The following is a 57671-nucleotide window of genomic DNA, read 5'->3' as shown; positions in this document are numbered from 1 at the left end:
TTTCGAGGCCGCGGTGATCGACGGCTGGATGCCGCTCGCTGTCCGGCGCCGGCTCGTCGATGCGATCAGGCAGGCGATCGGTACGATCGATGGCGAAGGGCTGAAGCTTCCGGTGGTGCGCGAAGGCACCGTCGGCATCCATGCCCGCGCGCTGGGCGGCGCCAGCCTGCCGCTGTCCGAACGCTTCCTCATCGGTTCGACCACGATTTCCAGGAGCATCTGAATGCTGATCGGTATTCCGTCGCTGCTCGGTCCGGAGCTTCTGGCGACATTGCGCGCCATGGGCCATGGCGACGAGATCGCGCTCGTCGACGGCAACTATCCGGCGGAAGAACAGGCAAACCGGCTGATCCGCGCCGACGGTCTTCACCTCATACCGGTGCTTGACGCCATTTTGAGCGTGCTGCCGGTGGACGACTTCGTGCCGGAAGCGCTGTTTCGTGCCTCGGTAAAAGGCGATCCCTCGGTCGCCGATCCGGTCCACCATGAAATCGAAACGATCTGCACCAGGCGCGCGCCGGGCCGCAAGGTGGTTGCGCTGGCGGGCGCCGACTTCTATGCACGCGTCCGGTCGGCATATGCGATCGTCGGGACCAGCGAACCCCGGCTCTACGCCAACATCATCATCCGCAAGGGCGTGATCTATCCGCCGGAGAACAAGAAATCATGATCCTCTGCTGCGGCGAAGCCCTGATCGACATGCTGCCGCGCACCACGACACAGGGCGAGCCGGCCTTTGCGCCCTATGTCGGCGGCGCGGTGTTCAACACGGCGATCGCGCTTGGCCGCCTCGGCGCGCCCGCCGGCTTCTTTTCCGGCCTGTCGTCGGATCTGTTCGGCGGCCAGTTCCGCGAGGCGCTCGGCGCAAGCAAGGTCAGCTCCACCTATGCGCACACCTCCCCTCGCCCGACCACGCTCGCCTTCGTGCGGCTCACCAACGGCCAGGCGACCTACACTTTCTACGACGAAAACACCGCCGGGCGCATGCTGACGACAGAGGATCTGCCGAAACTGGGCGCCGAGATCGAAGCCATGCTGTTTGGCGCCATCAGCCTGATTTCGGACCCGGCGGGTGCTGCCTACGAAGAATTCATGAAACGCGAGCACGAACGCCGCGTCATGATGCTCGACCCCAACATCCGGCCGAACTTCATCCCCGACAAAGCCAAGCACCTCCGGCGCATCCGCTCGATGATGGCGATGGCCGACATCGTGAAGCTATCGGATGAGGATCTGCACTGGTTCGGCGAGGCCGGCTCGCATGAGGACGTCATCCGCAACTGGCTGGATCGCGGCCCGAAGCTGATCGTCGTTACCCACGGCAGCGAAGGTGCCGTCGGCTACAGCAGGGAACACAAGGTCACGGTGATGCCGCATAAGGTGGAGGTGGTCGACACGGTCGGCGCCGGCGACACTTTCAATGCCGGCATTCTGGCCTCGCTGCACGAGCAAGGCCTGCTCACCAAGGCCGGGATCGGCGGCCTTTCGGAGGACGCCATCCGTCAGGCGCTGGCGCTCGGCGCCAAAGCGGCGGCGGTGACCGTGTCGCGGGCCGGCGCCAACCCGCCCTGGCGGCACGAAATCGCCTGATCCACGCTTAGTCCGCCGCCAGCCGCTGCAAGCAGCCGATCACTTTATGTTTCCGCGAGCCGGAAAGACGGACTGATCAGCCGGATTAATAGGCGGCGAAGCCCGGATTTCCGGCATCTTGCGGCAATGCAGGGAAAGCCTGAAGTAACAGGCTGCGACACCTAGACAACCCGTCCCGCGGCCGGTCCGGCTTTCTAGACCGGCCCAACTCTGGTACCAGCGGCCCGGTTAAGTTGTTGTTTCTGTGCGTGTCATTGTCCCCGGGGCAGCCCGCACCACACCGTTTTGAGGCCGACATGCAGTTCATCGATCTTGGCGCGCAGCGCGAACGTATCCGCGACCGGCTGAAGGCCGCGATCGACAATGTCGTCGAGGAAGGCCGCTATATCCTCGGACCGCAAGTCACCGAATTCGAAAACAAGCTCGCAGCCTATATCGGCACCAAGCATGTCGTGGCCTGCGCCAACGGCACCGACGCGCTGCTGTTGCCGCTGTTTGCCGCCGGTATCGGCCCCGGCGACGCGGTGTTCGTGCCGAGCTTCACCTTTGCCGCGACGGCGGAAGTGGTGGCGCTTGCCAAGGCCGAACCAGTGTTCGTCGATGTCGAGGCCGAGACCTACAACATCGACATCGCCAGCCTCGAGGCGGCGATCGCCATGATCAAGAAGGAAGGCCGGCTGAAGCCGAAGGCGATCATTCCCGTCGACTTGTTTGGGCTTGCCGCCAACTACGAGGCGATCATGGCGATTGCCAGGCGCGAAGGGCTGCTGGTGATCGAGGATGCGGCGCAGTCGATCGGCGGTTCGGCCGACGGCACAATGTGCGGCGCCTTCGGCCATGTCGGCTCGACCAGCTTTTATCCGGCCAAGCCGCTGGGCTGCTACGGCGATGGCGGCGCGATGTTCACCAATGACGACGCGCTGGCCGACCAGCTGCGCTCGTTTGCGTTCCACGGTAAGGGCGGGACGCAGTATGACAATGTCCGCGTCGGCATCAATTCACGCCTCGACACCATCCAGGCGGCGATCCTGATCGAGAAACTCGCCATCCTCGAAGACGAGATGGTCGCCCGCCAGGTCGTGGCCAAGCGCTACGCCGAAGGTCTCGGCGACATCGTCAAGGCGTCACGCAATCTGGGCGGTGGCCGCTCGGCCTGGGCGCAATACGCCATCGAGACGCCGAAGCGCGACGGGTTGAGGGCGCATCTCGGCGAAAAGGGCATCCCTTCGGTGATCTATTATGTGAAGCCGCTGCACGAGCAGGTCGCCTATCGCGACTATCCGCGCACGCCGACCGGGCTTGCGGTTTCGGAGGAACTGCCGAAGCGCATCCTGTGCCTGCCGATGCATCCCTATCTCAGCGAAGCCGACCAGGACCGCATCATCGAGACGATCCGCAACTACATTGGCTCGAACTCGGCGCATGTAGCGGCGGCGTAAGTTACGCCGCGTCCGCCGCCTTCCCGCTCGCAATAAAATGCGGGTTGGCGAAATCCTCGTCGTCGCTCTGTTTGCGCTTGCCATAGGTGAGCGGCTCGCCGTCCAGCGTGCGCGTCATGCCGCCGGCGGCGCGCAGTACGGCGTCGCCGGCCGCCGTGTCCCATTCCATGGTGCGGCCGAAGCGCGGATAGATGTCGGCTTCGGCTGCGGCGAGCAGGCAGAATTTCAGCGATGAGCCGACCGAGACGATCTCGGCGGCGCCGAGATCCTTGATGAAGGCTTCGGTCTCCGGGGTGTTGTGCGAGCGGCTGGCAACGACCGCCAGCGGCGTGACCGCCCTCCTAACCGAAATCCGCCGGCGGCCGACGATACGGAAGTCGCCATCGACCTCGATTGCTTCGGCCCAGCCCGGCCGTCCAGAGAAGAACCGCCCGCTGCACGGTGCGAAGACGACGCCGATCTCCGGCACGCCGTGCCGGACAAGCGCGATGTTGACGGTGAAATCGGTCCGGCGGTTGACGAATTCCTTCGTTCCATCGAGCGGATCGATCAGGAAGAAGGCGCCATCCAGATCGGGCGGCACAATGCCTTCGGCGACCTCTTCCTCGGCCACGCAGGGAATATCGGGATAGGCCGCACGCAGGCCGGCGAGGATGATCGTCTCGCTCTCGCGGTCGGCTTCCGTGACCGGCGAGGAGTCCGACTTGCTGTCGACCGCGCAGCCGGCCTTGAAGACCCGCATCACCTCGCGTCCGGCTTCGAGCGCCAGGCGCTCGAACACGTCGAGCATCACTTCGTCGTCAGATGCCGCCGCCGCTGTCATATTGGTCTTCGGCAATGTCGCGCTCATTCAGCCAGTGTTCCAGAGCCTCTACCATCTCCTCGGCCGTCTTGCCGAGTGTCTTGAGATGGATTTCGGGATTTTCGGGAGCTTCATACGGGGAATCGACGCCGGTGAAGTTCTTGATCTCGCCATTCAGCGCCCGTGCGTAAAGGCCTTTCGGGTCGCGTCGGGCGCATTCCTCGAACGGCGTATCGACGAACACTTCGACGAACTCGCCGTCGGCCATCAACTCCCTGGCCATGCGCCGCTCGGCGCTGAAGGGGGAAATGAAGGAGACGATGACGATCAGCCCGGCATCGGCCATCAGCTTTGCCACTTCGGCGACACGGCGGATGTTTTCGACCCGATCGGCGTCGGTGAAGCCGAGATCGCGGTTGAGGCCGTGGCGGACATTGTCGCCGTCGAGAATGTAGGTGTGGCGCCCCGAAGCGAACAGCTTCTTCTCAAGCAGATTGGCGATGGTCGACTTGCCCGAGCCGGAAAGACCGGTGAACCAGAATACGGCGGGGCGCTGGCTCTTGAGGTCGGAGCGGCCGCGCTTGCCGACATCGAGCGACTGCCAATGGATGTTTTCGGCGCGGCGCAAGGAATGCAGGATCATGCCGGCGCCGACCGTGGCATTGGTGATGCGGTCGATCAGGATGAAGGCGCCGGTATCGCGGTTGTCGGCGAAGGTGTCGAAGGCGATCGGCGCCCGGGTCGAGATATTGCAGATGCCGACTTCGTTCATCTCGAGCGACTTCGCCGCCTCGCGAGCGAAGTCGTTGACGTTGACGCGGTATTTCAGGTCGGTGACGGTGGCGCTGGTCTGGTCGGTCTCGGTGCGCAGTATATAGGAGCGTCCCGGCAGCAGCGCTGCCTCGTCGAACCAGACGATGTTGGCGGCGAACTGGTCGGCGACCTGCGGCCGTGCCGCCGGCGACACCAGCATGTTGCCTCTGGAGACCTCGACCTCGTCATCGAGCACAAGGGTGATGGCCTGGCCGGCCACCGCCTGGGCAAGATCGCCGCCTTGCGCGACGATGCGCTTGACCCGCGAGGCCTTGCCGGATTTGGCGACCACCACCTCGTCGCCCTGCGCGACGGAGCCGGACGCGATGGTGCCGGCAAAGCCGCGGAAGTCGAGATTGGGCCGGTTGACATACTGCACCGGAAACCGGAACGGCAGTTCGACCGCGGCCTCGTCGACCGATATGGTTTCGAGATGCTCGATCAGCGACGGGCCGGAATACCACGCCGTCTTGCCGGAGCGGCTGGTGACATTGTCCCCATAGCGGGCCGACATCGGGATCGGCACGATCGTCTGGAAGCCGAGCTCGTGCGAGAACTGCCGGTAATCCTCGACGATACGGTCGAACACCGCCTGGTCGAAATCGACGAGGTCGATCTTGTTGACGGCAAGCACGATATGGCGGATGCCGAGCAGCGAAGCGATGATCGAGTGGCGCCGGGTCTGGCGCAGCACACCCTGGCGCGCATCGATCAGCACGATGGCGAGATCGGCAGTCGATGCGCCGGTCGCCATGTTGCGGGTGTACTGTTCATGGCCGGGGGTGTCGGCGACGATGAACTTGCGCTTGGGCGTGGCGAAGAAGCGGTAAGCGACGTCGATGGTGATGCCTTGCTCGCGCTCGGCCTCGAGGCCGTCGACCAGAAGCGCGAAGTCGATGTCGTCGCCAGTGGTGCCGTGCTTGCGGGAATCGCGCTCGAGTGCGGCGAGCTGGTCCTCGAAGATCTGCTTTGTGTCGGACAGAAGACGGCCGATCAGCGTCGACTTGCCGTCGTCGACCGAGCCGCAGGTGAGGAAGCGCAGCAGCGACTTCTTCTCCTGCGCCGCCATGTATTCGCGCACGCCGTCGGTGGGAGCGAGGCTCTTGGCCAGGATATGGCGCATGCTCAGAAATATCCCTCGCGCTTCTTCTTTTCCATCGAGCCGGCTTCATCGCGGTCGATGAGGCGGCCCTGGCGCTCGGAGGTGCGCGCCGTCAGCATCTCGCCGACGATGGCTTCGAGCGTGTCGGCGTCGGATTCGATGGCGCCGGTCAGCGGATAACAGCCGAGCGTGCGGAAACGCACCAGACGGTTCTCCATCGTCTCACCGGGGCGCAATTGCATGCGACCGTCATCCTTCATGATCAGCATGCCGTCGCGTTCGACCACCGGCCGCTCCTTGGCGAAATAGAGCGGCACGATCGGGATGTTTTCCTGCAGAATGTACTGCCAGATATCGAGCTCGGTCCAGTTCGACAGCGGAAACACGCGGATCGATTCGCCCGGCGCGATGCGGGTGTTGAAGATCTTCCACATCTCCGGCCGCTGGTTCTTCGGGTCCCAGACATGCTGGGCGTTGCGGAAGGAAAAGATGCGCTCCTTGGCGCGCGACTTCTCCTCGTCGCGCCGAGCCCCGCCGAAGGCAGCGTCAAAGCCGTATTTGTCGAGCGCCTGGCGCAACGCCACCGTCTTCATGACATGGGTGTGGGTGTTCGAGCCATGGTCAAAGGGGTTGATACCGTCGCGCACGCCGTCTTCATTGACGTGGACCAGCAGGTCGAAGCCGAGCTTCTGCGCCATCTGGTCGCGAAAGGCGATCATCTCGCGGAACTTCCAGGTGGTGTCGACATGCAGGAAGGGGAAAGGCGGCTTGGCCGGATAGAAGGCCTTCATTGCCAGATGCATCAGCACGGAGGAATCCTTGCCGACGGAATAGAGCATCACCGGCTTGGAGAAGGAGGCGGCAACCTCACGGAAGATGTGGATGGACTCGGCCTCGAGCCGCTGCAGGTGCGTAAGCGCGATGTTCATGGACTGTGAGCGTTCTCTCGTGCAATCCAGACCTTGCATCAGATGGATCGGGCGTCCTTTTCAGCCGCCCGGTTCAAGCTTCACTGCTGGACACTATCGGTTCGTGCCGGCGTTCTAGCAGATCGCCACCTGATATAACAACGCTGGAAAGGCCGGCCGCCACACCGATCGGCAACGAATTTTCCATGAAAAGCCTAGAATCCGAAAATTCCTGCCCGACGGAGCGATAGCATTCAAAGGCCGGGAAAAATCTTGCCTGGACCGAAAGAAACGCCGGCCCGACCTCGTCGCACTTTCGAAAACCGCACCCAGCCGCTATACCGGCTCCTGAACCTGCGCCGGGCGGCATGCCGCAAATGCCGCCGCCAAACATTGTCCGTCGCCACGCGACCCAGCGCATTGTGAACCAGAGCATTGACCCCGATCTCCGCCATCAAGCAGCACGTTTCGCCGTCACGGATCAACGTCACCTTCTCCATTTTGTGCTTCTTTTTCCCGCCGGTACTGGGATCGGCGGTCAGCTTTTTGTTCAATGGCGGCGGCCTGTGGTCGGTGCTTCTGCTTGCGCTGAAAAGACGGCGTTTCAACATCGACCGGCCGATGACCGCGATGACGGTGGCCATCTATGCCTATTGCGCAGCCAGCGTGCTCGCCTCCATCGTCAACAATTCGATCGCCAGGGATGCGCCGCATCTGGCAGGGCTGATCACCTTCCTGTTTTTCCCGGTCTCATACGCGACCTGGAGCATCACCGAGAAAACCACGCTGACGCGCATCGTCGTGCTGGCGAGCGCCGCCGCCTGTTTTGGCGCCCTGCTGCTGGCCGTCGTGCAATATCACGGGCTGGGCATACGGGCCGAAGGCGGCGCCGGCAATCCGATCGTGTTCGCGACCGTCGCCTGCCTCAGCATGATGATGTGCCTGGCAGGCGCCTTATCGGGTGTCGAAAAGAACAGGGCGTTGCTGGCCTGCGCGACACTGGCCGGCGCGGTCGACATTGTCTATTCGGGGTCGCGGATCATCTGGCTGGCGATGCTGGTGGCCGGCATCGCGGTCCTGCTGATCAACCGTCGCAAGCTCAACAACAGAAACGCCATTCGGCTTTTGCTGATTGCGGGCGCGATCGGCATCGTCATCGCGGTCATTGGTCTCCCCATCATTTCCGAGCGCGCGGCCTTCCTGTTCAGCGACTGGGATGCGCTCGCCACGAAGGGCGACCACACGACCGCGCTCGGCTTGCGCGCAGCACTTTGGCAGATTGGGCTGAGCGCCTTCCACGACATGCCGATTTTCGGTCACGGCATTGCTGCAAGCCGTGAGCTGATAAAGGATGGATTCCACAATCAGTTCCACATGCCGTCCACGGGCTTCAGCCATTTTCACAATGGCTTCCTGACTGCATTGGTGGAGGCCGGGCTGCTTGGAGCCGTAACGCTCGCGGCTGTGTTCTTCGTTGCCGCGAGAAACGCGGCCATCGTGCTGCGCACCAGCACGGACGCGATCGAGCGGTTCGGCGCCACGATGATTGTCGTCACTGCGATCACCTACCTCATCGGCGGCCTGACCGGCATTCTGGTCGGCCACGACATCCTCGATGCCACACTGATGGTGTTCCTGGTGTCCGGGACATATCTTGCATCGGGCCGGCAACAAATGCTGCCGGAACAACAGGCACCGGCCCCGGCGCCCCAGGCAAGCCGGCCGTGAAAGTGCTGGTCACAGGCGCGACGGGTTTCATCGGCAGGCAGGTCGTCAACCAGCTGCGCGAAGCCGGGTTCGGGGTGCGCATGGCATCGCGCCACCCGGAACGGCTCGATCCCGTGAGCGATGCGGTTTTGTTGCCGGACTTCGACGCACCGGCTCAGGCATACCAGGCGCTGATGCGAGATATCACCCATGTCGTCCACTGTGCGGCGCTCAACAATGACCGCAAGGCGAGCGAAGCCGACTTCATGGCAGCCAACGCGACACTGACCGCGCAGCTGGCGCGCGCGGCCGCCTCGCGGACAAGCGGGCGCTTCATCTATCTGTCGTCGATCCGGGCAGTAGCCGGTCCCGGTTTCAGCGGAACGATCAGCGAGGCGACGCTCCCTGCCCCGCAATGCGCCTACGGGCGCTCGAAACGCGAAGGCGAGATCAAGACACTGGAAGCCTATGCGTCCAGGCCCTCCGATGCCACGGCGCTGCGCCTGCCGCCGGTCTATGGCGAAGGCATGAAGGGAAACCTGCGTGGAATGATGCGGGCTGCCGCCATTGCCTTACCATTGCCCTTAGGCGCTTTCACCGCAGTTCGTTCGCTGATATCGCGCGACGCGGTGGCTGGCGCCGTGGCGCATCTTTTGACTCGTCCCACGCCACCGCGCCCGACCTATGTCCTGGGCGATGCTTCCCCCGTTGCGATGTTCGAAATCTTGACTGCATTCAGGCACGGATACGACGTTCCGACCCGGCTCGTTCCTGTGCCGGCCTGGCCATTCAGGCTGTTCGCCACACTGCTTGGCAGAAAAGCAGCGTACGACGCTTCCATGGCGACACAGATTTGCGACCCGTCACTGCTGATCTCGGAAGGCTGGATGCCGGAAACCGACACGCTCGGCCGGATTGAGGAACTTGCACGACAGGCCCGTCAGGTCCGGTAGATTGTGCCAAGCAGGATTTTGACGTCGAGTCCGATCGAGGCTCCCCTGAGATATTCGGCATCGGTTTCGGCGCAGAGTTTCGGATCCGACATGTCGATGCCTCTCATCTGTGCCAGCCCGGTAATGCCCGGAAGTGCGGCAAGCACACCCAATTGCCTGCGGCGTTCGATCAATTCGGTTTGCGTGGGCAGGCATGGACGCGGCCCAACCAGGCTCATCTCGCCCTTGAGCACGTTCCAGAGCTGCGGCAGCTCGTCGATCTTGAATTTCCGCAGCACCTTGCCGACGGCAGTGACGGACATTGCCGGCGCCTGATGCGAGGGCAGAGACGGCGTTCCCACAACCATCGTGCGCAGCTTGTGGCAGGCAAACGGCACCCCGTGCTGGCCGACACGGGTTTGAGAGAAGAGTGCCGGTCCAGGCGACGTCGTCCTGATTGCCAGCATGGCAAGCAGGACGAAAGGCGAGGCCAGTGGCAGCAGCAGCGCCGCCACCGCCAGGTCGAAAGCTCGCTTGGGTTCCCTCATGGCCGTGTCTGCATGCTCTAGATCCGCCGCCAGATGAAGGCCAGATAGAGCCCAAGCGTCCCAGCCAGCGTCTGCCGGTAGACGCCGCTTTTCCTGAGAAGGCGCAGGCGTCGCAGAATACCGCCCTTTCGTGCCCTGATGAACAGGCCGAGACAGGCGGCGGCATCCCTCGAGAGGATGTCGCGATTGACCGCCAGGCCGCTCAGATTGTGATCGGTCCAGACGGCGAACTCGCCCCTGAACAGGCGCCCCAGCCGCGACAGCCTCGCCTTCCACGACACGTTGGCGCCGACCAAGTTTGCCTCATGCTGGCGGTAGCGCACCAGCGGTCGCGGGTCATAGCGGACAATGCCGCCGGCAGCCGTGACGATCAGATAGGTCCACCAGTCATGGCTGACGAACTCGGTCCTTCCCGATGCCTTTGCCAGCAACTTTCGCGCGGCGCGGTTGATCATCATCGTGTTGCCGCCGGCAATGCTTTGCACAAGCGCATTGCGAAATGCGGGTGGATGCTGGAACAGCGGCGAATACCCTTGCGCTGCTCCGGTTTCGGACATGGTCGCGGTTCTGGAGCAAAACAGCAGCGGCGTTCCGGCGTCGTGCCCTTGCATCCAGGCAATGGCGCTCTCCAGCCTGTCCGGCTCCCAGATGTCGTCCTGGTCGCAGAAGGCGTAGTAGTCGGCCTCGATGCGCGGATCGATGATCATCGCGCGGAAATTGGCGGCAAAGCCTTGGCGAGGACCATTCGACAGGGTCAACCGGCCCTTGGACCAGCGGCTCTGCCAGGCGCCGATAATGGCCGAAGTGCCGTCTGTCGAACCGTCGTCGGAAACCCAGAGGTCGACAACAGGATGCGATTGCGCAGCCAGCGACGCGAGCTGCTCGTCAAGGAAAGCCGCGCCATCTTTCGTGCCCAGCAGCACGGCCACGCGCTGATCTTGTCTGCTCACTGGTTCAAAATCATCTGCAAACGCCTGGGAACGGCCATCGGATCGGTTTCAATAGCCAATCCCGGTCGATCAGGACAGGCTCTTTGTTCTGACGCAATCCCGGACGGGAAAACCGCTCCACACTTTTTCTGGAATTGCTCTAACCAGCTTGCCCGACTGTTTTCGCAACGGTTTCCCGGCGTGCGTCACTTGGAGGCTCTTCCGCCTGATAGAGGCCGGCCATGACGGCGAGCGCCGAGGCCTTGTCCTGATCGCGCATGGCCGCCTGCAGCAATGTCAGCGCAACCTGGACCTTGGGCCATCCCACGACATCGGTCCTGAGGCCGAAGATCTTGGGGATATCCAGCGCGACGATCTCCTCATTGCCGCCATGCAGCACCTCGTGAAGCTTCTCGCCCGGCCTGATCCCGGTGAAACGGATCGGAATGTCGGTGTAGGGGCTTTTGCCGGCCATGCGGATCATGGTTTCAGCGACTTCGAGGATCGGCACCGGCTTGCCCATGTCGAGCATGTAGATGGCGTAGTCGTCCTTGCCCTGGCGCCGCTCGGCGTCGGCCGCCGACATGATGACGAGGTCGACGGCTTCGGCCACCGTCATGAAGTAGCGGGTCATGCGGCGATCGGTGATGGTGACCGGACCGCCGGCCTCGATCTGCGCCTGGAAGATGGTGGCGACCGAGCCATTGGAGCCGAAGACATTGCCGAACCGCACGGCGATGAACTTGGTGCCGGAGCGACGGCCGCTGGGCCCGGTGGCGTGCGTTTCGTGCAGCGAAGAGACGATCTGCTCGGCGGCGCGTTTCGTCATGCCGAGCACCGAGGTCGGATCGACCGCCTTATCGCTGGAAATCAGCAGGAACTGCGGCACCCCGCATTTGGCGGCAACCTCGGCGCAGACGAGGGTGCCCAAAATATTGGTCTGGATCGCCGATTCCCAATTTTCCTCGAGCAGCGGCACATGTTTGAGCGCGGCGGCATGGAAGATGATGTCGGGCTTGAAATCGCCGACGACGCGGGTGATCTGGCGCCGGTCTGTGACATCGACGATGCGGCTCTTGAGCCGGACATGGTCCTTTTCGTCAACCTGCTGGTCGAGCTGGAAAATACCGAATTCCGAGATATCGGCGACCAGAACCGCCTCGGCGCCAAGTTCCAGCGACCGCTTGACCAGGATGCGACCGATTGAGCCGGCGCCGCCGGTGACCAGGACGCGCTTGCCACCGATAAAGCCGCCGATCCGCTCAATATCCGAAGCAACTGTGGAGCGGCGCAGGATGGTTTCCATCTCGACAGCGTCGAGTACCAGCTTTCCGCCTTGGCCGAGCTCCGAAACGCCGGAGAATTGGACGACGGCGATACCGCTGTGACGGGCGACACGGACCAGTTCCGAATATTCCTCGATCTCGCGTTCGGTGCCATTGCCGAAAATCAGCATGTCGAGGCTTTTGGTGCCTCTTGCATATTCTTCGAGGACCTCGACCAGGCGGGGCCGCACGGCTACCACCGGAACGCCCTGGATCTGCGTGCCCAACGGCGCGCCGTTCTCGATGGCCATGATGCCGGCGATGGAATATTCGGCCGGCTCGGCCGTGCGTGTGAAGCGGATGATGACGTCTGCTTCGCCAAGCCTGCCGACGAACAGCGCTTGTTTGATCGCCGCATTGTTTGCGTTGCGGCTCAGGATTCGCCAGCTCGCCCCGTCGCGCAGGAACCGATAATAGAGCCGAGGCGCCGATATGATGGTGAAGGAGACGAGGAAAAAGACGATGAACTGGCGCTCGTTGAGGCCGGTCACCGGCTGAAACGATCGAACCGCCAGCGAGACGACATAGAGCGTGACGGTCAGGATGGCGCAGCTCTTCAGGATGTTGAAGAAGTCCGGCGTGGAGGCGAAACGCCACACCGTGTTGTAGAGGCCGCAATAGCGAAACAGCATATGGCTGAGAAAAACAATACTTGCCCAGCACGCCAGGCCGGCCGTGGAGAGCGCGTCGAATGAAAGTCTCGACTGAGAAAGCCCCAGACTCAGCGCCACCGCGACCAGGACCATGACCAGATCCTGGATCATTATAATGGCGCGCCGCATCTTCGGCCGAAGTCCGGACACGACCTCTACATAGGATGTCATTGGGTAGTACTGAACTCCAGGCGCAAGGACATGGACACTAACGTGGTGCAAGAGCGACGGAAACCCGTCACCGATCACCTGTTTAGAGTGCCAATCCCCAGCCCCGCCGCTTTGTATCGCATAGCGTGGAGTTGTAGTGATCGCCAGATATTTTTTGTTCGGCCTCTTGGTTAAGGGACTGAGAGCAATCGAACGACGTTTTCGCCAGGTATCGCAAATGTCGAAAGGCTGGGATGAAGGGCACCCCCCACCCTGATTCGGCGCGAAAGCGGACAACCGACTGGAACGGTCGGGTGTCACAGCGACCGCATCATCAATCGAATAGACCGCGGCACAGGAAAGCTGACGGTGCTCCAGCCATCCGAAGCCGGCATCGCTGAAAACATTGAGCTCGCCGACTGGCTCGCGTCGATCAGAAGCATCCTTGAGCGGGCCACCGCTTCGAGGACAAATTCACGCTCGATCGAGAACAGCTCCTCGGGAATGTAGCCTGAAAGAATCAAGAGATCGTAATTCTCGATCAATTCATGAGACGCACACCTGACGTGACCGGAAAGAGAATGCTCCAAAATGCGGGACTGCAAACGCTCCAGCATCAAGGCCTCGGTCTCATAACACACGGCCTGCCCAAATCCATTGTCCTGCAACGCGCGGCCCGCGGCTACAGCAACGCTGCCCGGCCCGGCTCGCACGACTCCAACGTTGTGAGGCTTGATCAGCCTGCAGAGTGCGTAGACGAAATCCAGCGTCTCCAGATCGAGTGACCCGTCGCCAAAAGTCGACCAACACCTTGCTTTGCTCTCTTCGGCTCCCCCGTAGCTCTCAGGCTGCCCCACCCATCCAAATATCCGACTCTGGCGATTTGGCTTCGGTGTACGCTTATGCTCATCGATGCGCTTTTTGAGGCCTTCAAGTTTCAGCCAGTATTTCTGTTCGTAATTGGCGTGATAATATTCCCAATCTCTCTCAAATTCCTGTAAGGTATGTCCAACGTTGATGGAATAATATCTACTGCTCCAAGCTGAAAAATATCCACTGGACTTAATTTGCTCAGAAAGCTTACTGTCGTTCGGAAGTTTAACTGTGGAATTTCCTGGGATATTTTCAAAATATATATTTTCCCTCTTTAAAATATCCCTCCTTATTATACTCGACATTCCGGTGTTGCCATGCGCTAGATAAAGGCCTTCGCCATTCTGATAGGCATAGGTAGCCGGTTTTGTAACCCATACCTCGTCATCCAGCGGCGCCGGCGCGTGCAGGGCAAGCTGGCCCAACTCGGGAAAGGCGGAGAAGACCGCGTCGACATACTCCCGCCAGCCCGGCATCAGTTCCTTGTCGTTGGCTAGTATGAAAACCAAATCCGACTCTACCATTCGAAGCGCGTCGTTTATCCAGTCCGCCCCTCTGTTTTCGGGCGCAAGAAAGGGCTCTATCCTGTCATCGACAGATGCCCACTTCCTGATGATATCGACAGAGCCATCGCTACTGTTGTTGTCGATCACTATGCACTTTTCGAACTCGCCAGTCGTGCTCAACAGCGATTGCAGGCATCGATCCAACAGGTCCTGCCGGTTCCAATTGAGAACCACCACGCTTATCGAATGGCGCATCATTTACTCCGCAGCTTCAAAATTGATAGAAATCTGCGGGGAGACGTCGATGATTCCCGTGGCCAGCAGATCAGGCTCCGCGGCCACGCGAAAAGCCGTCACATCTACCAACCTATGCATGACGATTTGCTCATCGCCAGGCGATCCGAAAAGCCCACAGCTGATGAAATAGACGCCAGGCAGGAATATGTTCGTGAACTCGTATGAAATCCTGGCCGTGGTATTTGTCTTTATAGACCTGGTAAGTAGACTTCTGGAAAAAATTGTCTGCGCGCCCCCTAGACCAATACCGCTTACAGTCCTAAACCATATGCCGAACCCGACATTCCTGGCATTTGTGGAAAAGTCGACGGTGTACTCATATTTGTACCGTCTACCCATCTGCAACACATTTATTTCGTCGCCACCTATAGTCGTTATTTTAAAATCTCGGATGCGCGCACCACGTTCTTCCAACGCGACGGTCGACTGTGAACGAAGTCCCGGATCGAAGTAGTCACCGTGCAGGGCAGCCATTGCCGATTGATCGATTTGAGGATTGGCCTCGGAAGCGGCGCCTAGCGCGCCGGCCGTTGCCGCAGCCGTTGTCGACGCAGTCGCATTGGAAGGCCGGTGTTCAAATAAATCAGAGTGGGTCATGGCGGGAGGCGCCGGCACAGACGGGGCGCGAACCTCCGCACTATTCTGCTGCACAATATCCGCGCGGATTCGGGACACAGCCTCCGGGCTTGCATTCACCAGCCGCTGATACTGCCCGACCACCGCCTTAGGCCGACCCTCCAGGATTTTTTCGCCGCCGTCGATCAACATTGCTCGCGTACACAGCTGAACGATTGTCGGCGCTCCGTGGCTGACAAACAGAATGGTGCCACCCTTGTCCTTGATGTCCTCGATGCGGGCGAAGCATTTGCGCTGAAACGCCTCGTCGCCTACTGACAACGCTTCGTCCACCACCAGGATATCGGGGTCGACATTGATCGCGGTGGCAAAGGCCAGCCGCACATACATGCCTGACGAGTAGGTTTTTACTGGCTGATCTATGAAAGGCCCAATATCGGCGAAACGCGCAATGTCGTCGAAACGCCACTCCATCTCCTTGCGTGGCACACCGAGAATCGACGCGTTGAGAAAGACGTTTTCGCGGCCGGTGAACTCTGGATTGAAGCCGGCGCCAAGCTCAAGCAACGCGGCGATCCGGCCATTGACCTCGACCGAACCCGCAGTCGGCTGCAACGTGCCGCAGATGATCTGCAACAGCGTCGACTTGCCGGAGCCGTTGCGGCCGATGATCCCAACAGTTTCGCCCCGGCCAACGTCAAAGGAAATGCCGGACAGAGCAGCAAAGTCGCGAAAGTACCGGCGCGGCGGCCGACCGACCAGACGCTCTAGCCGAGGCACGATCATCTGCTTGAAGCGATCTTCCGGCCGCTCGAACATGACATAGTGTTTCGACACATCACGCACTCGGATAACAACATCAGAGATACGGCCAGCCTTCTTGGCGCCGAGCTTGTCAAAGGACATCGGCAAAGCCCCTGCGGGTCTTCTGGAAAAACTGATAGCCAAAAAACGCGACCACAATCGCGATGATCGAGTAGGAGCCCAGCGCGGTCCAATTTGGCTGCACACCGAAGAGAACTACGTTGCGGAAATCCTCGACGGGGATCGCGAGCGGGTTGAGTGAGAGCCAAGGCTGCAGCCAGGTCGGCAGCGACGACCTCTGGAAGAATACCGGCGACAGGAACATGGTCGCGGTTACGAGCGGGGCCACAATCTGGCTCATATCGCGAAAATAAACGCCGATCGATGCCAGCATCCAGGCAATGCCGAGCACCATGACAATCAGCGGCACCAAAACCACAGGCGCCAGAATCACCGTGAGCGGGATATAGCCAAAAACGACATAGGCGAAGACCAGCAGCACCAGAAGGCTGACGGCCGTATGAAACAATGCGGCGCCGGCTGAAACCACCGGCAGGATCTGGATCGGGAAAACGATCTTCTTGACGTAGTTGGCGTTGCCCACGATCAGCCCAGGCGCCAGCGAAACCACCTCCGAGAAGAACTGAAAGACGATCAATCCACAAAACAGGATGACGGCAAACTCGCCAGTGGAATGGGTAGCGCTCGGCTGGTCAGGAACCGTCCAGCGCGATTTCAGAACCACACCGAACACGAACGTGTAAACGGCAAGCATGAGCAAAGGATTGAGCAGCGACCACAACAAGCCGAAAGCGGAACCCCGATAGCGGCCCGACACTTCACGACGGATCAGAGAAACGATAAGTTGGGTAATGTTCATGATGCCGTTTGAACCGTCTTCCCAGCCACAACGGCCAGATAGATCTGCCTGTTACAACAGGGCAGGTGCGCCCCTCCTGCCAAGCGCCGATCAGCCATCACGATTTGCCTGCCAGTTCTAGGATGATTGCATCTTGACCGGCGCCGGGGTTAGAGCGCCGGCCGCTCCAAGCCCCCCAAATCGGGGACCCGGCCATTCGCAGATTTGCGTCCGCGACCATGGCCGCCACAGTCGCTTCCTCGTAAGCAACGGCATGCGTTGGCTTCTCCAGTTCGTGGACGTGGCAGCCATCGCCGACCGAGTGATAGAATGTGATGTAAGACTTCGGCCCCTGGTTCTTGAGGATGTCACCGTTGATGATGAAGAATGTGGCTAAAACCCTTCCGCTTGGCTTCAATATCCTAGCAAATTCATCGAGGTAGTGGGCAATATCCCGTCGCATCATGTGGGTAAAAACAGAGTGCAGTATGATTACATCAACCGACGAGTCCGGGACTGGAATTTGGCACTGCTGAAGCAGCTCGGTGCCATTCGGATTGTACCATTTCTCGGCCACATCAAAGTGGACAAATTTGAAATTCGGGTGCTTGGAAGTGATCGCCTGCTGGCACCAGTCGATCATCGGCTTGACCACATCGATACCTAAATATCGACCGTTTGCCGCAAGTCGCTCGGTGAGCGGTATCGCGTCGCGGCCGATGCCGCATCCGATCTCGACTATGGAATTATCTGGCGCAATGCCGACATACTCGTCAGCCTGTCGCATGTGTTCCTTAGAGATATGGTCGAAAGTGTCTTCGGCACCTCCGGTCATATGAGCCAGTTCTATTGGTATAGAGAACCCCTTGTAATTGAATATCTCAGCCATTCTCGCTCCTCAATTCATCATTCCGCTTTTGTAATGCCGCCTTCCCTCATAATACAGGGACACGATTCTCAGCTGTCGAATATTTGTGAATATCCTCTCCACGAAGAAGGACGCTGGATGCCGTGAACCCTTGACCGCGTGCGACCCAGCAAAACACCCTTTCGATCGCGTGCGCGAGTGTGCCATCCTGCTGCCCGTTTTCAGCTTCGAACGCGATACTCGCCTCGGTTATGTTCTTCAGAGGCGCAAGCGCCCGCGGCGCGAACCAGAACATCGAACCGGCAAAAAAGCCGAGTTCCAGATTCGCTTCCGGCTGGAGCGCCGTCATCTCTTCAAGCAGTCGGCGGACCGTAGCGCGATTTGCGCCCCAGAACTGGTCATCGGTCAGGTAATAGCGGTGCGGGCCGACGATGCCAACTTCGCCCGACTTAATCAACTCGATGGACCTCAACACAGTCAATGAATCGCCAGCGACCGAGCCGTAGAGCCTATCCCTCCAAAGAGTTCCGTTGGCGCTATAGGCACTTTTCTTTGAATGAATCTTCAGAACAGCCTCATACCGGTCGAGAGCGCCACTGCGATAGACCGAGACAAACGGCCCTATATCCCGACCTCTGTTCTCCGAGTAATATACGGAAATGCTCTGCGCCAAATCAGAGAATTTCGAAAAAATCTCATTGTAAAATCCCTCAAAAGAGGTCGTTACATAAACATCAAAGGGGAGAACGATATTTTTTAGTATCTTATGAATATCGGAAATCATATCGACATAGTGCAAATGGACGACAACCGCTACATTGACTTCCCCGGCCTTCGTTCGGCGCCATCGTGCGAGCTTGGTCACTGGGATGGGGCTAGCTTGGGATTTAAGTGTAGAAAGGTTGTCGCTCCCGCGCGCATAGCTGGCACGACTGCGGCTAAGCATTTCTTCTATTTCGTCCAGGCGCTCCCTTTCATAAATGTCATCGACAAAGGCCAGATCGATCTGATGAGGGTTCTCCCTTAAAACCTCAAGCTTCACATACCCAAGTTCGCGGGCGACCAAGTCGGCAAGATGGTGAACGGGGTTGAATTGGAGCGCCATCGAGGTTGCGTCAGAAAGAGACCTGGGAGGACCGGCAGATTCCTTTCCCTCGCTGGTATTCCAACGCCGGTTGGCATGCTGAAGCTGCTCAGGCGACGGTTGCAGAAGTGTTGTAACTTTTGCACCATTGTTTCGAAGCGCAGCGGACAGGCCGAGCTCGAACTTGAATATTGTCTCTAATTTTGAGCTTGTGGGCGCGACGCTCGCAAGAAATCCTTCGAACCAGGGTGCCCGCAGCACCTTGGCTCCCAACAAAAGTAAATACGATTGTACATGCCACGAGAATTGGTACGACTCAGTCGAACCAACCACATCGTACTCCGGTGTTAATTCAAGCATCCTCGACAGGGTCCTGTCAAAGATCGCAGACGAAAGAACGCCAAAGCTTGAGTTTATCAGAAGCGCGTTTTCGATCTGCCAATTCCTCAGCGCATAATCCAAACCAACCTTGTAGCTGGAGAAATCGTACCCAAAATTTGGTCGTCTTATCAAGACGGCGTCTTTTGGGATTATGGTTACGACATCTTCCTCGATTTTACTTGTCGTCACCAAAACGATCCGGTCGAATCTCTTCGCAAGACAGGATAGTAGTTCGATGAAATTAGCTTCGACGCCGTCATTGACGTCGAAATGAGCCACAATTGCTACATCATCCATTGTCTATCTGCCTGGCGAGCAGTACGTGCTTATAAAGGAAGCTGGCGACAGAATGCAGTGGCGGCCATCTTCGCAGGAGCTTTGATGCATTCACGGCCATCCGGCTCGGGGGGGCAATCGCTGCCAGGGTTTCTTTGGAGATTGGCGCGCCCAAAATTGGCTGGTGCTTCGCCGAAACGAGCTGATCGAACAATCGCGACCGGGCGGCCTGCATTCCTTCGGGTTCCCTTGCTACGTCGAAGAATTTCCCGCGAAGTGTTTCCTCCAGGTAGGAGAGTCCCCACCGCCGGTCCGGCTCGAGGTAACAGCCCTCGCCCCACTCGTTCCATGCATTGATAAATACGATTCGGCTTTCCGGATCAGGATGATTTTGTCGGGCCTGAAAGCGCAGGAAACGGAGCCATTCGCCATAGAGTTCCGGCGTCGAATTGAGCACGATTGTCGGGTTGTTTTGCCGCCGGGCAGTATTGTCCCACCCCGGTATGATGCCCCTGAATATGTTGAAGGACGGCTTCGGACGATTGGCGCTTTGGGCAATTATTTTCCGATAGTCGACCACACCACCCGAGAAATTCGGATTCGTGAAGAGCGGGAACTCCGAAGGATGGTTCTGAGGCCCGTTGAATTTGTGCGGAGGAAATTCGACCAGGGAGTCAGCCCCCACTTCTTGGGGAGTCGATATGTCGTAGAAGTCGACGACACTGATGTGGATGCCCGGAAATCCATTGGCGACCGCATGATCTCGCCAAATGGAAAACCAGCGCCGTGGGTCAGGAATGTCCTTGGCTCGATATACCACCAACAGCGGCATACCGCCGATTTTTATGTATCGCTCGTCTTTGAAGTAACCGATCATCGTCTCGATAAAGGCTTTGGCGTCCTCCTCTGCGTACTTCTGCTCCAGCAGAATGTTCCTCGTGTCCCCATCCCAAGCACGGGTCCAATTTTCGTTGGCCCAGCAGAGGCAAAACTTGAAATCAATGTCAGATTCCAGGAACAAATCGACCGGCTTTTCCAGCACTCTTCGGCCGCTAAACCAATAGTGATAGAAACAGAAAGCGTGTAGTCCATAAAGTTTGGCGAATTCGACTTGCTCTCGCATCGTGTCCAGATGCGAGAGATCGTAATATCCTAGCTCACGAGGTATCCTCGGCTGGTCATGACCATAGAAATTCGGAGTCGCACGGGCGACATTCGTCCATTCCGTGAAGCCAGGTCCCCACCATTCTGAGTTTTCGTCAATTCTGTGGAATTGAGGGAGGTAGAAAGCAATCAACTTTGTGTCGTCGGTACAGATGCTTACTTCTTCCTGCTCATCCGGCATCCTTGAGAGGGCCAGAAACGAGGCGGAATCGGCACCGGCGTCGGCACTTACCTCTGTCGGATGGTGCTCCAATACTTCTTCCGATGCCGCTGAAGAGCGCTCCTTTTCTTCCGTCAGCTCTAGCTGCGTTTTCTCCAGAATTTCTTTCAGCCTGACATTGTCGTCCAAAGCCACCAACAACTCGGAACCGAGTTTTTGATTCTCTTCCCTGTTCCTCTCGATAAGCTTCGCTGCCGCAGCGCGCTCTTCCGCAACGCTTTGATGATATCCTGCTATATCTGCGTCCTTCTGCTGGAGTTGGCCTGCAAGCTGTGACGCGTTGGTCGCGTGCTCTTCCACAGCGCGCTGCAAGATCCCAATTGTCTCGGATAGAATCTGTTGTCTAGCTTGTAGCTCAGGGAAAAACGCTTCGCCAAAGATTGGAGCGACGCTGTCGAATTCAGCTTTGACGCGATCAAGTATCGCCATGGCCTCGGCGCCATTGGCGTCCGTTTCCAGATGCCTGAGTGCCGAATAAGTGTCCTTTACCCATCCGGCGATTCGCTCGTCAGCGAAGAGTGCGCCATCGCTCGCCGTATGATGCTGATGGTCACTTGAAATATAGGCGTCAACCTCAGATGCCGCCTTCTCGATCGCGCGAGGCCATGCAACCGAAAGCGCTGCCGTGATCTTGTCCAGCATCGGCCGCCAACTCCGCATCATCGCCTCATAGGAGACGAACACACGTGGTGCGCCGCGTGTCGAGCGCTCGGCCTCCAATTCATGGCGAAGCCAAAGCAGGGCACCGAAGCCCGGCGTCGAGCGATCCCGTTTGCCTAGCGATGCAACGACCGCGAGCGGATTGCGACTTGCGAGAACGTATTGCAGGTCGATGTTCATGGACTTGAAAATGCTGGCGTAGAGCGGCACAAAACGCGAGATGCGTGGCTCCTTGAGCACCAGCAGAGGAGCATCGCCATATTCCTCGTCAATGAGGCGAGCGATTTCGACTCTGTAGAATTGAGCGCGCGCCTTCGACAAATCGCCGAGATCGAAACTACGCCAATCGTCCCACCTGCTGCCCGCCTCGGCGAGCATCTGGTCGTGCAGCGCGATCAGCTTCAAGGGTTCCCAGTGGCCCGTCGGATTGGTCGAATTGGCGCCGAGCAAATCATTTGGCAACTTCGCGCCGAGCAAGCTGATTGCCCTGGTCAGCGCGCTCGTGCCCGAGCGGTGCATGCCGAGCACCATGATGCAGGTACGTTTCGCGGGCTTGGTCGTCTTGGCGCGCTTCTTCGGCGCCGGTTGATAGATCCCCTGAGGGTCGGGCGTCGACTCATGCAATTGCTCGGGTGACGGATGCTTGTTCATGCACTCAATGCCTGTTTCGTCTTGCTCCCCGCCAGCCTGCGCACCACCTTTTCCGCCGACTCCTGCCACACCGGGGCTGTCCATTCAAACGCCGATGCGAACTTTTCGCTCGACAGGCGCGAATTGGCCGGACGTCGTGCCTTGGTCGGATAGTCCACTGTCGCGATGTCACGCACCCGCGCTGTGGGCCCGCCGTATTGCGCGCTTGTGTCGAGTATATGACGGGAAAAGCCGCTCCAGCTGGTCTCGCCGGTGCCGGCAAGATGATAAATGCCGTAGCCGTCAAAGTCGCCGCGCAACACCGCCGCCGCATGCAGGATCGCGTCGGCAATATCAAGTGCGGATGTCGGATTTCCCCATTGGTCGGCGACCACGGCGATCTCGTCGCGGTCGCCGGCCAGCCGCAGCATGGTTTTCACGAAATTCTTGCCGAACGGGCTGTAGACCCAGGCGGTGCGCAGGATCAGATGGCGCGGATTGACGGCGGCCACGGCCAGCTCGCCGGCAAGCTTGGAGGCGCCGTAGACGCCGAGCGGTGCGGTGGCGTCGGTCTCGACATAGGCGCCGTCCTTGGTGCCATCGAAGACGTAGTCGGTCGACAGATGGATTACGGGCACGCCGAGCTTCGCGGCCGCCTCGGCGACCTTGCCGGCGCCGACGGCGTTCACAGCGAAGGCAAGATCGGGCTCGTCCTCGGCCTGGTCGACGGCGGTGTAGGCGGCAGCCGACACCACGATATCCGGCCGCGCTGCCGCGAGTGCGTCGAACACCGTATCGGGCCGCGCCAGATCGAGCACTGGGCGGCCGAGGGTGACGACCTCGATGCCATCGCGCCTCTGCCCGGCCTCCAGCAGGCTGGCAGCGACCTGACCGTCGCGTCCGGTGACAACCAGCCTCACGCCGCGCCCTTCCTGCCTTCAACCTGGCCGCGCGACCGGACTTGCCCCAGCCGCTCGCCGGCGTAGCGCTGCTCGCGGATCGGTCCCCACCACCATTTGTTGTCGAGGAACCAGTCGACGGTCCTTGCAAGGCCGCTGTCGAAACTCTCCGCCGGCGCCCAACCGAGATCTCGGCCGATCTTGGAGGCATCGATTGCATAGCGACGGTCGTGGCCGGGCCGATCGGTGACGAAGCTGATCAAATCGCGGTAGCTCCTGCCGCCGCTGCGCGGACGCCTGATGTCGAGCAGGCCGCAGATCGTCTCGACGACGCCAAGGTTGGTACGCTCGGAATTGCCGCCGACATTGTAACTTTCGCCGGGCTGGCCCTTTGTGGCGACCAGTTCCAGAGCACGGGCGTGATCCTCGACGAACAGCCAGTCGCGCACATTGGCGCCAGCGCCGTAGACCGGCAGCGGCTTTTCGTCGAGCGCGTTGAGGATGACCAGCGGGATCAGCTTTTCGGGGAAGTGATAAGGCCCGTAATTGTTCGAACAGTTGGAGAGCACGACCGGCAGGCCGTACGTCTCGTGCCAGGCCCGCACCAGATGGTCGGATGCGGCCTTGGAGGCGGAATAGGGCGAGGATGGCGCGTAAGGCGTCTCCTCCACGAACATGCCGCCATCGAAGGGCAGATCGCCGAACACCTCGTCGGTCGAGACATGGTGGAAGCGGAAGCGCGCCTTCCTGTCCTCGTCAAGGCCGCGCCAATATTCGAGCGCCGAATTCAGCACCCGGTAGGTACCGACGATGTTGGTCTCGATGAAGGCGCCGGGTCCGTCGATCGAGCGGTCGACATGGCTTTCGGCGGCGAGGTTCATGACGACGTCGATCTCGTCGCGGTGGAGGATGTCGAGAACCGCCCGCTCGTCACAGATGTCGGCCTGCGCAAATTTGTAGTTGTGTGCATTCTCGATGGTGCGCAGCGAGGCCAGATTGCCGGCATAGGTGAGCTTGTCGAGATTGGTCACATGGTAGGCCGGATTGGCGCACAAATGCCGGCACACGGCCGAGCCGATGAAGCCGGCACCGCCTGTCACCAGAAAATTCATGGCGCTCTCCTCACATCGTCGCGCGTCATGCGAATACCTCGGCCTCAGCAAGCGCCGACGCCTTGAGGTCCTTGGCCGAGAGCTCGAAGGCGCCGGCCGGCGACGGCCAATCGATGCCGATATCAGGATCGTCGAAACGGATCGATCGATCATGCGCCGGCGAATAGGTGTCGGTGACCTTATACAGAACCTCGGTGTCCGGCACGAGCGTGACGAAACCGTGCGCGAAACCCTTCGGCACGAGGATCTGGTTGCCTTTCTCGGCCGATATCTCGAGCGCGACCCATTTTCCGAAGGTTTTCGAGCTGCGGCGGATGTCGACCGCCACGTCGAGAATGCGGCCTCTGATTACGCGCAGCAGCTTGTCCTGCGCGTGTGGAGGCAGTTGATAGTGAAGCCCCCGCACGACACCTGCGGCAGCCGAATAGGAATGATTGTCCTGGACGAAACGCAGATCGATGCCGGCCTCGGCAAAGGCCTCGGCATTCCAGGTTTCGATGAAATAACCGCGCGCATCGCCGTGCCGCTTCGGCACGATTTCCAGCACGCCGTCCAAACCGAGCTGCCTGACTTCCAGCACCCTATGTCTCCGTCAGCTCGGTGACACGCCGGCGCAGATAGGCGGCGTATTCGTTCTTGCCCAGGCGCGTGGCGCGCTCAAGCACCTTGTCGGCGGTCAGCCAGCCCTGCTCGAAAGCGATTTCTTCAGGACAGGCGACCTTGATCCCCTGGCGGTGCTCGATCGTGCGCACGAAGGAAGAGGCTTCATGCAGGCTGTCATGCGTGCCGGTGTCGAGCCAGGCATAGCCGCGGCCGAGCTGATGCACATGCAATTTCCCGCGCTCGAGATAGACGTTGTTGACCGCCGTGATCTCGAGTTCGCCGCGCGCCGAGGGCTTGATCGTCGACGCGATGTCGACGACCTCATTGTCGTAGAAATAGAGGCCGGTGACCGCCCAGTTGGACTTCGGCTCCCGCGGCTTCTCCTCGATCGTCAAAGCCGTGCCGCTGAGCTTGTCGAACGACACCACGCCGTAGCGCTGCGGGTCCTCGACATGGTAGGCGAACACCGACGCGCCGCTTTGGCGCTGCGCAGCAGTGCGGCAGAGCTGCGACAGGCCCTCGCCGAAATAGATGTTGTCGCCGAGAATCATTGACACATTATCCTTGCCGATGAAGTCGCGGCCGATGATGAAGACCTCGGCAAGCCCGTTGGGCTGCGCCTGCTCGGCATAGGAGAATTCGACCCCGAATTCCGAACCGTCGCCCAGCAACTCCCGAAACACCGGCAAGTCGCGAGGTGTCGAAATGATCAAAATCTGGCGGATACCGGCGAGCATCAAGACGCTCAGCGGATAAAAAATCATCGGCTTGTCGTATATCGGCAGAATCTGCTTAGAGATCGCTAATGTAAGGGGATACAGACGCGTCCCGCTGCCTCCTGCAAGGATTATTCCCTTCAACAAGCTCTCCTTGAATTACCGGCCCCCGCCTCGAAATCAAGTTGCCCGTGCTTAGGTTTCGCGCAATGGCTTGTCAATTCAATCTCGGCCGTGGATCGGCGCCAGAATTACTCTGCATCTGCCGCCTCGCGGCAATTTGACCGACCAGGCACAAGCTGACGGTGCAAATGGGCGTGGCGATTTGGCAACCGGCTTGCACCATCGGCTGGCGGACGCGTGACAACAAAAAGCCGGCGGGCCTTGGACCCGCCGGCTCATTCATTTGTCCGGTTTCAGGGCTGCTTGGGCAGCAGCGACCATACCGCCGGCACCAGGCTGGCGGCGAGCGCAACCTTGATCAGGTCGCCGAGGACGAACGGCAAAACGCCGAACTGCCACGCCTTTTCCGCGCCGATGAGGGTGGCCAGCCAGGCAAAGCCCATGGCCATCATGACGATTTCGGCGACCAGCATGGCGTTGAACAACTTGATCGGGTGGCGGTCCCAGCCGCGGTCGGCGGCCCAGCCGACAATGGCCGCCATGACGACGAAGCCGGCGAGATAACCGCCGGTGCCGCCGATCATGTAGGCGATGCCGATGCCCTTTTCAGGCGTGCTTTGGAAGACCGGGAAGCCCATGGCGCCTTCGGCCATGTAGAGAAGCAGGGTAGCGACGCCAAGCCGCAGGCCAAATGCAGTGGCGATCAGCAGGACGGCCAGCGTCTGCAGCGAGATGTCGACCGGCCCGAGCACGACTTTCGTCTTGGCCGACAGGGTCAAAAGCAGCGTTCCGGCGATCGCCAGCAAAAGCTGGGTTGCCAGGCGCTGCGCGCCCTCCTGGGGCAAAGCGAGAGAAACAAGCGGGCGCATCGTCGTTGCAAGTGCCATGGTCTTCCCCAATCCGGATTGCCGCAGATCGCGGCCTTGCGTTTTTCTATATTGGCTTCCGTGTTATGCGGCAATCAGTTTTGCCGTCTTCCTGAACAGAGATTCAACGACACCGCCATGGCGCTCAAATTCGACACCAGCTTCGATCCGGCATATGGCGAGGGCGTCACCGTTGCGCCGGACGTCTTGCGCGTCACCGCCAAAAACCCCAGCCCGTTCACCTTTCACGGCACCAACAGCTACATCGTCGGGCGCGATACGCTGGCGGTGATCGATCCCGGCCCCGATGACGAGGCGCATTTCCAGACGCTGCTCAAGGTGATCGCAAACCGGCCGGTCAGCCATATCTTCGTCAGCCACACGCATCGCGACCATTCTCCGCTGGCCGCCCGGCTGAAAGCGCACACCGGCGCTATTGTACTGGCCGAAGGCCCGCACCGCCCGGCAAGGCCGCTGCGGATCGGCGAGATCAACCCGCTCGACGCCAGCGCCGACACGGTTTTCGTCCCGGAGATCGCGTTGCCCGACAATGCGCTGGTCGAGGGCGATGACTGGACGATCCGGACGGTGCTGACGCCGGGCCACACCGCCAATCACGCGGCATTTGCGCTCGAAGGCACCGGCATCCTGTTTTCAGCCGACCATGTGATGGCGTGGGCGACATCGATCGTGGCGCCGCCGGACGGAGCGATGGCCGACTACATGGCCTCGCTCGACAGGCTGATCGCGCGCGGCGATCGCCTGCTGCTGCCCGGCCATGGCGGCCCGGTGACCGCGCCGCGCAGCTTCATGCGCGGCCTCAAGACCCATCGCAAGATGCGCGAACGGGCGATCCTCGAACGGATCCGCGACAGCGACCGGACGATCCCGGACATGGTCAAGGCTATCTACCGGGACACCGACCCGCGCCTGCATGGCGCCGCCGGCCTGTCGGTGCTTGCCCATCTCGAGGACCTGGTGGCGCGCGGCCTGGTTGCTACCCAGGGTGACCCGGCCATCGACGGCGTTTTTGTGCCGGTGGGGTAGAACTACTCAGCCGGCGCGGCACCCACCTGCCCTGCAACTTCCTGATCAAGTTCGGCGAGGAACCCGACGATGCGCGCCGCATTGTCGCCGAGGTCGTAGCGGCCGTAGCGGGAGGCTGAGCGCATGTCGACGACGATGGTGTCGCCATCATTGCTGACCCGGATGGCGACGTCGGCGGGCAGGCCTACGACGAAGCTCCGGGCAACGGCCGATATCGTCACCTCGTCTTGACCGTCCGTCACCGGATATGGCGCAGTAAGTTGCCAATCGCGGCGGTCGAGCACGGTTTCAACGGCGTCGACGACGGTTTCGAACGGCAGATTGTAGCTGTGCCCGGTGACCAGCGGATAGGCGTCGGCCTGCAGGCGCACTTCGCCAGGCGTTGGCGGCGCGAGCACGTTCATGTCCTTGGTGCGGTCGCTGGTCTCGAGCACCGGCGGATTGTCGAGGTCCGTCGAAATGTCCCTCAGGGGCGGCGTGGTCGCCGCCAAATAGGTGGCAAAGCCGTAGGGCGTCAGCACCAGCAGCGCCAGCAGGGCGCCGACCGAGAGGTCGCGGCCGCCACGGTCACCGAAATGCCACAGCCGGGACAAAGCGAGGCCGGCAAACAGCAAAGCGAACGCGGCAAGCAAGGCGACGATCGCCAGCACCCACAGGAAGGCCGGCGTTTCGACCAGTTCGAAATGATGGCCGGCCAGCACGGTGAGCAGCAGGACCAGGGCAAAAGCGCCCGTGCGCCGCGACCAGCCGGCCGCCTTCGATGTCTGCCGCTCGTCAATTTCCATTGTCTTCAGCACCGCCCCAACCCGCACAGACGCTTAGAGCAAAGGATGCTCAAATTGAACATCCCCTGCCCTAACGTTTTTGCGGCCGGTAGCTTGAAGGTCAAGGAAACGCACGGTCCCGGTCAATCCGTCGGCAGGCGGTAGTCGCTGAACTGCTTGCGCAAGGTGATCTTCTGGATCTTGCCGGTGGCGGTGTGCGGGATTTCACTGACGAAAGCGACGTCGTCGGGTATCCACCATTTCGGCACCTTGCCGTCCATGAACGCCAGTATATCGGCCTTGCTCGGCTCCTTGCCGGGCTTGGCGACCACGACCAGCAAGGGCCGCTCGCCCCATTTCGAATGATGGACGCCGATCGCCGCGGCCTCGGCGACATCGGGATGGCCGACGGCGAGGTTCTCCAGGTCGATGGTCGATATCCACTCGCCGCCCGACTTGATGACGTCCTTGGCGCGATCGGTGATCTGCATGTAGCCGCCGGAATCGATATGGGCGACATCGCCAGTGTCGAACCAGCCGTCCTTGTCGAACTGCTCGGCTCCGACGCCGCCATAATAGGCGCTGGCGACGGCTGGACCGCGCACCTTCAGCCGGCCGAAGGTCTTGCCGTCCCAAGGCAGTTCCTTGTCGTCGTCATCCGTCACCTTCATCTCGACCCCGAAGGGCGGGTAGCCCTGCTTGCCCTGGATATCGAGCCGGTCCTCGCCCTCGAGCGCTTGATACTGCGGCTTCATGGTGCACAGCGTGCCGAGCGGTGACATTTCGGTCATGCCCCAGGCATGGATGACTTCGACACCGTAATTGTCCTGGAATTTCCTGATGATGGCGCGCGGGCAGGACGAGCCGCCGATGACGACTTTGCTGAGATAGGGAAGCTTCTTGCCGGTGTCTTCCAGATGCTGCAGCAGCATCATCCAGACGGTCGGCACGGCGGCGCTGAAGGTCACCTTCTCGGTGTCGAGCAGCTCGTAGATCGAGGCGCCGTCCATCTTGCAACCGGGCATGACCAGCTTGGCGCCGATCATCGGCGCGCTCTGGCCAAGGCCCCAGGCATTGGCATGAAACATCGGCACGACGGGGAGGATCGTGTCCCGCGCGGAGAGGCCCATGGCGTCGGGCATGGCAGCAATCATGGCATGCAGCACATTCGAGCGGTGGCTGTAGAGCACACCTTTGGGATCGCCCGTCGTGCCGGAGGTGTAGCACATGCCGGCTGCGGTGTTTTCGCCGAAAACCTTCCAGGCGAAGTCGCCATCGGCCTCGTTCAACCAGTCCTCATAGGCAACCACATTCGACAGCGTCGTTTCAGGCAGATGCGCCTTGTCGGTCAGGACGATCACCTTTTTCAGCGATTTGACCGCGCCGGCGATCTTTTCCAGCAGCGGCATGAAGGTCAGGTCGACGAAGATCCCTCTATCCTGCGCATTGTTCATGATCCAGACGATCTGCTCGGGGAACAAACGCGGGTTGAGCGTATGGTAGATGGCGCCGATGCCCATGATGCCGTACCAGGCCTCTATGTGGCGCGCCGTGTTCCAGGCCAGGGTCGCGATGCGGTCGCCGAGCACAAAGCCATCGCGCTCCAACCGTTGAGCGACCTTGAGCGCGCGGCGATGAACTTCAGCATAGGTGGTGCGAACGACAGGACCTTCGATCGAGCGCGAGACGATCTCGCGCGTCCCGTGCTGCCGCTCGGCATTGTCGATCAGCTTGTGGCAGAGCAGCGGCCATTCCTGCATCAGTCCGAGCATCTGGTTCCTCCCATTGCTTCCTCGTTTTTCCCGTCTTTTGTTCCATTGTGGGACGAACGGACGGATTGTCCAGCCATGACGTCTCCAACCGTTAACGGCTGAAGCAAGCAGTGATCGAAAGGCGGGGAAAACCGCCACAATCCGGCCATCGTCGACGTTAAGGTTCGTTAACGGGGTAGGGGTGCGGATTGGCGACTGAAAGAGGTTCGCATGGACACGCAGCTCGACGGCAAGCAGATCGACGGCAAGCAGATCGATTACAGGCAGATCGACGACAGGCAGCTGGATGACAGCGAGGCCCAAGACGTGCAGTTGGACGATATTCAACTCGACGACAAAGAGCTTGAAGACACGCTTGCCGCAAGTCTGGCCGATCTCGTGCCGGAGGCCAAAAAGGTCTCCGAAGACGAATTTGTCGAGGTGGTCGGCGGCGCCCTTGAAGCGGTCGGCGGCACGCTGCTGTTCAAAATGTGCGTCCAGAACGAAGGCGAAGGCCAGCATGTCGCCGCCGCATCGATCGGCGATGGCGGCAATCGCCAGTTCCTGCTGCTCACCTTGCCGACAGGCGGCGGCCCACTGAAGGTCGAGACGACGTCAAGAAGCACCAACCCGGTAGCCGGTATTGCCGCGGCCTATGCCGGCCTCATGGACGTGTTCAAGACCGCAGCCTGAGCATTCCACGCGGGATCGTTTTTAGTGATCGGAAGGCCAGCTCTGGGCTACTGGCGAAGGCTTGCGCAACGGGTTCTCCAGACACATTTTAGAGACATGGGAAGCATCCCGCACGCTCTCAATCGGACTGTGCTCCCAATCGAACAAGGAGAACCCCGCATGGACCAGATCGCCAACCCCGCCCCCGGCTTTCAGAGCAATCCCGGCAAGGTCATCACCGTCGAACCCTATCGCGGTACCGTGGTCGTGCGTGCCGGCGATACGGTGATCGCCTCATCGACGCGGGCGAAGCTTCTGTCCGAACCGCCCTACCGCCAGGCATTCTACATCCCCTTCGAAGACATCGACTTCACCCAGCTCGGCAAAACCACCCTGTCGACCCACTGCCCCTACAAGGGCGACGCCAGCTACTGGAGCGTGCTGCCGGCCAGCGAGACCGGCAAGGACGCAATGTGGGGCTATGAGCAGCCGTTCGACGAAATGGCTGAGATTCGCGACCACGGCGCCTTCTATCCCGACAGGGTGACGATCGAAGCAGCACCGGCCTGAGCAAGCGACTCAAGCCGCCGTTGCTCGCTTCGTCATCCCAGGGTCTTCGCGACGGAGCTTCGCTCCTGTTTCATCCTGGGATGACGAAGCTCAGAGGCCTCGGCTAATCTCAAACGTCGGCGACGTCAGTCCAAAGGCGGTGAAACTGCCTGCCGCCGCCTGATCCTAATCAGTCGTCCCGTCGTTGCCGACACCGTCGGCGTCATCCAGCCGCACGAACATCAGCCCCTTGGCCTTCAGCGCGAGCAGACCTTGCACGACGCCCTCGCCGGCGGCGTGGGTCGGCTGGTTGATGTGGGCGATGATGACATCGCCATCCTTGGCGGCGGCGATGCGCCGGGCGGTTTCTTTTGCGCCGAGCAACGAGCCGCCATCGCCGTTGATCGAAAAGCCGGCGACCTTGAAGCCAAGCTTGCGGATCATGGCGATAGCCGACGGGCTGTATTCGGCGGTCGCGCCGCGAAACCATTTCGGCGCCGGCTCGCCGGTGCCAGCGAGAGCGGCAGCGCCCGATTCGACTTCGGCCTGCACCGCTTCCGGGCTGCCGGCGCTGCGGATGCCATAGATCTTGCGCGGCGTGTCGACGGCCGGGATGTGATGGCCGCCATGGTTTTCCAGTTCGAACAGGTCCGGATGCGCGCGCATGATCTCGACGGCGGCGGCGTTGCGCTTCAGCCAGATACCGGTGACGAAGATCGTCGCCGGAATCCGGTTCTCCACCAGCGCCGACAGGATCCTCGTATCGGTCTGGCCGCCGCAGGCGTCGAGCGTAAGCGCGACGCGGCCGACACTGCTACCGTCCTCAGCCTTCAGATGCAGCGCCGGCTCGACAAGCGGCGCGGCCTGGGCCGAGGACACGGCCACGATAGATAGCGCCAAGGCGCAAAACAGCTTTTGCAAGGGATGCCTGTCTTGTCTGAGAATCGGCGCTGTCATAGCCGCATCCCAGGACCCGCAACAAGGCGGAAATCGGGATAGTGGCCGTGAGAAAGCTGATATCCCGACAATGTGACCGCCGCGCACCGTCAGACGGCGTGTTCCAGTTCCACATGCGTGCGTGACAGGACTTCGCGCACGGCCGCGACGACCGGTTCGACCTCGAGGCGCCAGACGCAGCAGGCCTTGCTGGGATCGAGCGGATTGCACAGGCTGCCCGCCACGCAATTGCACGGCATGGATGGCTGCAAGGCGAGGCTGGGCACGCCGACCGGTCCCCAGACGGCCGGGCTGGTCAGGCCGAAAAGGCCGACAACCGGCGTTCCGGCCGCTGCTGCCATGTGCATGGGGCCGCTCTCATTGCCGACAAACAGCCGCGCCTGCTGCAACACCGCCAGCAGCGTTTCCAGCGACAGCGCGCCGACGAGGTTGACGATCGACGCGGCACTGGCGAGGATCTGCTCGGCCGGCTTGCGCTCGTCAGGGCCGCCGACGAGTACGAAATCCAGTCCGGTTTCGCGCGAAATCGTGTCGATCACGGCGGCAAAGCGTTCATGCTGCCAGCGCCGGCCGTGAAAACTTGCGCCGGCATGCACCGCGATAAAGCCGTTTGGCCGCAAATGGTGTTTGTCCAGCAATGCCTGGGCCCTCGCCGTCTCCATCGGCAATGGCCGAATCGACGGCACCCGCACGCGCAGGCCGACGCCGAGCGGCTCGAGCGGCGAAAGGTAGCGGTAGAGATAGTGACGTTCGCCAAAACCGAACGGCTCGGCAAAGACATTGGCGGGCTGGCGCTCATGCCAGCGCAGCGGCCTTTCCGGAGGATTGTAGCCGATGCGGGTGCTGGCGTTGAGGAACCTGACGATGAGCCGCGATGTCTTTGAATCGGTGAGGTCGATGGTCAGGTCGAAACGGAATTGGCGCAGCTTGCTGATCATAGAATAGAGCTCGCGCCCACGCTCCAGCGGGGTGCCGCGCATGGCGGCGCGGCGGAAGCTGACGACCTCGGCGGCGATGCCGTGCGCGGTGACGAAACTGGCGAGGCGCGCCTCGCAGAGAAAGACGATCCTGACACCGGGATATTCGAGCTGCAGGTTCTTGGCGAGCGTGGAGGACAGAACAATATCGCCGATGAACTTGGTCTGGATAATCAGGATCGAGCGGAAGGGTCTGGGCGAAATCTGTAACATCTTTTTCTCGGCACCGGGCGGGTTGGGGGGCCGTGAAATTGGGAAGAAACGATGTCGGGATTGCGTGTTGGGGCGCGCACATCAGCGTGAATTTGCTTACAAAATCGTAAGCTTAGCGCCAAACGGCCACCCACGGGTGGCCGTTTCATCGATACCGAAAGGACTGTGTCGAAATCAGGATGCCGCGGCGCTCTTTTTGGGGCGCGGCACTGCTGTTTTGGCAATCTGCACCGCGGCTTGGGCTGCGGCCAATCTCGCGATCGGCACGCGGTAGGGAGAGCACGAGACATAGTCGAGGCCGACCTCTTCGCAGAAGCGGATCGAGGCCGGATCGCCGCCATGTTCACCGCATATGCCGAGCTTGATGTCGGGCCGTGTCGCCCTGCCCTTTTGCGCAGCCATGCGCACCAGTTCGCCGACGCCCTCGATGTCGAGCGAGACGAACGGGTCCTGCTCGATGATGCCTTTCTGCCGATAGGTCTCGAGGAAGGACGCCGCATCGTCGCGCGAGATGCCGAAAGTGGTCTGGGTGAGGTCGTTGGTGCCGAAGGAGAAGAACTCGGCCGTAGCAGCGATGACGTGGGCGCGGATCGCCGCGCGCGGAAGCTCGATCATCGTGCCGGTGAGATAGTCGATCTTGACGCCGGTCTCGTCCATGACAGCCTTGGCGACCGCATCGATGCGCGCCTTGACGTAGTCGAGCTCCTTCACCAGGCCGACCAGCGGCACCATGATCTCGGGAACGACCAGCGCGCCGGCTTTCTTGCCGGCCTCGACGGCTGCCTCGAAAATGGCGCGCGCCTGCATCTCGGCAATCTCGGGATAGGAGACGGCGAGGCGGCAGCCGCGATGGCCGAGCATCGGGTTGAACTCGTGCAGGGCTTCGGTGCGCTGCCTGAGCTTGTCGAGCGAGACGTTCATGGCGGCGGCGACCTCCGCCACCTCCGCTTCCGTCTTGGGCAGGAATTCGTGCAGCGGCGGATCGAGCAGCCGGATCGTCACCGGCAGGCCGGCCATGATCTCGAACAGTTCGAGGAAATCCGAGCGCTGCATCGGCAACAGCTTGGCAAGCGCGGTGCGGCGGTCCTTCTCGGTATCGGCCAGGATCATCTCGCGCATGGCGACGATACGCTCGCCGTCGAAGAACATGTGCTCGGTGCGGCAGAGGCCGATGCCTTCGGCGCCGAAGGAGCGCGCCATGCGCGCATCGAGCGGCGTCTCGGCATTGGTGCGCACCTTCATGCGGCGCACCGCATCGGCCCATTCCATGATGGCGGCGAAATCGCCCGACAGTTCCGGCTGCAGCATCGACACGGCGCCCTTCAGCACCTGGCCGTTGCTACCATCGATGGTGATGATGTCGCCCTTGCGGAAGGTCTGGCCCATCGACATCAGCGTGCCGGCCTTGTAGTCGACACGCAGCGAGCCGGCGCCCGAAACGCAAGGCTTGCCCATGCCGCGCGCGACCACGGCGGCGTGGCTGGTCATGCCGCCGCGCGTGGTCAGGATGCCTTCTGAAGCATGCATGCCGTGAATGTCTTCGGGGCTGGTTTCGATGCGCACCAGGATTGCCTTGCGACCTTGCGTCTTCAGATCCTCGGCATCGGCGGACGAGAAGACGATCTCGCCGGTCGCGGCGCCCGGAGAAGCCGGCAGGCCGACGCCGATGACATCGCGCGCGGCCTTGGGGTCGATGGTAGGATGCAACAGCTGATCGAGCGAGGCGGGATCGATGCGGGCGACCGCCTCCTCCGTCGTGATCAGCTTGTCGCGCGCCATTTCGACGGCAATCTTCAGCGCCGCCTTGGCGGTGCGCTTGCCGGAACGCGTCTGCAGCATCCACAATTTGCCGCGCTCGATGGTGAATTCGAGATCCTGCATGTCGCGGTAGTGCTGTTCCAGGCGGTCGGAGATGTCGACGAAGGACCGGAACGCGTCCGGCATCAGTTTCTGCAGCGACGGCTTGTCGGAGCCGGCGGCGATGCGCGCCGCCTCGGTGATGTTTTGCGGCGTGCGGATGCCGGCTACGACATCCTCGCCCTGCGCGTTCACCAGGAATTCGCCATAGAGCATCTTTTCGCCGGTCGAGGGGTTGCGCGTGAAGGCGACGCCGGTGGCCGACGTCTCGCCCATGTTGCCGAATACCATGGCCTGGACATTGACCGCCGTGCCCCAGCTTTCCGGGATGTCGTGTAGGCGCCGGTAGGTGATGGCGCGGTTGTTCATCCAGCTGGAAAACACCGCGCCGATCGCCCCCCACAGCTGCTCGTGCGGGTCCTGCGGAAACGGCTTGTCGAGTTCCTCCTCGACCTTGGCCTTGTAAAGGGCGATGACGCTCTGCCATTCCTGCGCTGTCAGTTCGGTGTCGAGCTCGTGGCCGAGGCTCGCCTTCTGGTCCTCCAGGATTTCCTCGAACACTTCGTGGTCGAGACCCATGACGACATCGGAATACATCTGAATGAAGCGGCGGTAGCTGTCATAGGCAAAGCGGGCATCGCCGGAATCGGCTGCCAACGCCTCGACCGTCTCGTCATTGAGGCCGAGATTGAGCACGGTGTCCATCATGCCCGGCATCGAGGCCCTGGCCCCGGAGCGGACCGAGACCAGAAGCAGCTTCGACGGATCGCCGAAACGGCGCCCCGTCAGCTGCCCGATATGGTCCAGCGCCTTGACGACATCGGCCTGCAACGCGGCCGGATAGCTGTTGCCGTTGGCGTAATAGGCGTTGCAGACTTCGGTGGTGAGGGTGAAGCCCGGCGGCACGGGCAGGCCAAGACTGCACATCTCGGCCAGATTGGCGCCTTTGCCGCCGAGAAGGTTGCGGTCGCCCGCACGTCCCTCCGCGGCGCCATCGCCGAAGGTGTAGACCCATTTGGTCATGCTCGCCCTCCAAGTCCTCGGAAGATAGAACACCGGGGCCAAGACCCGGTTCCCCCGCGTTCCGACCCGAGCGTTATTATGCTGCAGTGCGAAAGGCAAGGTGTGGCAGCGAAGCCCGGCGACTACAATCGATTAAGCAAAAGCTGCGTCGAAAAGACTTGCCGGATCGCTGCCCAGGATATAGAACATATAGGGAACAAGTTGGGAGCAGCGTGATGAAACTCAACGGAAAACTCGACTATCTCGAACTGCCCGCGACCGGCGCGACGCTGGACAGCGTCAAGGCTTTCTACAGCGCCGCCTTCTCGTGGTCGTTCACCGATTACGGGCCGACCTATTCGGCCTTCGGCGAAGGGCTCGATGGCGGCTTCCAGGCCGATGCAGCGGAGGCGCCGGCGAAACCATTGCCGGTGCTCTATTCGCAGGATCTGGAAGCAACGCTCGACGTTGTCGAAAGCGCCGGCGGCACGATCGTCAAGCCGATATTCTCGTTCCCGGGCGGCAGGCGGTTCCATTTCACCGATCCCGCTGGCAACGAGTTGGCGGTCTGGGGCGAATAGCGCGTCCCCGCGCCAAGCGGTGGATCAGTTTTGCACAGTGGCCAACTCGGCATTGAGCTTTCGTGCCGCTCGTCCTATAAGGCCGCGCGCAACGGGCAAAGCTCGCTTGCTGGGGCGTCGCCAAGTGGTAAGGCATCGGTTTTTGGTACCGACATTCCCAGGTTCGAATCCTGGCGCCCCAGCCAAAAAAACCCTAAATGACTGTTCTAGCTCACTTTCTTCCGCAGGTGGAGAAGCAGCATCGAGGGTTGCTACAAATGACTGCTACAAAAGCGGTCGAGGACGCCGCCTACTCAATGTAATACGGCGCGGTGGCGTCTTTCATTTTCGCAGGGTCGTGCCAATGATCCTGCGTCTGCGCATCGGACGCTCCGAGCTGGTACGCAGCCTGTCCACAAATACGATTGCCTCTGCCAGAATGCGCGCCGATCTGCTTTACAGGCATTCCGAGGGACTTTTCGCAGCCGCCACCATGCTCTCATCCGATGAAATCGCCGGGTTGGTTAAAGAGTTTTATGAGCTCACTCTGACCATTGATGACCACAGGCGGCTCTTTCCCGAGCAACAGTGGTCCGAAGAGGATCACCGAGCGCGGTCGGAATATCTCGATCAATCGCTCGCGGAACAGCGCGACGCCCTACGCAAGGACGACTTCGAAAAGGCCAATCCCGCCGCCCAAGTCGTGATGGCTCGCCGAAATTTGTCTCAAGCCGACCTTGGCCCAGGCGAATACAACCAAATCCGACAGGCGATTTTACGCGCGAGCATCGACATCATTGGCGAGCTGCGCGCCCGGCAAGAAGGCGACTACAACTACGAATCAAAGGACAAGTTGGTTAGAACTGCTCTCGATGGGAGCACCGGCGGAGGACTTTCCCAGCAGACAGTGCCCCTCCCGACTCTTGTTCAGAAGGCGCCGAATATCGGCCCGACCTTCTCAGAGATCGCTGAGGCTTTTCGTTCGGACCAAATTGCGATCAAAAACTGGGATCAACAGACTGCCTCGCAGGCGCGAGCGACCTATCGGTTGTTTGCAGAGATTTGTGGTGATCGTCCTCTCCAGGCCTACACCCGCGCTGATGCCGACGAGTTTCGCAAGAAAGTCCAACGGTTGCCCTGGGACTATTCGAAAGCTCCTGCCTATCGGGGTCAGACGGTAGACGGGATTCTGAAGATTGCCGCAGCACAAGCGACTGCCAGAGACGTGCAGCTGCTAACGCAGCGTACAGTCAAACGGCATTTTTCTGTCCTAAGCGGCCTGTGGGCTGCCGTGCTGTCAGCTGGATCGGTCGAGCAAAACATTTTCAGTGGATTCCGCTTCGCAGCGTCGAAAAAGGCTTCGGAACAGCGGGACATGTGGACGGCGCCGGAGCTGAAGGTGCTATTCACGTCACCAATTTATACGGGCTGCAAGTCGGAAGCTCGCCGAGCCGAGCCAGGTTCTCTGGTCCTTAAGGATGAGCGCTACTGGCTTCCCTTGATCGCCCTTTTTTCGGGAATGCGGCAAGAAGAGATTGCGCAGCTTCATGTCGATGACGTTAGGGAATCCGATGGCATCGTATATTTCGACATCAATGACAACCCTCCGCGGATGTTGAAAAATGCGAACGCTGCGCGTCAGGTGCCGCTCCACTCTGCGCTTATCCGGATTGGCTTTTTGGAGTACGTGGACCACTGTCGCAAAGCACGACAGACGAGGCTCTTTACGAACTTGAAGCCCGGCGGAGCGGACAATCGTCTGGGTCATTCATTTTCAAAGTGGTTCACACGCTATCGGCGCGACATAGGTGTCTACCGGAAGGGGCTGGATTTCCACAGCTTTCGACATACAGCCAGCACTTTGATGCACCAAGCTGGTATCGAGCGCGCCGTTCTGGACCATGTAACAGGTCACTCCACGCCCGGAGAGACGAGCAGATACGTCAAAGCGTCTGCCCTAAGACAACTTCAGATGGCTATCGATGCGATCGACATCGGCGTCGATGTACTAGCTTCGCTTCAAGCTCGAGCGAATGTGAAACCGTTCGTTCGTCCACAATTGAGGTATCGGAGGCGACCCCGATCATCAGCAAGAACCCGTGACCCCAGCTGATAGGATTAGGCCACTCATTCAATACATCGTGCCGGTTGCTGGTGCTGAAAAAGCGGAAGCACAGGCCGACCGACCTTGCTTAGCATCCGGAAGGGCCATCTGCCGCTTTGGGGCCGAAAGCAGACGGTCCGGTTCCAGAATTAACTAGCGGGAAAGGCGCCATTTCGCTGGCGACCCCATCTCAGCCGCAACGACGTTGCTGACGCGTCGCGCCATAATCGGACCTCGGTGCGACTGCATAGGGACAACAGTGGGCCTCATGGCAGATTGAAACCAGCGTAGGGTTTCAGCGGGACGATTTCGAAGTCAAGCATCCCCGCCCTCGCCAGCGGCAACGTCGCCAGCTTCTCGCGAACCTCGATCTCGTCCCTCGCCTCGACGATCTGGCACGCACCGGGCATGTCACCGCGATGCCAGATCTGGCGCGTGAAGCCGATGCTATAGAGATGGCGGGCCTGTGCCCCCTCGCTGGGTACCAGCTGTTCGAAATCCGCTTCGCTGAATTGGTCGGTCCGGCGCCGAGACAAGACGAGGAATTGCATCGGTCCGGTCTCCAGAAACTTACGCGACTGCCGCGATCGCTTGTGCGGAGCGACCAGACCGGACGCCCTTCACCAGATCGGCGCCTTTTTCGCCGATCATCATCGTCGGTCCATTGGTGTTGCCGCTGATCAGCACCGGCATGATCGATGAGTCGATCACCCGCAGTCCGTCGACTCCCCGCACACGCAGTTCGGGATCGACGACTGCGGTCTCGTCGACGCCCATCTTGCAGGTGCCAACAGGGTGATAGTCGCAGCAGGCATATTGCCTGATGTAGGCCATCAATTCCTCGTCGGTCTTCGCAGCCGGCCCAGGCAGCCGCTCGACCTTGACGAACTTGCCGATTTCGCTTTGCGCCAGCACGTCCCGGATGATCCGTACTGATTTCAATGCCATGCCGCGATCGTATGGGTCAGAAAGATAGTTGGGGTCAACCAGCGGCTCGTCGGCGGGGTTCGACGAGCGGAGCTTCACCGAGCCGATGCTACGTGGTCGAAGGAATGTCGAGTTGATGGTGAAACCATGCCCATCCAGTCGCGTCTGGCCGCCGCGCACCACCAACGCTGGCGCGATGTGAATCTGAAGGTCGGGCCGCTTCGCTCCCTCACTTTGGAAAAAGCCACCGCCCTCGACAATGACCGAGGCGGCAGGGCCATTGCGATAGAGCAGCCAGCGAATGCCGTGCAGGAGCGCCTTGGGATAGCGATCTTGGCCGTCATAGCTGATCGGGTCCTTGAGCGTCAGATGGACGTTGGTGCAGAGATGGTCCTGGAGATTCCGACCCACACCGCTGAGATCGGCGATCGGCGCGATCCCTAGAGCTTTCAACTCGTCGGCCGGTCCGATACCGGACAGCATCAGCAGGCGCGGCGAGTTGATGGCTCCTGCCGATACGATCACCTCGCTTTCGGCCCGCAGCACCTTCCGCGTTTTGCCCTCGGAAAGCTCGACGCCGACGGCGCGGCCGTTCTCGACAACGATCCTTGTAACCCGGGCATGGGTCCTGACCGTCAAATTGGGCCGTCTGCTGACGGGATGCAGATAGGAGACGGCGGACGAGCGGCGGCGGCCATCGCGACAGGTGACCTGGTAGAAGCCGGCGCCATACATGGTGTCGCCGTTGAAGTCGGGATTGAACGGCAGGCCATATTGTTGCACGGCGCGGATAAAGGCCCGGGTCAATGGGTGCGGGCCGACCTGATCCGAAACTGCGAGCGGACCGCCCTGCCCGTGATAGCGATTGGCGAGCCGATCATTGTCCTCGGATTTACGGAAATAGGGCAAGACATCCTCATAAGCCCAGCCGTCGTTTCCGAGTGCTGCCCAATTGTCGTAGTCCTCCTTTTGGCATCTGATGTAGATCATCGCGTTGATCGAGCTCGAGCCACCAAGCGTCTTGCCTTGCGGATACCAGATGGAGCGGTTGTCGAGGTTCTTCTGCGGCACCGTGTGGAACCGCCAGTTTACGCCTGGCCCGAACAGCTTGCCGATGCCGCCAGGAATATGGATCATCGGATTCCAATCCCGGCTGCCAGCCTCCAGCAGCAGGACCTTGACGTCAGGATCCTCGGACAGGCGGTTTGCAAGCACGCAACCGGCCGAGCCCGCGCCGACAATGATGTAATCCCACATAATTCTGCCTCCACTCGCGCCCGAAGGCACCTTCCCGTCGGTGCGACGAAACCCGGCCGCCGACCTTGCGCCTCAGTCCTATTTGCCCCTGAAGGCCGGCGCCCGTTTCTCGGCAAAGGATCGCAGCCCTTCAATCCGGTCCTCCTTGCCGAACGCCTCGACGGTCAGCCGGTGCTCAATCTCTAGCCCGCTTTGCAGTTCGGTTTCGAATGCCGCCAGAACGGCCTTCTTGGCATAGGGCGTGATGGCAACCGACTTGGCGGCGATCGCAGCGGCGATCTCCAGCGCCCTCGACAGGAGCCTGTCGGCCGCCACGACTTCACTGACCAGTCCTTTGCGCTCGGCGAGCGTCGCATCGACCATGTCGCCGGTCAGCACCATCTGCATGGCAAAGGATTTGCCGACGAGGCGTGGCAGACGCTGCGTGCCGCCATCGCCGGGAAACGAGCCAATCTTGATTTCAGGCGTCGCGAATTGAGCTGCCTGCGAGGCAATGATGATGTCGCACAGCAGCGCAAGCTCCAGCCCGCCGCCCAGCGCATAGCCGTTCACGGCGGCGATAATCGGCTTGGAGAAGCCCTCAATGGCGCGCCAGCATGCCAGCCGCTCTGGATCGGTATAGGAGGCGACGCCGCGTTCCAGCATGTCAGAAATGTCGGCGCCCGCCGCAAAGGCGCGACCGGCACCCGTTAGCACCACGCAGCCGACCTCTGGATCGGCGTCATAGCCAGCCAGCAGTTGGCTCAATTCGGCTAGCAGCGCTTTGGACAAGGCGTTCAACTTGTCCGGCCGGTTGAGCGTCAGCAGTCGGATGCCGGGCGCCGGTTCCACTGCCTGAACTAGGCGGTCCATCATCGATCAGGCGACCTTCCTGTAAAGCGTCTCCGCGCTCAATCCGGCAGCAGCCAGCAGTCCCCGGATCTTCTCGATCTCGGCGGGGTTTGGCTTCATCAATGGAGGCCGGACATGAGCTTCGTCCAGTCGCCCGAGCAGCACCAGCGCCTCTTTCATGCGATTGTGCATATCGAGAAGCGGCGCGTCATAAAAGGCCCGTACCGTGGGATAGATGCGGTCATTGATCGCCTTGGCAGTCTTGAGATCGTTCGCCTGCACGGCGCGAAACAGCGCAACCTGAAGGCTGGCGATGACGCTGCCGGCGCCCGACAAGAGCCCGTCGCAGCCAAGCGCCAGAGAGCCGAGTAGCCAGGCGCTGTGGGTGGTGAGGGTGTTGACCGGACGGTCGAGAGCTTTCAATTCGCGGATCTGTCGTTCATGCAAATTGCCATCGCCGCACTGGTCCTTGATCGCGACGATCGAGGGAAAACGACGGCAGAGGTCGAGCAATGTCTGTAGCGGGTAGGCAAGGTTCGATGCCAGCGGATACTGGAACAGGATGATGGGAAGGTCGGACGCATCGGTGATGCGCTTCAGATGCTCGACGATCATCTCTGGTCGCAGGTGCCCACCGAGCGTCATGAAGTCTGGTGGGAAAACCAGGAGCGCGTCGGCGCCCTCCCGCTGAGCATAAGCAGCGATGCGCGCGGCCTCGAGGCTGGAGTTTGTATACACTCCGACAATGGTCGGAACCTGATCCTGCAACACATCCTTGGTTACCACGATCGCGTGGTATTGCTCGTCGATGGTGAGCGCGTGCACTTCGGCCGCATGACCATTGATGGTGATGCCGGAAATGCCTTCGACCGAGGAGACGTCAGCGAGGTGCTTGCGGTAGGCGCTCTCATCGACAGCCAGATCGGCGGTGAACGGCATCAGGCAGGCGGGAATGACGCCATTGGCAGCAAACGGTTTCTTGTCGCTCATCATCCAGTTCCTATTTGAAATTTCGGGACGCCGCGCCAGTGCGGCGTCCCGTTGCGCAGGGAGGACTTAGAAGCCCTTGCCGATCATGTCGGCGATATTGTCCGGGGTCACTGAGACCGTTGGCAAGGTGATCGTCTCCGGGACCTCTTCACCCTTGGCCACCTTGTAGGCGGTCTCGATCCCTTCCGGCGCCACGAACGGATAAACGAAGGTTGCGGCGAGCTTGCCCTGTTTGACTGCCTCGAAAGCAGTCTCCTGGCCGTCGATACCGACCACCGCCACTTCATTGAGCCGGCCGGCGGCCTCCAGCACCTGGATCGCGCCGAGTGCCATCTCGTCATTGTGCGCGTACACCGCCTGGATCTGGCCGGGACCAAACCGCTGCACCATGTCTTCCATGAACTTCACCGCCTTGTCGCGGGTGTAGTCACAGTTCTGCGATGCGACCACCTTCATGTCCGGGTGCTTTGCGATCGCTTCCGCAAACCCCTTGTTGCGATCGATGGTGGCCGATGCCCCCGCCGTCCCCTGCAACTCGATGATGTTGCCTTTGCCATTCAATTTCTTCGCAAGGAACTCGCCCGCGCCGACGCCGAGCGGCAGGTTCTCGCCGCCGACATGGACGGTGACGGGCGTGTTGACCTTGCGGTCGAGAGTCACAACCTTGATCCCGGCGTCCATTGCTTCCTTGACGACTGGCGTCAGTGCCTGCTCCGTCAGCGGCGAGATCATAAGCACTTTGATGCCTTGCGCGATCAGGCTTTCGACGTCTGCCACCTGCTTGGAAGCATCGTTGTTGCCGTCAGTGACGATAAGATCGATATCCGGATAATGCTCGGCCGCGTACTTCTTGTTGCCCTCCACCATGGCGACGCGCCAAGGATGATTCATGGTGCCTTGGCTGAAGCCGATCTTGATCTTGTCCTGAGCCAAGACCGCGCCCGGCATCATGGCGCCCAGTACCAGGGTGGCGGCAAGGGCCGTGGTGCGTAGGAAATGTCTGCGACTGGTCATTTTTCACTCCTCCATTGTTTTTCATTTCAGGCTCCAAAGCGCGACGGCCAGCCCGTCTGGCAAGTGCCGCCGCGCATGGATGTCAGGACCGTCTTTTGTGACGGTAGACCTCGAACATCACCGCAGCGATGATGATGGCGCCCTTCACGATCTGTTGCGTGAATGGCGATATTCCAAGCAAATTCAATATATTAGCCATGACGGCAATGATTGCGGCGCCGATCACGGTGCCGATGACGCCGCCTTCGCCGCCAAACAGGCTGGTGCCGCCGATGACGACGATCGAGATCGCCTCGAGTTCGAGATTGGTGCCGGCGGTGGGCTCACCAACGGTCAGCCGCGAGACGAAAACCAGGGCGGTCAGCGCCGACAGCACGCCTGAGATGGCATAGACCGACATCAGCACGCGCGGCACGTTGATGCCGGCAAGCCGCGCTGCCTCGGTGTTTGAACCGACCGCGTAGATCTGGCGACCGAAAGGCGTATGTCGCAGGACGACGAAAGCCGCGGCGGCTATGGCGACGAAGATCCAGATCGGTACGGGAATGCCGAAGAGAAAACCGCTGCCCAGATAGGAGAAAGCATCCGAAGCATCGCCAAGCGTCTTCGGCTCGCCGTTGGCGATAGTCATGGCAATGCCGCGCCCCATCACCAGCGTGCCGAGGGTCATGATGAAGGGCGGCATGCCGAAGAAAACGACGCCAGCTCCATTGATGGCGCCGAACACGGCTCCCATCCCCAGCGCCGCGATCATCGCCAACGGGATTGGAACGCCAGATGAAAGCATCAGCGCGGTTGCAACCGCGACGACGCCGACGATGGAACCCACAGAAAGATCGATGCCGCGGGTCAGAATGACGAAGGTCATGCCGACGCTGACGATGCCAAACAGCGCCATCTGGCGGCCGACATTCAACATGTTGCCGGTCTGGATGAAGCTCGGCGACAGATACACCGCGAAGGCGCACAACACGATCAGGACCCAGAGCAGGCCAAGGCTTTGCGCCCAGCCTCGCAACCGACCCACCGACCCCGGCCGGATCGACGCCAATCCTTGTCCCGTTGTCATCTCAGCCATTCCTTCCTCCCGTTTCGTCTGCCATTGCGAGGGTCGATTGCCGATGCAGCAGCCAGGCCACCGCGTCGGCCAGCCCGCCCTCGTCGCAAGACGGTCCAACGAAATGCGCGACCCGCTTGGCTTCCGGCACAGCGTTGCCGACCGTCACCGCCGTTCCTGCCCAGGCCAGCATGTCGAGATCATTCTCGGCGTCGCCGGCGGCCGCGCAGTCCTGCGCCGCCATTCCGAGCTCGGCCGCAACGGTCGCGATGGCGGTCTTCTTGGAGATACCGGGCGGACCGATCTCGAGCAGACGTGGATGCGATCCCGATACCGAAAGGCACGCGCCGAGTTGCACGCGGAGAGCTCCAAAGGCTTCACGGTCGGAGGGCTGCGCGGCGACACACATGATCTTGCCGGGTTCGCCCGGCAGGTCTTCCAGCGTCTTCGCCACGATCAAAGGCTCTTTGGTCACGCCGGCTTCGCGTGCGATGGTCGGGTCTTGGGCAAGCGCGTGAATGTCGTGGCCGGTGAACCACATCGGTCGAACGCCCGCCGCTTGCGCCGTGGCCATGGTGTGCAGCGCATCGGTGCGACCGATCCGCTGATCGGACAGCGCAACGCCGGTCGAAACGTCGCCGATCCAGCCGCCGTTGAAGCAGATGGCGAGGCCTGCAATCCCAAGCTTCTCCGCATAGGGCTTCACCCCGAGCGGCGAGCGCGCCGTTGCCAGAATGATCGTGATGCCCGCCTCTCGCGCCCCGCGCAGAGCGTCCGCCACACGCTTCGGCAACGCATGGTCGTGCGTCAGCAAGGTGCGGTCGACATCGGTGACGATAAGGCGCGGAATGGTCATCGCCCGCCTCAGACTGGAAAGACCGGAGCGCGCGGCCCGGTCTGGATGAGCAGCGTCTTGAGCTGAGTGAACTCTTCAAAGCCGGCCTGGCCCATCTCGTAGCCGAATCCGGATCCCTTTACGCCGGTGAGAGGTAGCTGCGGGGCGCCGTCGATGATTGTGTTGGCCTGCACCCAGCCGCTTTTCAGGCGCTTGGCGACGGTCAGAACCGTGTCGATATTCTTCGACCAGATGTAGTTCGACAGGCCATAGGCAGTGTCGTTGGCCAATCGCACCGCGTCATCCACCGCATCGAACCGGGTGACGCTAAGCACCGGGCCGAAGATCTCTTCGCGAAAAATGGTCATATGCGGCTCGACCCGGTCGAAAATGGTCGCTTCGTGAAAATGACCGGCCGCCTTTGTCGTGACGCTGCCACCGAGCACCAGTTCGGCGCCGTCCTCGACCCCGCTTTTGACGAAGCCGGCCACCTTGGCCAGATGGTTGTGATCGATCAGCGCGCCGATATCCGTGTCGTCGTCAAACGGATCGCCAACCTTCATCTTGCGGGAGCGCGCGATCACCTTGGCGATGAAATCGTCAGCGATGGACGACTGCACGAACAGCCGCGAACCCGAAACGCAGCACTCGCCATTGTTGAAGAACACGCCCATCAGCGCGCCGTCCGCCGCGGCTTCCAGATCCGCATCGGCAAAGACGATATTGGCCGACTTTCCGCCGAGTTCGACCGAAGATTTGACCAAGTGACGGGACGTGTTGCCGACGACACGGCTGCCGGTGCGCGTCGAACCGGTGAAGGAAACGAAGTCGATGCCCGGATGCCCGGTCAGGTGGTCGCCAGCGGTTGCGCCATAGCCACTGACGACGTTGAAGGCGCCGGCCGGGACGCCGGCTTCCGCCGCAAGCGCGGCGATCTCGAAGGCTGATCCGGAAGTGAACTCCGATGGTTTCAGCACCACAGTGCAGCCGGCGGCGAGCGCAAACGGGACTTTCTGCGACAGGATCAGCGCCGGGAAATTCCATGGTGTGACCAGGGCCACGACGCCCACCGCTTCGCGGCTGATCAGCGCCGTCTTGCCATCGCCAATGTTCGTATAGGTCAGGCCAGCCATCTGCATGGCCAGCGAAGCTGCATAGCGTGTCAGGCCGGCTGCACCATCAATATCGCCGCGCGCAAAACGAACTGGCTTGCCGACCTCCTCGACCTCAATCCTGACCAGCCGGTCGCGGTTGGTGCGGATCAGATCGGCAAGACGGTTCAGGACCTCGGCGCGCTCCATGCCGCTCATACGCGGCCACGGCCCTTCCTCAAATGCGATGCGCGCCGCCTCGACGGCAAGATCGACATCCTCGGGCGTGCCATCGCAATAGCGGGCGACCAGGTCACCTGTGGCCGGCGACCGGCGCTCGATTGAGCCGGAGCCTGAACCGTCGACAAACCGCCCGCCGATGAATTGTTGGTAGCTGCGCATAGCCATATCGTTCCTCACTGCCAAACCGCATGGGCCATGATCGCTTCCTCGGTCGCGCCCTCGCCATCGAGAATCGCCGAAATGGCGCCCTCGCGCATGACGATAATGCGATTGCAGAGGCCAAGGATTTCCGGCAATTCGGACGAGACCATCACGACGCTTGCGCCGCGCTTTGATGTCAGTTCGGCGAGCAGGTCGTAGATTTCTCGCTTCGCCGCCACGTCGACGCCGCGCGTCGGTTCGTCGACCAGCAGAATTTCCGTCCCCGCATGCAGTTGCCGGGCGATGCCACATTTCTGCTGATTGCCGCCCGACAACGTGCGGACCTTGGTGCTGGGGCTCGGCGTCTTGATGCGCATCTGCTGGATGAACAGGGAGACAGCCTCGTGCTCGCGACGGCCACTGATCAGGCCACTGCGGGTCAACGGCGTCATCTGGGAAACGGTGACGTTAAATGCCACCGACTGGTCGAGGAACAGCCCCTCTGTCTTGCGATCCTCGGGCAGCAGGCCGACGCCATGTGCAAGTGCCCGACGCGGCCCGTCGATAGCGACCACTTGGCCGTCGATCCTGATCTCGCCGCCGTCGATCGGATCGGCGCCGGCGATAGCGCGCAGCACCTCGGTCCGGCCCGCTCCGGCAAGACCGCAGATGCCGACGATTTCGCCGCGCCTGACATTGAAGGAGATATCCTTCAGCACGCCGTTCCGCGATAGGCTGCGTACGTCTAAGCGGATCTCGTCGCCGGGCCGCGAGCGCGGTGGAAATACGTCCTTGAGTTCGCGCCCGACCATATGGCGGATGAGATCGGCCGTGGTCGTCTGGCCAAGCGGCATCGAGGCAACGACCTGGCCATCCCGAAGCACGGTGACCTCGTCGCAAATCTCATAGAGCTCCTTGAGGCGATGGGTGATGTAGATGAACGAGACGCCGTGCTCGCTGCTCAGCCGCCGGATCGTCTTGAAAAGATGTTCAAGCTCGGAGTCGCCGAGAACAGCGGACGGCTCATCGAGCACCACGATGCGAGCCTCGCGGGCAATCGCCTTGGCTATCTCGACCATCTGGCGCTGCGCGACACTGATCGTGTCGATGCGCGCTGCCGGATCGACACGGAAGCCAAGCCTGTCGAGCACATCTTGAGCTGCGCCTTTCGCCCGGCGCCAGTCGATCGTGCCCAGACGCGTTTTCGGCAGGCGGCCGAGAAAGATGTTTTCAGCCACTGTGAGATGCGGAGCCTGGGCGAGCTCTTGATAGATGACCGCGATTCCGAGCTCAAGCATCCGCTCAGGCGTCGGCGCCGCCACCACATCTCCGTCGATGGCCACTTCACCCTCGTTGGCCAGGAACGCGCCAGACAGGACGCGCATCAATGTCGACTTGCCGGCGCCGTTTTCACCGATAACGCCATGCACGCTTCCCTTGCGCACGGCGAAGCTGACATTGTTCAGCGCATACACACCCGGAAAGCGCTTGTGGATGCCGCGCATTTCGAGAACTGCGTCCTTCATCACGTCGTCTCCCAAACCGAGAAATCGTTTTCACGGTTTCTCAAAAAAAGCTCACAGGCGATGCATCTGCATGCCGCCGCCGATGTGGTAGATGTCCCCGGTGCTGAATGGCATGCCGCCGACGGCCAGCGTCGCCACCCCGCGGGCAATGTCTTCAGGCTGCCCCCACCGTCTGATTGCCGAGAGTTGTCCGGCTTCGACCTGCGCGGAATATTTCTCATAGACGTCAGCGGTCATGTCGGTCTGGATCAGGCCTGGGCGAATCTCGTGCACCCGGATGCCTGCATCCGCCAGGCGAATGGCAAATTGCTGGGAAGCCATCGACAGTCCGGCCTTGGATATACAGTACGGCCCCTTTTCCGGCGAGACCAAGCCCGCGTTAGCAGAGGTGATCGTCACCACCGACCGTTCGAGCCGGGCCTGCGGCCGGGAAATCATCGCCCGCGCTACGGCCTGGGTGAAGAAGAACGTGCCGCGCAAGTTGATGCCGACCAGCCGGTCGAAGCTCTCCTCGGTAACATCGAGAAGATCACCGCGCACGGAAACCTGGACGCCGGCGTTGTTGACCAGGCAGGTGGTTCCCCCCAGATCGGCTTCGATACGCTCTATGAACGCCGCATTGTCCGAGGTCTCGGATATGTCCTTGCGATAAAAGGCACCATTTCGCCCGTGTCTGCGGACAAGATCGACGGTCTCGCTGGCATTCTCATCGTCCACGATGTCGATGACAGCGACGTCGAAACCTGCCTGCGCGAGTTCACAACAGATGGCTCGGCCGATGCCGCGACGGCCACCCGTCACAATGGCAAGTCCGCGGTTGATGGAGGCTGCGTGCTCGGGCATAGCAACGCCGATTGCAGCCGGGGAAACCTGTTCCAGCATCACGAAGCCTTCCTTGCCACTGCGTCGTCCTTTTCGCGGGATGCGACCACGGCCTTTGACGCCAGCAGGCGCTGGACCTCAACATCGGCATAGCCAAGCTCGTCCAGGATCTCGTGCGTGTGCTCGCCGATCTCCAAAGCGAGGTATCTCAACGCGGGCACCTCGCCGTCGTAGCGGTTGGGATGGTTGACCAGGTGGATCGTTCGGCCACGCACGTTCACCTGCCGAAACACTTGCGCGTGGCTGAGTTGCGCGTCGGCCAGCAGATCGTCATAGTAATTGATGGGCGCCCACCAGATGCCATGGCGGTCAAAGCGCTCGGCGAGGTCGGCCACCGCGAACCGGGCCGTGGCACTGGCCAGCCGGCGAGCATAGTCGTCGCGTTCGACGTAGCGGTCGACACCGACTACCTCGCGCAGACCGTCGCTGTCGAGCGCTTCGGCCAACACGGAAGCATCGCACAGCGACACCACCACATGGCCGTCGGAGGCAGGATAGACACCGTAGGGCGCGGCATGGAACCATGTCGCCAGATTCGCCTCGCGGTTGAGCACCTCGCGGCTGAAGCCGCCGGCGAAGTAATTGACCAGCGCCTCGCCCTGCAGGTCGATTGCCGAGTTGATCAGGCTTGCCTCGACGCGCGTCCCCTTGCCATCCCGCAAGCGGCGCACCAATGCACCCAGAATGCCGATCGCCAGAAGTGCCCCGCCATGTTGGTCGACGATCGCCGCACCGACCGGCGTGGGGCCACGTTCCGGCGTTCCGGTGACAGTCATCAGACCGGAGCGCGCCTGGGCGAGAAGATCCTGGCCGGGTTTCATCGCCATCGGGCCAGTTGCGCCAAAACCGCTCGCCGACGCGAAAATCAAATTGGGATTGATGTCCCGGAGCGCATCATCGTCAAAGCCGAGCTTGGCGAATACGCCGGGCCGGAAATTCTCCATCACCACATCGGCGCCGGCGATCAGGCGCCGGGCGACTTGCTTGCCTTCGGTGCTCTTCAGATCAATGCCGATGGAGCGCTTGTTGCGGTTGGCGCAGAGATAGAAGCCGCTGATCCCTTCCACATAGACGTCCGCCCCCGACCAGCGACGTTCATGAGCTCCGTCGATGGGTTCAACCTTGATGACATCCGCACCCATGTCTGCGAGATATTGGGCGCCTGCAGGACCCTGCAGAAAATGGCAGAAGCTGACGACTTTGATGCCGCTGAGCATTTCTCATCCCTTGGTTCTGCGCTATGAGTTGCGCATTTGTGAAATCGTTTTCACGCCTTTTCTCATAGCTGTCAAGCCCAATTTGAAAGGCTTTCTAAAAGAAGGATGGTGTAGCCTTCAGAAAAGAAATGTGTCATCTGGAAAACGGTTTCTCGAAAACCGTCGGATTCGAGGCTCAATGGATATCGAGGATGGCGGCGCAAAGTTGATTGACGTGGCCAAGCTTGCGAACTGTTCGCCGGCCACCGTCTCCCGCGTGCTCAACGGCAATCCCAACGTGAACGAGGTCGTGCGGGATCGTGTTGTCCGGGCGGCGCGCGATCTCGGCTATGTGCCCAATGGTTCCGCCAGGGCGCTGCGGTCGACCCGGACAAGGTTGGTCGGCGCGATCATCCCCACATTGGACCACGCTATCTATGCCACGATGGTCGATGGACTTCAGGCGCGGCTTTCCGAAAAAGACGTTTCGCTCATCATCAACACCTCGGGCTACGATATCGAACTTGAATACGAGCAGGCACGTCTGCTGGTCGAGCGCGGGGTCGAATCAGTGGTGCTTGTCGGGTCAACGCACCGGCCAGCCACTCTGGCCATGTTCGAACAGAAGCGCATCAACTATGTCTACACCTACACGGCGACGGCGACGGCGGCAGGTGCGGCCGTGGGGTTCGACAACGAAAAGGCAGGGCGAACCGCCGCCCGTTACTTGCTCGACCTCGGGCACACCAAATTCGCAATGATCGCCGGCATCACCCAGGACAATGATCGCGCGGCAGGCCGCCGCGACGGTTTCTTGAACGAACTCGAACGATCCGGCATCGATCAAGGCATGGTTCCGGTCGTCGAGGGAGCCTACAGGCTGGATGACGGCCGCACCTGCATGCGGCGGCTGATGGAAGACCCCCGAAGACCAACCGCGGTATTTTGCGGCAGTGATATCCTTGCCGCCGGCGCCATCAAGTACTGCCACGCCGAAGGCATCGCAGTCCCGCAGGAGGTTTCGGTCGTCGGATTCGACAATCTGGAGATTGCAGAATTGACCTCGCCCGAACTGACCACACTGGAGGTGCCCGCGCGCGACATGGGCCGGATTGCCGCCGACTACATCCTGGCCTCACCATCGCAGCGACTGCATCTCAGACAACGGGAACTGGCCATCAGGCTGATTGTCAGGGGAAGCACGGCTGTCGTGAGACGCTAAAAACATGTCGGTCGCGTGAGCCATACCTATCCTGAGGCGATTGGACCGAATGACCGCTAGGGGGCCGCTTGCAGACCGGTAGGTTCGGGCGACGATTTAACGAATAGCAGACATTCAAGTTTTGCTCGCGGCGGGTCTCAGATCGATCAGAAATGCAAGTAGCTTATGAGATTAGCCCCGCTGCATAGCGCCTATCAACGATTGGGCGGTGCAGCGTTGCCGATCTGCACTCCCGGCACTACAGAATTCGCGGGATAACTCCGATACGTTGGCTCTCACCGTATTCCCGCACCTAGGTCTGTTACATAAGCTGCAATCCCTGTTTTTTGCCCACTTGCAGAGCGTATCTGGCGCACCCCGCTGAGAGGTTTTGTGGCCCCAAGGCTTGAGACGAATCTAGTCAAGTTTCTGCAATACGGCGTGTCACAGGAGCTGGGACAACGCGCGGTGACGGCTGGGCTTACGATCACGAAAGTCAGGACAGCCAGTCAGAAGGACATCAAAGACAAAGGCTTCACGGGGGAGGAAGCCAAGGCACTCAAGGCCGCCGTAGTACGTCAGCCAATTGATGAGGCGTTACTGCTCTCGCTTCTCGAAAACAGCAACTACCTCTGCAACTGCTGCAAGGGCGACAAAGGTCAGTCCTTCATCGTTCATCACATCGAGGAATATTCGACCTCACAGGACAACAGCTACGACAATCTGATTGTCCTCTGCCCGACCTGCCACGACCAAGCGCATCGTTCGCCCACACAGCTCACGCTTTCGATCACGCCGGAGATGCTGAGGTACAACAAGGCGAACTGGGAGCCGGAGGTTGAGAGAAGAAATGCCGAGCGCGCCATTCGGAAACGCGAGAGCGAGGTATCGACCGCTGAGCCGGGTGAAGCACTCGCCCTTCCAAAGGCGAAGAAGGTTCAGACGCGCGTCATTGTTCTGAATTTCGAAGGCGATGCGGACGACTTCCACGTTCAGAAGGTGGACGCGATCATCGAATCTCTCAGGCACATAACCGGCAATGCCGGGATCGAACTTGTCTCGACCGAGCGCGGTTCTTTCCTGATGCTCATTCGCGCGACTAGCGACGACAAGGCAAAGATCGACACACCCGAAACAAAGGCGTTGCTGCTCCAGGAGCACAACGCTGTTCTAACAAGTGTTGTAGACGAGCAGTCCTTCCGGCAAGTGCAGATGAGGGACGACGAACTAGGCCGTGTCCCGCGCGACCTGCTCGAGTGGTCGCAGACACTTCCGGACGGTACCCACTTCAGCCGCCCGGAGAAGGACCAGATTCTCGAGACTATCGCGGGGCAGGAGACCACGACGCAGGCCGTCCTTGGGCTTCCGGGTTCCGGCAAGTCAGCGCTGCTCGCCGAAGTAGCCAACGCGCTCATAAAAGATGGCATCAGGGTTCTGGCCATCAAGGCCGACCTGCTCGACTCGGCAATCGAAACCGAAGACGATCTCGCCGAGTGGCTTGGACTTACCATTCGTCCCAGCGCGATGCTCTGGCGGATAAGTCAGTTGCGACCGGTCGTTCTTATGATCGACCAGCTCGATGCGCTCGCAGGCTACACGGACATAAAGACTGGTCGGCTGAGTGTACTGCTGAGCCTGGTCCGGCGCGTCAGCGGCCTGACAAACGTGCACGTTGTCCTGTCGGCTCGCGAGTTCGAGTACGAGCACGACGTCCGTCTCAAGACCATCACGGCCGAAACAATTCACTTGGACCTGCCGCCCTGGTCCGAGGTCGTTCCTGTGCTGGAGCGCCATGGATTCGAACCCGCAGGCTGGCCTGCCGACGCGCAGGAAGTTCTACGGTCGCCCCAGGCGCTGAAAACGTTCCTGAAGCTGGAGGAGAGGAGCAGCGAGCCCTTCCGCAAGTACCAGCTCATGCTGGACCAGATGTGGGCGGAGACGATAACGAGGCAGCCCAGCGGGTCGCGGCTTGCGAAGCTCGTCACCGACATCGCAGACCAGATGGCGGAGAAGGAAATCCTGTGGCTCCCCGCCGCGCGATTTGACCAGCACTCGGAGGACATAACCTATCTCGTGAGGGCGGGAATGCTCTCAGACCTGGGCCAGGCCGGAAGCAAGATAGGCTTTTCCCACCAGACCATGTTCGAACATGCCCTCGCACGATCCTTCACCCGCAGCCAAGGACGGCTATCGGAGTTCACAATCGCCCGGCAGACTTCGCTGTTCGTGCGGCCGAAATTGTGGTCCGCCCTGACCTATCTTAGGGAGGTCGATCCGACTGCCTACGGCGTGGAGATGCAATCGCTCTTCCATACCCAGGATTTGCGGCTTCATCTCCGGACACTTCTCGTTGAATTCCTCGGTCAGCAGCCGACGCCGGACGGCGTGGAGGCACGCATGTTCGACGAAGCGCTTGCGTCGGACAGGCGACCAACGGCTTTCATGGCAATGGCAGGAAGTCACGGATGGTTTGAGCGGTACAAACACACTGAGATTGTCCGTGCGATGAACGACGACAAGGAAGCCACCCTGGCTCTGGGCGTTCTCAATCGCGCTTGGGTATTTGCTGCCCGCGAGGTCGAGAGGCTGATCGCCGAGAACTGGTCGGCGTTGCCGGGCTGGGATGGCTTCACCTGGGCTGCCCTGGGTCAGGCGCGGGTGTGGACGCCGGGCATGGTCGAGATGGCGAGGGCGCTGATTGCGCGTACCGCAATGCACGCGCATAGCCTCGAATTTATTATCTCCACAATCGGCGTAAGCCAGCCGGAGGTTGCGGTTCAGCTTCTGCTCGCAAAGCTCGACCAGGAGCTTCAGTCGGCAAAACAGGAGTCGGCCAGAAGGATAGCGTCCGCTCCCAAAGAGGACGGCGACGGCTCCTGGACTTCGCGCATATCCTCGTCTCCCAGAGAGCCGATCAAAAGTGTCGTCGAGCAGGCGAAAGCCTGGGACACCCTGGAGGCACTTGGAAAGGAAAATCCCGCGCTGTTCCTTGGAGCCCTGTGGCCTTGGCTGACCGAAGCGATGGTCGCGCTTCGCGATCTTGACAGCGAGGAACACAGCCTCTCCTATCCGCTGCAGCACACGCTCGATTTCAAATTCGAAGAGGAAGAGCGGAGTCAAGGGCGTTCTGACCCCCCCATACTCAGCGCCATTCGCGTTGCGTTGGAGACCCTTGCCCTCAACGACGAAAAGAACTTTCTTCAATGGCTGTCAGAGCATGAAGGAGATGAATTCAATCCTGCCCAGCGGCTGTTCGCGCATGTACTATCGCTCTACCCGGATCAGTATGCGCAAGTCGCGTATCGTTTCCTTCAGGGCGATCCGAGACGATTTAGGCTCGGAAACCACGAAGACCCTTCTGGGACAACAAAGCGCCTCATCGCGGAGGCGAGCCTTCACTGGTCCGACGCGGATGTCGAAGCCTTTGTCGCCGCCGTCAACGCTTACGCACCGACAGCTTATCCCGATCTGGACGTCAAAGGCCGCAAACTTTTCAGCGACAGGGTTCGTCGCATAAAGCTGGGCCTCTTATCGGCACTGCCTTCCGAACGCTTGCCGGGAGCGACCCGCCGCCTTGTGATGGAAGAACGCCGCCGCTTCCCCGGTTCGGACGAGGGAATACGGCATTATGGGCCGTCGTGGATAGGTTCGCCCATTTCGGCGGAGCAGCTCGCAAAGGCGCAGAACGACGAAGTTCTCAACGCTTTCCGCCAGTTGCCGGACAAGTATGAGTGGGACCATCCCAACCGCATGATGGAGGGCGGCAACATACAGCTGTCGCGGGCCTTCGCGGAGTTTGCAAAGACCGACCCCCAGCGGGCCGCTACGCTCATACGCAAGTTCGAGCCGAGCTTTGGGACCCGCGCAGCAGGCTACGCGCTGGAGGCCATCGCCGAAGCGGGTGATCCTCAGCTTGTGATGAATCTCATGGCCGAACTCGACGGGCGTGGATTCACCGGCGATGAGTTTCAGAACTCGGCGTCCGAGGCCGTCAGCCGATTGGTCCGCCGGGAGATTGCGGTCTCACCGGAAACCCTCGACATCATTGAGAAGTGGCTCAATGAGCCTGCCGCTCCAGACACCGCTACAGCGCAGCCTAAGGAAGATCGGAGCGACGATCAGGATCAAGAACTCCTCGACACGGGAGAGGAGAAGGCCAGCGAGAAGGACGCAGGAAGGCGGGAGCAAAGCATCCTCTGGGGAATGGGCTCCGCCTTTACACTTCCCGCTGGAAGCTTTCCCAAGCTGGATGTTCTAGTCCATGCCCTGCTGCTGGCAGGGCAGCACGACCGCGTCCTGGCCGTACTGACACGCGCCAGCGAGCGCGGAGAAGACGATCGGGTATGGAGGGCCATCCTTCATTGGTTACGCTACCTTAAGCCGACCAATAGGGAAGAGCTTGAGGGGCTCCTGGACACCGTCTTCAAACGCTACCCGGCTCTGCTGAGGACTACCGAGCTTGCCATTCTGTTCGCCTACCTTCACTGGCGGCATGCCGGTTTCGTGCGTTCTTACCTGGAGAAGTGGGCCGCCTCCGGCGACGAGTATTTCGAGCAGCTTGCAGGTGAGCTGACGCCCTTGATTGCGTTCCTGCAACCGAAGCTGCCCTGGACGAAGCCATTGCTGGAGCAGGTCGTCTTTGGACCGGGTACGGACTCGACACGGCTTGGAGCCATCAATGCCGCCGTCAACCTGTTTCCGGATCTTGAGTGTCGGGAGCGCGCGTCTGAGCTACTCGTTCGCGTAATCCCCCAGATAAGCGGCGTTGCCTGGAACAACCTTTTCGACGTGTTCCGGCTCGTAGACGAGATCACGCCCGATCCGAGCTGGGTCGCGTTGCTCACTGCCATTGAGGCCAACCTTGAAGGCGCTCCGAAAATCAACGCGACGTTCGTCGTGGATCGCCTCCAGACACTTCTCCCCCATTGCGCTCTCCTCGTGGCGAAGATCGCCAGGAGACTGATCGAGACCTGGCGTGACGAACTCGGGGACATCCAGACAGGGATAGCGGGCTCCGCTTCCGAGCTGGTTGACCTTGCGATTACGCTTCACCGCATTGGCGACGATACCCGCGAGGTAGGGCTGGAGCTTTTCGAGCAGCTGGTCGAAATCCAGGCTTACACGGCCAAGGAAACGCTTGAGCAGATCGACAACAGGTTCAGAAACCAGGCTCCGCAACGCCAGCGGCTGCCTCGCCGCAACCGGGCCGCCCGCCGACGCGCGGCGCGACGGGCGACCTCGTCTTAGGCGGCAGCGCCGACAGCTGCGTCCCATCCCTTAGCGCGAAGATACCGCGCGGGCACCTACAGGGAGGTCCGCTCACGAAGCACGGAAGCGATTGGATGGACGCCCGATTTGATCCTCAACGAAGTCTCCGATGTCTTCATGAACGAAGTCGGCTTTCAGGAGACGACGCTACAGACCTGAACGGCCGAAATTAAGCGCAAAGCTGACGGAGATGCCGCGGCAGACGGTCGTCGAATAGCCATAGCTGCTTTTGGACCTACGTGTTTCCTCGGTTGTGTGCGTCAAGTTCTGCAAAAAGGGGCGGCCATGATGCTGGTCATGCGGCTTGGCGCAGAGCGAGCTTCTTGTGCTCGCGCAGGTCGTCC

47 protein-coding genes and 1 tRNA gene (1 of these 48 running past the window's edge) are annotated in these 57671 nt (G+C 60.8%); 14 read left to right on the top strand and 34 right to left on the bottom strand.

Annotated elements, in window-relative coordinates:
• The 4 genes from NKI37_RS27935 to NKI37_RS27920 form a co-directional block, all read left to right on the top strand.
• Positions 1-223 carry the 3' end of an ROK family transcriptional regulator gene (locus NKI37_RS27935; protein WP_352790117.1) on the top strand. 1004 nt of this gene lie to the left of the window's left edge, so only the last 223 of its 1227 coding nucleotides appear in the window; the start codon falls outside the window, past its left edge; its stop codon occupies positions 221-223.
• Positions 224-670: an RbsD/FucU family protein gene (locus NKI37_RS27930; RefSeq protein ID WP_023684581.1), complete on the top strand. Its 447-nt coding sequence runs from the start codon at positions 224-226 to the stop codon at positions 668-670.
• Positions 667-1590, top strand: a complete 924-nt coding sequence (locus NKI37_RS27925; RefSeq protein ID WP_023684582.1) for a carbohydrate kinase family protein — start codon at positions 667-669, stop codon at positions 1588-1590. Before NKI37_RS27930 ends, NKI37_RS27925 begins: the two co-directional genes overlap by 4 nt.
• A 296-nt stretch (positions 1591-1886) precedes the next feature.
• A complete protein-coding gene (locus NKI37_RS27920; RefSeq protein WP_023684583.1) occupies positions 1887-3029 on the top strand; it encodes a DegT/DnrJ/EryC1/StrS family aminotransferase in 1143 nt (380 codons plus the stop codon).
• 1 nt (position 3030) lies between these two features.
• Here the strand turns inward: NKI37_RS27920 and cysQ are convergent, their stop codons facing one another.
• From cysQ to cysD, 3 genes are read right to left on the bottom strand one after another with little or no spacing between them, the layout of a single operon-like run.
• Complete coding sequence (gene cysQ / locus NKI37_RS27915; protein ID WP_031196090.1) at positions 3031-3819, bottom strand: 3'(2'),5'-bisphosphate nucleotidase CysQ; 789 nt, start codon at positions 3817-3819, stop codon at positions 3031-3033.
• 10 nt (positions 3820-3829) lie between these two features.
• Positions 3830-5767: a sulfate adenylyltransferase subunit CysN gene (cysN, locus tag NKI37_RS27910; RefSeq protein WP_023670718.1), complete on the bottom strand. Its 1938-nt coding sequence runs from the start codon at positions 5765-5767 to the stop codon at positions 3830-3832.
• 2 nt (positions 5768-5769) lie between these two features.
• Positions 5770-6675 (bottom strand): sulfate adenylyltransferase subunit CysD, encoded by a 906-nt coding sequence (cysD, locus tag NKI37_RS27905; RefSeq protein WP_352512848.1) that lies wholly within the window; start codon positions 6673-6675, stop codon positions 5770-5772.
• 414 nt (positions 6676-7089) lie between these two features.
• Here cysD and NKI37_RS27900 point away from each other — a divergent pair, with 414 nt between their 5' ends.
• Together NKI37_RS27900 and NKI37_RS27895 are read left to right on the top strand one after the other, a co-directional pair.
• The gene (locus NKI37_RS27900; protein ID WP_031198404.1) at positions 7090-8382 is read left to right on the top strand and encodes an O-antigen ligase family protein; all 1293 of its coding nucleotides are present in this window, start codon (positions 7090-7092) and stop codon (positions 8380-8382) included.
• On the top strand, positions 8379-9314 hold the full coding sequence (locus tag NKI37_RS27895) for an NAD-dependent epimerase/dehydratase family protein (RefSeq protein ID WP_023670715.1): 936 nt from the start codon (positions 8379-8381) through the stop codon (positions 9312-9314). Before NKI37_RS27900 ends, NKI37_RS27895 begins: the two co-directional genes overlap by 4 nt.
• Here NKI37_RS27895 and NKI37_RS27890 read toward each other — a convergent pair.
• The 14 genes from NKI37_RS27890 to NKI37_RS27825 form a co-directional block, all read right to left on the bottom strand.
• Positions 9302-9841 carry a sugar transferase gene (locus tag NKI37_RS27890; protein WP_352790120.1) on the bottom strand — a complete coding sequence of 180 codons (540 nt, stop codon included), beginning with the start codon at positions 9839-9841 and terminating at the stop codon, positions 9302-9304. The genes NKI37_RS27895 and NKI37_RS27890 overlap by 13 nt on opposite strands.
• A 17-nt stretch (positions 9842-9858) precedes the next feature.
• A complete protein-coding gene (locus NKI37_RS27885) occupies positions 9859-10791 on the bottom strand; it encodes a glycosyltransferase family 2 protein (protein ID WP_023833065.1) in 933 nt (310 codons plus the stop codon).
• A gap of 139 nt (positions 10792-10930) precedes the next feature.
• Entirely contained in the window at positions 10931-12919 is a 1989-nt protein-coding gene (locus tag NKI37_RS27880; protein WP_352790123.1) for a UDP-N-acetylglucosamine 4,6-dehydratase, read from the bottom strand.
• 296 nt (positions 12920-13215) lie between these two features.
• Positions 13216-14535, bottom strand: a complete 1320-nt coding sequence (locus tag NKI37_RS27875; protein ID WP_352794618.1) for a glycosyltransferase family 2 protein — start codon at positions 14533-14535, stop codon at positions 13216-13218.
• Positions 14536-16056 (bottom strand): ABC transporter ATP-binding protein, encoded by a 1521-nt coding sequence (locus NKI37_RS27870; RefSeq protein WP_352790129.1) that lies wholly within the window; start codon positions 16054-16056, stop codon positions 14536-14538. It lies immediately after the preceding gene.
• A complete protein-coding gene (locus NKI37_RS27865) occupies positions 16046-16834 on the bottom strand; it encodes an ABC transporter permease (protein WP_352521902.1) in 789 nt (262 codons plus the stop codon). The genes NKI37_RS27870 and NKI37_RS27865 overlap by 11 nt, the downstream gene beginning before the upstream one ends.
• 97 nt (positions 16835-16931) lie before the next feature.
• A complete protein-coding gene (locus NKI37_RS27860; RefSeq protein ID WP_352521903.1) occupies positions 16932-17702 on the bottom strand; it encodes a class I SAM-dependent methyltransferase in 771 nt (256 codons plus the stop codon).
• Between the two features lie 46 nt (positions 17703-17748).
• Positions 17749-19443: a rhamnan synthesis F family protein gene (locus NKI37_RS27855; RefSeq protein ID WP_352790131.1), complete on the bottom strand. Its 1695-nt coding sequence runs from the start codon at positions 19441-19443 to the stop codon at positions 17749-17751.
• Positions 19436-22117 carry a glycoside hydrolase family 99-like domain-containing protein gene (locus tag NKI37_RS27850; protein WP_352790133.1) on the bottom strand — a complete coding sequence of 894 codons (2682 nt, stop codon included), beginning with the start codon at positions 22115-22117 and terminating at the stop codon, positions 19436-19438. The genes NKI37_RS27855 and NKI37_RS27850 overlap by 8 nt, the downstream gene beginning before the upstream one ends.
• Complete coding sequence (rfbD, locus tag NKI37_RS27845) at positions 22114-23016, bottom strand: dTDP-4-dehydrorhamnose reductase (RefSeq protein WP_352521906.1); 903 nt, start codon at positions 23014-23016, stop codon at positions 22114-22116. Before rfbD ends, NKI37_RS27850 begins: the two co-directional genes overlap by 4 nt.
• Entirely contained in the window at positions 23013-24107 is a 1095-nt protein-coding gene (gene rfbB, locus NKI37_RS27840) for a dTDP-glucose 4,6-dehydratase (protein WP_023670704.1), read from the bottom strand. Before rfbB ends, rfbD begins: the two co-directional genes overlap by 4 nt.
• 25 nt (positions 24108-24132) lie before the next feature.
• Positions 24133-24687, bottom strand: coding sequence for a dTDP-4-dehydrorhamnose 3,5-epimerase (gene rfbC, locus NKI37_RS27835; RefSeq protein WP_352790136.1), 555 nt, complete (start codon positions 24685-24687; stop codon positions 24133-24135).
• Position 24688: 1 nt separating this feature from the next.
• Positions 24689-25570 (bottom strand): glucose-1-phosphate thymidylyltransferase RfbA, encoded by an 882-nt coding sequence (rfbA, locus tag NKI37_RS27830; protein WP_352790139.1) that lies wholly within the window; start codon positions 25568-25570, stop codon positions 24689-24691.
• A 272-nt stretch (positions 25571-25842) separates the two neighbouring features.
• Positions 25843-26436 (bottom strand): biotin transporter BioY, encoded by a 594-nt coding sequence (locus NKI37_RS27825; protein WP_023703207.1) that lies wholly within the window; start codon positions 26434-26436, stop codon positions 25843-25845.
• Positions 26437-26553: 117 nt separating this feature from the next.
• Between NKI37_RS27825 and NKI37_RS27820 the strand changes: the two genes are divergently transcribed.
• A complete protein-coding gene (locus NKI37_RS27820) occupies positions 26554-27462 on the top strand; it encodes an MBL fold metallo-hydrolase (RefSeq protein WP_023692735.1) in 909 nt (302 codons plus the stop codon).
• A 2-nt stretch (positions 27463-27464) separates the two neighbouring features.
• Here the strand turns inward: NKI37_RS27820 and NKI37_RS27815 are convergent, their stop codons facing one another.
• Complete coding sequence (locus NKI37_RS27815; protein ID WP_023703206.1) at positions 27465-28247, bottom strand: DUF1499 domain-containing protein; 783 nt, start codon at positions 28245-28247, stop codon at positions 27465-27467.
• Positions 28248-28369: 122 nt separating this feature from the next.
• The gene (locus tag NKI37_RS27810; protein WP_023703205.1) at positions 28370-29998 is read right to left on the bottom strand and encodes a fatty-acid--CoA ligase; all 1629 of its coding nucleotides are present in this window, start codon (positions 29996-29998) and stop codon (positions 28370-28372) included.
• Between the two features lie 312 nt (positions 29999-30310).
• Between NKI37_RS27810 and NKI37_RS27805 the strand changes: the two genes are divergently transcribed.
• Together NKI37_RS27805 and NKI37_RS27800 are read left to right on the top strand one after the other, a co-directional pair.
• The gene (locus tag NKI37_RS27805) at positions 30311-30670 is read left to right on the top strand and encodes a hypothetical protein (protein ID WP_023670697.1); all 360 of its coding nucleotides are present in this window, start codon (positions 30311-30313) and stop codon (positions 30668-30670) included.
• A gap of 159 nt (positions 30671-30829) precedes the next feature.
• On the top strand, positions 30830-31219 hold the full coding sequence (locus NKI37_RS27800) for a DUF427 domain-containing protein (RefSeq protein ID WP_023670696.1): 390 nt from the start codon (positions 30830-30832) through the stop codon (positions 31217-31219).
• A gap of 165 nt (positions 31220-31384) precedes the next feature.
• On the opposite strand, the gene NKI37_RS27795 is transcribed toward NKI37_RS27800, so the two are convergent.
• The 3 genes from NKI37_RS27795 to ppdK all read right to left on the bottom strand — a co-directional run bounded on the left by NKI37_RS27795 (position 31385) and on the right by ppdK (position 36225).
• Entirely contained in the window at positions 31385-32155 is a 771-nt protein-coding gene (locus NKI37_RS27795) for a polysaccharide deacetylase family protein (protein WP_050485822.1), read from the bottom strand.
• 89 nt (positions 32156-32244) lie between these two features.
• Positions 32245-33345, bottom strand: a complete 1101-nt coding sequence (locus NKI37_RS27790; protein ID WP_023670694.1) for a glycosyltransferase family 9 protein — start codon at positions 33343-33345, stop codon at positions 32245-32247.
• 174 nt (positions 33346-33519) lie between these two features.
• Positions 33520-36225 carry a pyruvate, phosphate dikinase gene (gene ppdK, locus NKI37_RS27785; protein WP_023670693.1) on the bottom strand — a complete coding sequence of 902 codons (2706 nt, stop codon included), beginning with the start codon at positions 36223-36225 and terminating at the stop codon, positions 33520-33522.
• Positions 36226-36440: 215 nt separating this feature from the next.
• Between ppdK and NKI37_RS27780 the strand changes: the two genes are divergently transcribed.
• From NKI37_RS27780 to NKI37_RS27770, 3 genes are all read left to right on the top strand, one after another.
• Positions 36441-36785 carry a VOC family protein gene (locus tag NKI37_RS27780; protein WP_023670692.1) on the top strand — a complete coding sequence of 115 codons (345 nt, stop codon included), beginning with the start codon at positions 36441-36443 and terminating at the stop codon, positions 36783-36785.
• Between the two features lie 110 nt (positions 36786-36895).
• A tRNA-Gln gene (locus NKI37_RS27775) sits at positions 36896-36970 on the top strand.
• Between the two features lie 116 nt (positions 36971-37086).
• Entirely contained in the window at positions 37087-38877 is a 1791-nt protein-coding gene (locus NKI37_RS27770; RefSeq protein ID WP_502896379.1) for a tyrosine-type recombinase/integrase, read from the top strand.
• Between the two features lie 257 nt (positions 38878-39134).
• Here the strand turns inward: NKI37_RS27770 and NKI37_RS27765 are convergent, their stop codons facing one another.
• The 11 genes from NKI37_RS27765 to NKI37_RS27715 all read right to left on the bottom strand — a co-directional run bounded on the left by NKI37_RS27765 (position 39135) and on the right by NKI37_RS27715 (position 50879).
• Complete coding sequence (locus tag NKI37_RS27765) at positions 39135-39419, bottom strand: muconolactone Delta-isomerase family protein (protein ID WP_023692728.1); 285 nt, start codon at positions 39417-39419, stop codon at positions 39135-39137.
• A 19-nt stretch (positions 39420-39438) separates the two neighbouring features.
• Positions 39439-41052, bottom strand: a complete 1614-nt coding sequence (locus NKI37_RS27760; protein ID WP_023692727.1) for a GMC family oxidoreductase — start codon at positions 41050-41052, stop codon at positions 39439-39441.
• 78 nt (positions 41053-41130) lie between these two features.
• Entirely contained in the window at positions 41131-41907 is a 777-nt protein-coding gene (locus tag NKI37_RS27755; RefSeq protein ID WP_023692726.1) for an enoyl-CoA hydratase-related protein, read from the bottom strand.
• 3 nt (positions 41908-41910) lie between these two features.
• On the bottom strand, positions 41911-42873 hold the full coding sequence (locus NKI37_RS27750) for a dihydrodipicolinate synthase family protein (RefSeq protein WP_023692725.1): 963 nt from the start codon (positions 42871-42873) through the stop codon (positions 41911-41913).
• 66 nt (positions 42874-42939) lie between these two features.
• Complete coding sequence (locus NKI37_RS27745; protein ID WP_023692724.1) at positions 42940-43887, bottom strand: substrate-binding domain-containing protein; 948 nt, start codon at positions 43885-43887, stop codon at positions 42940-42942.
• Positions 43888-43969: 82 nt separating this feature from the next.
• The gene (locus NKI37_RS27740; protein WP_352651664.1) at positions 43970-44965 is read right to left on the bottom strand and encodes an ABC transporter permease; all 996 of its coding nucleotides are present in this window, start codon (positions 44963-44965) and stop codon (positions 43970-43972) included.
• On the bottom strand, positions 44958-45800 hold the full coding sequence (locus NKI37_RS27735) for a Cof-type HAD-IIB family hydrolase (RefSeq protein ID WP_023692722.1): 843 nt from the start codon (positions 45798-45800) through the stop codon (positions 44958-44960). The genes NKI37_RS27740 and NKI37_RS27735 overlap by 8 nt, the downstream gene beginning before the upstream one ends.
• An 8-nt stretch (positions 45801-45808) precedes the next feature.
• Positions 45809-47272, bottom strand: a complete 1464-nt coding sequence (locus tag NKI37_RS27730; RefSeq protein ID WP_245267122.1) for an aldehyde dehydrogenase family protein — start codon at positions 47270-47272, stop codon at positions 45809-45811.
• 14 nt (positions 47273-47286) lie between these two features.
• On the bottom strand, positions 47287-48780 hold the full coding sequence (locus NKI37_RS27725) for a sugar ABC transporter ATP-binding protein (RefSeq protein ID WP_352790146.1): 1494 nt from the start codon (positions 48778-48780) through the stop codon (positions 47287-47289).
• 51 nt (positions 48781-48831) lie between these two features.
• A complete protein-coding gene (locus tag NKI37_RS27720) occupies positions 48832-49662 on the bottom strand; it encodes a 3-ketoacyl-ACP reductase (protein WP_023692719.1) in 831 nt (276 codons plus the stop codon).
• On the bottom strand, positions 49662-50879 hold the full coding sequence (locus NKI37_RS27715; RefSeq protein ID WP_023692718.1) for a CaiB/BaiF CoA transferase family protein: 1218 nt from the start codon (positions 50877-50879) through the stop codon (positions 49662-49664). Before NKI37_RS27715 ends, NKI37_RS27720 begins: the two co-directional genes overlap by 1 nt.
• Here NKI37_RS27715 and NKI37_RS27710 point away from each other — a divergent pair.
• Both NKI37_RS27710 and NKI37_RS27705 read left to right on the top strand, forming a co-directional pair.
• Positions 50866-52080, top strand: coding sequence for a LacI family DNA-binding transcriptional regulator (locus NKI37_RS27710; RefSeq protein ID WP_352651669.1), 1215 nt, complete (start codon positions 50866-50868; stop codon positions 52078-52080). The genes NKI37_RS27715 and NKI37_RS27710 overlap by 14 nt on opposite strands.
• Positions 52081-52500: 420 nt before the next feature.
• Positions 52501-57306, top strand: a complete 4806-nt coding sequence (locus NKI37_RS27705; protein WP_155927402.1) for an HNH endonuclease — start codon at positions 52501-52503, stop codon at positions 57304-57306.
• A 168-nt stretch (positions 57307-57474) separates the two neighbouring features.
• Here NKI37_RS27705 and NKI37_RS27700 read toward each other — a convergent pair.
• The coding region (locus NKI37_RS27700) for a hypothetical protein (protein ID WP_352794616.1) at positions 57475-57671 on the bottom strand (197 nt) is incomplete at its 5' end.

Origin of the sequence: Mesorhizobium sp. M0626, from assembly GCF_040320665.1 — a bacterium.
GTDB lineage: Bacteria > Pseudomonadota > Alphaproteobacteria > Rhizobiales > Rhizobiaceae > Mesorhizobium.
Note: the sequence above shows the minus strand (reverse complement) of the source record. Positions and strands in the feature narration are given on the sequence as shown.

Coding starts and splice junctions, on each gene's coding strand:
- NKI37_RS27890 (WP_352790120.1), bottom strand. CDS start 9,841: ATGAGGGAACCCAAGCGAGCTTTCGACCTGGCGGTGGCGGCGCTGCTG.
- NKI37_RS27920 (WP_023684583.1), top strand. CDS start 1,887: ATGCAGTTCATCGATCTTGGCGCGCAGCGCGAACGTATCCGCGACCGG.
- NKI37_RS27865 (WP_352521902.1), bottom strand. CDS start 16,834: ATGAACATTACCCAACTTATCGTTTCTCTGATCCGTCGTGAAGTGTCG.
- NKI37_RS27725 (WP_352790146.1), bottom strand. CDS start 48,780: ATGAAGGACGCAGTTCTCGAAATGCGCGGCATCCACAAGCGCTTTCCG.
- NKI37_RS27875 (WP_352794618.1), bottom strand. CDS start 14,535: ATGATGCGCCATTCGATAAGCGTGGTGGTTCTCAATTGGAACCGGCAG.
- NKI37_RS27860 (WP_352521903.1), bottom strand. CDS start 17,702: ATGGCTGAGATATTCAATTACAAGGGGTTCTCTATACCAATAGAACTG.
- NKI37_RS27855 (WP_352790131.1), bottom strand. CDS start 19,443: ATGGATGATGTAGCAATTGTGGCTCATTTCGACGTCAATGACGGCGTC.
- rfbB (WP_023670704.1), bottom strand. CDS start 24,107: ATGAATTTTCTGGTGACAGGCGGTGCCGGCTTCATCGGCTCGGCCGTG.
- NKI37_RS27825 (WP_023703207.1), bottom strand. CDS start 26,436: ATGGCACTTGCAACGACGATGCGCCCGCTTGTTTCTCTCGCTTTGCCC.
- NKI37_RS27765 (WP_023692728.1), bottom strand. CDS start 39,419: ATGCAATTCCTCGTCTTGTCTCGGCGCCGGACCGACCAATTCAGCGAA.
- cysQ (WP_031196090.1), bottom strand. CDS start 3,819: ATGCTCGACGTGTTCGAGCGCCTGGCGCTCGAAGCCGGACGCGAGGTG.
- NKI37_RS27880 (WP_352790123.1), bottom strand. CDS start 12,919: ATGACATCCTATGTAGAGGTCGTGTCCGGACTTCGGCCGAAGATGCGG.
- NKI37_RS27750 (WP_023692725.1), bottom strand. CDS start 42,873: ATGAGCGACAAGAAACCGTTTGCTGCCAATGGCGTCATTCCCGCCTGC.
- NKI37_RS27760 (WP_023692727.1), bottom strand. CDS start 41,052: ATGTGGGATTACATCATTGTCGGCGCGGGCTCGGCCGGTTGCGTGCTT.
- NKI37_RS27735 (WP_023692722.1), bottom strand. CDS start 45,800: ATGACCATTCCGCGCCTTATCGTCACCGATGTCGACCGCACCTTGCTG.
- NKI37_RS27740 (WP_352651664.1), bottom strand. CDS start 44,965: ATGGCTGAGATGACAACGGGACAAGGATTGGCGTCGATCCGGCCGGGG.
- NKI37_RS27720 (WP_023692719.1), bottom strand. CDS start 49,662: ATGCTGGAACAGGTTTCCCCGGCTGCAATCGGCGTTGCTATGCCCGAG.
- ppdK (WP_023670693.1), bottom strand. CDS start 36,225: ATGACCAAATGGGTCTACACCTTCGGCGATGGCGCCGCGGAGGGACGT.
- NKI37_RS27710 (WP_352651669.1), top strand. CDS start 50,866: ATGCCGCTGAGCATTTCTCATCCCTTGGTTCTGCGCTATGAGTTGCGC.
- NKI37_RS27790 (WP_023670694.1), bottom strand. CDS start 33,345: ATGTTACAGATTTCGCCCAGACCCTTCCGCTCGATCCTGATTATCCAG.
- NKI37_RS27870 (WP_352790129.1), bottom strand. CDS start 16,056: ATGTCCTTTGACAAGCTCGGCGCCAAGAAGGCTGGCCGTATCTCTGAT.
- NKI37_RS27715 (WP_023692718.1), bottom strand. CDS start 50,879: ATGCTCAGCGGCATCAAAGTCGTCAGCTTCTGCCATTTTCTGCAGGGT.
- NKI37_RS27745 (WP_023692724.1), bottom strand. CDS start 43,887: ATGACCAGTCGCAGACATTTCCTACGCACCACGGCCCTTGCCGCCACC.
- NKI37_RS27755 (WP_023692726.1), bottom strand. CDS start 41,907: ATGATGGACCGCCTAGTTCAGGCAGTGGAACCGGCGCCCGGCATCCGA.
- NKI37_RS27815 (WP_023703206.1), bottom strand. CDS start 28,247: ATGGAAATTGACGAGCGGCAGACATCGAAGGCGGCCGGCTGGTCGCGG.
- NKI37_RS27810 (WP_023703205.1), bottom strand. CDS start 29,998: ATGCTCGGACTGATGCAGGAATGGCCGCTGCTCTGCCACAAGCTGATC.
- NKI37_RS27850 (WP_352790133.1), bottom strand. CDS start 22,117: ATGAACAAGCATCCGTCACCCGAGCAATTGCATGAGTCGACGCCCGAC.
- NKI37_RS27795 (WP_050485822.1), bottom strand. CDS start 32,155: ATGACAGCGCCGATTCTCAGACAAGACAGGCATCCCTTGCAAAAGCTG.
- NKI37_RS27820 (WP_023692735.1), top strand. CDS start 26,554: ATGGCGCTCAAATTCGACACCAGCTTCGATCCGGCATATGGCGAGGGC.
- NKI37_RS27800 (WP_023670696.1), top strand. CDS start 30,830: ATGGACCAGATCGCCAACCCCGCCCCCGGCTTTCAGAGCAATCCCGGC.
- NKI37_RS27730 (WP_245267122.1), bottom strand. CDS start 47,272: ATGCGCAGCTACCAACAATTCATCGGCGGGCGGTTTGTCGACGGTTCA.
- cysD (WP_352512848.1), bottom strand. CDS start 6,675: ATGAACATCGCGCTTACGCACCTGCAGCGGCTCGAGGCCGAGTCCATC.
- cysN (WP_023670718.1), bottom strand. CDS start 5,767: ATGCGCCATATCCTGGCCAAGAGCCTCGCTCCCACCGACGGCGTGCGC.
- NKI37_RS27780 (WP_023670692.1), top strand. CDS start 36,441: ATGAAACTCAACGGAAAACTCGACTATCTCGAACTGCCCGCGACCGGC.
- NKI37_RS27925 (WP_023684582.1), top strand. CDS start 667: ATGATCCTCTGCTGCGGCGAAGCCCTGATCGACATGCTGCCGCGCACC.
- NKI37_RS27930 (WP_023684581.1), top strand. CDS start 224: ATGCTGATCGGTATTCCGTCGCTGCTCGGTCCGGAGCTTCTGGCGACA.